This window comes from Profundicola chukchiensis, from assembly GCF_029664245.1.
Classification (GTDB): Bacteria; Bacteroidota; Bacteroidia; order Flavobacteriales; family Weeksellaceae; genus Profundicola; species Profundicola chukchiensis.
Genome location: NZ_JANAIE010000006.1, coordinates 115343 through 160934 on the forward strand (window position 1 = coordinate 115343; position 45592 = coordinate 160934).

Genomic DNA, 45592 nt, shown 5'->3' on the forward strand with positions numbered 1-45592 from the left:
TATCCTTTTTTAGATAAAATATAAATTAAGAAACAAAATGGCTGAAGTGATTAAAATGCCTCGATTGAGTGATACAATGGAGGATGGAAAGATAGAAGTATGGCACAAGAAAGTAGGCGATAAAGTTGCTTATGGAGATATTTTGGCCGAAATCGAAACCGACAAGGCAGTTCAGGAATTCGAATCTGATGTCGATGGGGTTCTTTTATATATTGGTGTTGAAGAAGGTCAAGCTGTACCCGTAGAAAGCCTAATGGCGATTATTGGTGAAGAAGGCGAAGATATTTCTGCTTTAATCGAGGGCGAAGGTTCATCTGATAAAGAAGAGAAAGTAGAAGAGCCTAAGGAAGAAGTAGCAGCCAACCATGAAGAGGAAAAAGCTGATGATGCATCTGCAAATGAAGAGTCTTCAAGCGAAATTCCAGAAGACGTACATGTAGTTACGATGCCTAGGCTAAGTGATACCATGGAAACTGGTAAAGTGGTTTCTTGGTTTAAGAAAGTTGGAGACAAAGTTAGTTTTGGTGATATTTTAGCCGAAATTGAAACAGATAAAGCCGTTCAAGAATTTGAAATCGATGTCGATGGAACTTTATTGAAAATCGGAATCGAAGAAGGTGACGAGGCTCCTGTTGATAGTCTATTAGCTATCATTGGACCTGAAGGAACTGATGTTTCAAATATTTCTGTAGGTGGAAATAAACCTGCTGAGAAAAAAGAAGCTAAAAAAGAAGAATCAAATAAGGAAGAAGTTAAGGAGACTAAACAAGAATCTTCGACTTCATCAGAAAAAACTAATGATTCAGGTAGATTATTCATTTCTCCATTAGCTAAGAAATTGGCAGAGGATAAAGGATATGATATTAGCCAAATCAAAGGAACTGGAGATCAAGGTCGTATTATCAAGCGCGATGTAGAGAACTTCCAGCCACAAGCTGTGGCTAAAGCTGCTAAGACAGATTCGGCTGCGCCAGTTGCTGCAATGGCTATTCCTGCTGGAGAAGATAAGCGAGTAGAAAACTCTACTATGCGTAAGGTAATCGCTAAACGTTTATCTCAAAGTAAATATACAGCTCCACATTACTATCTAAATATCGAAGTTGATATGGAGAATGTAATGGCAGCAAGAAAACAAATCAACGCTATTCCAGATACTAAAATATCTTTCAATGATATTATTGTTAAAGCAGTAGCTATGGCGCTAAGAAAGCATCCTCAAGTGAATTCAACTTGGAACGATGATGCTATGATTCTACATGGTGATATCAGTATTGGTGTTGCAGTTGCAGTTCCAGATGGTTTAATGGTTCCTGTGGTTAAAAACACAGATCACAAATCATTGACTCAAATTAGTGCTGAGATCAAGGATATGGCAACACGTGCGAGAGATAAGAAGATTAAGGCAGACGAAATGGAAGGAAGTACTTTCACTGTGTCTAACTTAGGAGCATATGGTATTGAGTCGTTTACATCGATTATCAACCAACCTAACTCGTGTATCTTATCTGTAGGTGCTATTGTAGAAAAACCAGTAGTTAAAAATGGACAAATCGTAGTTGGAAACACCATGAAATTATCATTGGCATGTGACCACAGAACGGTAGATGGAGCAACAGGAAGTTTATTCTTACAAACGCTTCAACAGTATTTAGAAACTCCTATGGCGATGTTTCTTTAATTAAAATTTAGAAATAAATAATTTTAAATATATAAAGGTAAAGACACGTTTATCGTGTCTTTCCTTTTTAAAAGAATTTTTATGATTCCATACTTTGATAATATGAGCGACGAAAAATTAATTCGTCAATTCAAGTGGGCATGCATAGCCGAAGGAATCACTTGTATTTTGTTGTACCTGATTGCTATGCCATTAAAATATCAATTTGATAATGTATTGTTGATGCCACCTGTAGGTGCGCTTCATGGTATTGCGTTTATTTGGTATATGGGCATGTTATACTATGTTCGCAAGCCTCTAAAATGGGACGATGAGGATTTAGTGATTGCCGGAATTGCAGGTTTCTTTCCATTCCTAACTTTTTGGGTTGAGAAGAAATTAATAAATACCGATTCCACAAATTCTGTGAAATAGAAAACTGTCTTGGACTTAAATATTTATAATTAAGTCTTTTAGCTTCACAAGTTCTAGAGTAATTTCATTCTTAGACTCTAAGTTTTCCTTAGTGGTATAGACTTTTCCGTCTGAGATGAGTCAACCTAGGATTAAATTTTTCCTAAGCCTTTTATGAACTTTAATTAGAAAGTTTAAAGTTCTAAGCAATTTTCGTTTAAATCATTCAAAGCATTGATGAATGAAACTTTCTCATATTTATTTAAATCATTTTTGGTGATGGTAGTTTCAATGAGTTCGTTTTCTGCAATCAATCTCTGTCGCGTAGTTCCATTTAATAAGTAGGAGGTAGGAGTAAACCAATACTTTCCATCATAAAATGCTAGATTGGAGTAGGAGGAGTCTAGAATGTTATTGTTTTTGGTGAAAATTACTTCATCTGCAGTAGACTTCTCTTTCAACTGATTGATTTTCTGTCGATTTTCAAATTTAAAATTATAATCAAAATCCACTTCAATCAACTCAAAGCTTTGAATCTCTTTGGGAGAGTATTTCTGAAATTCGACCGTATGCTGCTGGTCGTTGTAAACGATTCTGATTTTATAAAATCCTTCGGTAGGAATATTCTGTATTAAGTCGTCTAAAATTAAAATAGGTGAATTGGGGAAGAAAGTTTTAAAGCTTTCATTTACACGTTTTTGATGCCATTCTAAATGATAAACTATAGCATCTTTTAATTTAATAGATTCAATGAATTGGCACATAAATCTTTTGTTTAAGTTCAGCGTATTCATCCTCTAACTTACTCATGGCTGTAATTCCACCGCCACTTTTGTAAAGCATTCCATTTTTTGTGTTTTCAATAAATCGAATTAAGACACAAGAATCTAGATTTTCTCCATCAAAAACGCCTGCAATTCCTGTATAATAATTACGATCATAATTTTCGGCTTCGGAGATAATCTCTAAGGTTTTATTCTTGGGTGCTCCCGAAATTGAACCCGCAGGAAGCAGCTCTTTCATAATGCTCCCAAGATGATTTTGCCAATTTGCAACTAATTCCCCCGAAATCTCTGAACTCATTTGGAGAATATTTCCTTTTTGAGTTTGGAGTTCATCTAAATACATGAACTTATCCACCTTCACCTTTTTGGCAACTTTGCTTAAGTCGTTTCTCAATAAATCAACAATGGTATGATGCTCAGCTTTTTCTTTGATGTTGTTTAATAATTGCTCAGCAGCATTGGGTATGCTCGCATCAATTGTTCCCTTCATAGGAAAAGTAGCGATGCGATTCTGTTGAATTTGAACAAATGTTTCTGGTGAAAAACAAAGCCAATCCTTTTTGAATTTGATTTTATACTTTGCTTGAATCTGTTGGTAAATCTCTTCTAAATCAAGGTTTAAAGAGATTGGCGTAGCAAAAGTTAAATTAATTAAATAGCTATCCCCGCGCTGCAAATGATATTGAACCAAATCAAAGGCAGGTTTATATTCAGCTAATTTAGGATAATCGGCTTCGAGTTGAATTTCTTTGTGGGTAGTTTTGGATGCTGAATTTTTAAATTGAGGAAAATCCAACCAAATATTGTTTTCCTTTAGGTTTTCCAAAGGAAATATTTCAGAATTTTCACCCAAAAAATCTATAAAGAACCCACACGGAATTTTCTGTTTTCCATATGAATTCAGTTGTTCTACCCAATCCGCCATTTATTCGTGAATAACTGGAGTTGCTTGTTGCAATGTTTTAGAAACAGGACATTTTGTAGCAATCAAATCCAATCTTTTAATCTGTTCTTCGGTCAAGTTAGCAGCATTGCCATAAGTCACTTTCTGGAAAATCTCTTTCTGACGATTTTCGTTTTCTTCTGCATAAACTTCAACTTTGATCTCACCAGTTTCCCATTCTTTGCGCTCTGCATACATTCTAACCGTGATGGCTACACAGGCAGCTAATGCTCCGTATAGAGTTTCCATTGGAGTTGGGGCTGTATTCGTTCCGCCTTTATCTTCTGGTTCATCTATATTCCAAGAAAAACCTCTTGTTTGCGCAACTCCGGCGAATCCTCCCTCTGGTAATTCAAAACTAATTCTTTCGTCTGACATATGTTTATAGTTTAAAACTCGAAAATACAAATTTAGACGCAGATGTCTTGTAACTTTTATAACTTAATTATCTAACTAATCCTGTTGAGCAGAATCTTAATTTATCCTTAACTTTGGCGATTAAATGTTGAAGATGATTTTATATAACGTAACAATAAGCATTGATCAGGTAGCAGAAATTCAATTTGTGGAATGGTTGAGAAACAAACATATTCAAGATGTTTTGGATACGGGATGTTTTAAAAGTGCTAGATTAACTCGCTTAACTTCTCATACACAGCCTGATGCTACGAATTATTCTATTCAATATTTAGCTGAGAGCCAACAGGTTTTAAATGAATATTATAAGGTTCACGCACCAAGACTTCGAGAAGAAGGTCAGAAATTATTTGGTGATAAAATGCAAGGTTTCAGAACTGAACTGGAAGTATTAGAAGATTTCTTCCCAAATAGAAGCTAACCTTTAATTTTCTTCTCGTTGAACAATTAAGTACCATTCATCACCCAATTCTAAATATCCCATATCAAATACAAAGTGGTAAATTTTACCTTTTTGTGTGGTGTAGACATGGGTGAAATATTGAAAATTAAAGCCTTTTTTCAGTAAATAGTCTTTTTTAATCTTTTTGGTTTCTTCGTTTTCTGGGAGAATTTCGGCTAGAATACGTCTATTTTTGCGCAATCGATTGCTAATATTACGCATGGTTTTGTTGATGTCCGTGTTTTTTTGGTTGTTATAACTATTACGACAACTAGAATCGCAGAATTTCTTGTCCGCTCTGCCTTTCAGCTTTTCTCCACAATATAGACAACCATTTTCCATCGGCTTAAGTTTTTAAAATAATCTACGTAGCAATCAATGAGTTCAATTACAATGAGTTCTAAGATATAAAATATTTTTTGATTGGAGTGAAGTTTTAAATTAATTGAAAAATATTAAATATGCTTAAATTTTGGTTATCGATTGTTCTAATTTACTTACAATAGTTTATTGTAAATCAAGCGTTAGAAAAGAGTTTAAGTAATATATTGATAAAAAATCCAATAATTTCTCCTAAAAAAGCATTTTTCACTCCTCCAAGTGCTTGTAATTCAAATAAAAGTCATAAATTTGCATCCGCTTTGCGGTGTAGAATAAAGCGACTTAATAATAATTTTAATTTCTCTCAATCCCTGATTGCCGCCTTGATTCGATTATATACGTTGAGATACAAATTTTAGTTTATGTCAGAAGACACTAAAAATCCAGAAGTTGAAGTAGAAGAAACTACTGGAACTACAAAAGCAGCGAAAGCTGAACAAAATCTAGTTAACGCAAACGTTTCTCCAGAAGATTTCGATTGGGAATCTTTCGAAACAGGTCTAGACGAGGATGATCGTAAAGAAAAAGCGGAACTAGAGGAAATGTACGAAAACACTCTTGAGGAACTTAACGAAAACGAAGTTTTCCAAGGTAAAGTGGTTCGTATGACTGACCGTGAAGTTATCGTTGATATCGATTTCAAATCGGAAGGTGTTATTTCATTAAACGAATTCCGTTACAATCCTGACTTAAAAGTTGGTGATCAAGTAGAAGTAATGGTAGATAAGCGTGAGGACAAAAATGGTCAATTACAATTATCTCACCGTAAAGCTAGAACATTAAAAGCTTGGGATCGTGTAAATGAAGTAAATGAAACTGGCGAAATCGTTAACGGTTTAATCAAAGCTAGAACTAAAGGTGGTATGATCGTAGATGTATTCGGAATCGAAGCATTCTTACCAGGTTCTCAAATTGATGTTAAACCTATCCGTGACTACGAGCAGTTTGTAGGTAAAACAATGGAGTTCAAAGTGGTTAAAATTAACCCAGAATTCAAAAACGTTGTTGTTTCTCACAAAGCGCTTATTGAAGCAGATATCGAAGAGCAGAAAAAAGAAATTATTTCTCAATTAGAGAAAGGACAAGTATTAGAAGGTGTTGTTAAAAACATTACTTCTTACGGTGTATTCGTTGACCTAGGTGGTGTAGACGGATTAATCCACATTACTGACCTTTCTTGGAGTAGAATCAACCATCCAGGTGAAGTAGTTGAAGTAGATGATACTATCAACGTAGTAATCTTGGATTTTGATGAAGATAAAACTCGTATCCAATTAGGAGTTAAACAATTAGAAGCTCACCCTTGGGAAGCTCTAGATGAGACAATCAAAGTTGGAGACAAAATCAAAGGAAAAGTTGTTGTATTGGCTGACTATGGTGCATTCGTAGAGGTTGCTCCTGGTGTTGAAGGTCTAATCCACGTTTCTGAAATGTCTTGGTCAACTCACTTACGTTCAGCACAAGACTTTGTGCAAGTTGGTGATGAAGTAGAAGCAGTTGTATTAAGCATCGATAGAGAAGAGAGAAAAATGTCTCTTGGAATGAAACAACTTTCTCCAGATCCATGGACAGATATTACATCTAAATATCCTGTAGGTTCTAAACATTCAGGTACAGTTCGTAACTTCACTAACTTTGGTGTGTTCGTAGAACTAGAAGAAGGTGTTGACGGATTGATTTATATCTCAGATCTTTCATGGTCTAAGAAAATCAAACATCCATCTGAATTCTGTAATGTAGGAGACAAAATGGACGTAGTTGTTCTTGAGTTAGACGTAGCTGCTCGCAGATTAAGTCTTGGTCATAAACAATTAGAAGAAAACCCTTGGGATGCTTACGAAACTAAGTATGCTATCGGTTCAGCTCACACAGGTACTGCAGTAAATGTATTTGATAAAGGAGCTAACATCCAATTCGAAGATCTTGATGTAGAAGCTTTCGCTCCTGCAAGAACATTAGACAAAGAGGATGGTTCTAAAGTTAAACAAGGCGAAGAATTAGAATTCAAAGTTATTGAGTTCAACAAAGAATTCAGACGTGTTGTTGTTTCTCACTCTGCTACATATAGAGACGAGGAAATCAAAGAAGCTAAGAAAGCAATGGAGAATCAACAAGCTCCAGAAAGATCTACTTTAGGTGATCTTGATTCATTAGCTGAATTGAAGAAAAGAATGGAAGAAGGTAACTAAAATTAGCCTTTCCAAATAAATTTAAAGCCTGCAGAAATGCAGGCTTTTTTTATGGAATAAACTCAGTAGTCTAAACTTTGGTACATACTATTATTTATCGTTCCGTTATAACTGAATTAAATCGCTAGAGTAGTGGATTCTTTTTAATATTAAGATCGGTCAACATCATTTTATCCGCCTTCAATCTTTAAGATATATCCCTTAAATTAAATAAGACAAACAGTCTTTTAATGCCATTCTTAAGTTTAATTTATTTACACAAAAAAACGGTGAATAATTTCTTATCCACCGATTATTTAAATATAAAGACTAAAGCAATTCTTATGAAAGCTCTGCTTTAAGTCTTTCTATCTTAGCTTTAAGTTTTTCTAATGTTGCAGGATAATCATCTACGTGATCTAATTCTGTATGTACTGAGAAATAGAACTTGATTTTAGGCTCTGTACCTGAAGGTCTCGCTGCAATCTTACTTCCGTCTTCTGTATAGAATATTAATACATTAGAAGCCGTAATGTCGATAGGTGTAATTTCTCCAGTCTTAAGATTTTTAGATTCCTGTGTTTTATAATCATTTAAAACTACTACTGGACTTCCATCAAATGATTTTGGTGGATTAGAACGCCAATCCTTCATCATTTGCTTAATTTCTTCTGCTCCAGAAATTCCTGGTTTAACAATAGAAATTAAATCTTCTTGATAGCATTTTGTTTTAATAAAGGCTTCAATTAATTTCTTATAAATTGAACTTCCTTCCGATTTTGCTTTAGCTGCAATATGACAAGCCAGTAGGGTAGAAGTAACCGAATCCTTATCTCTTAAGAAATCATCTACCATAAATCCGAAGCTCTCTTCACCACCACAAACAAACTTCTGTTTTCCTTCAGCTTCGCGAATCATTTTACCGATCCATTTGAAACCAGTTAAACCTAATTTGCACTCAATGTCGTAGTGTTTAGCTAAATCTAAGAAAATGTCTGAAGTCACAATGGTTGATCCAATGAACTCATTTCCTTGGAATTCATTTTTGGTCTCTAATTCATTTAATAAGAAATCAGTTAAAATAACATTGGTTTGGTTACCATTTAATAAAACTAAATTTCCATCTAAATCTCTAACTGCGATACCTAATCTATCCCCATCTGGGTCAGTTCCGATAACGATATCAGCTTCTACAGTTTTTGCTAAATCTAATGCCATAGATAAAGCTTCTGGCTCTTCTGGGTTGGGAGATTTTACCGTTGGGAAATCACCACTAGGTTTAATTTGTTCCTCCACCAAATAAACATGCTCAAACCCAGCTCTGTCTAATGCTTCTGGAATCGAAACAATTGAAGTTCCATGGATAGGAGTGAAGACAATTTTTAAGGATTTATAACCATCTTTCTGTTTTCTAGCACCGTATTTTACACAGTTTTTAAGAAAAACATCATCCACATGATTGTCTAGAGTTTCAAGTAATTCAGGATTGCCATTGAATTTAATATCTTCAACTTTCACTGCACCCACACGCTCGATAATAGCTTTATCATGTGGTGGAACAATTTGCGCACCGTCGTTCCAGTAAACTTTGTATCCGTTATATTCTGGTGGATTGTGAGAGGCCGTTAAAACAATACCTGCATCACATCCTAAATGTCTTACTGCAAAAGATAATTCTGGTGTAGGTCTGAAGTTATCAAAAATAAATACTTTGATTCCGTTGGCCGTTAAAACGTCTGCAACGATTTGCATGAATTTACGACTGTTGTGTCTAACGTCGTGGGCAATCACCATTTTCAATTCCTTGTCGCCATGGAATTCCTTTAAGTAATTCGCTAAACCTTGTGTTGCAGCTCCTAAAGTATATTTATTTAAGCGATTGGTTCCAGTTCCCATGATACCACGCATTCCACCCGTACCAAATTCCAAATCTTTGTAAAAAGATTCTTCTAATAACTTAGGATCATTGTCTATTAGGTTTTGAACTTCATTACGAGTTTCTTCGTCGTAAGCTTCACCTAACCATACTTTTGCTCTATCTAATGCATTCATAAATTACTTTTTTAATAGTTCTCCATTGTCCTTAACTTCCACATCTTTCATGGGGTTGCCTTGGTACTCGAGGGTTGAGTTTTGTAAAATTCTTCCTGATAATTCTTTGCCAATGTTAGCTTCTACATCAGCTTCACCAGCTAAATCTACATCTAAAACCCTTACATCAAAATCACTTAAATCTACTTTAGCGTAGTCTTTAGCTTTTAATTTTAAGGTAGAGGTTTCACCGTGTACATTCACTTCAGATTTATCTAATACGGTGATTTTAGCTTCTTTGGCTATAATTCCGAATTGATTCACATTACTTGCATCAGAAGTTTCTAATTCAAAATTATCGAAATTAATGATGCCTTCAGTTTCTAATAAAACCTTTCCGGCTGTTGAAATTTTATTTAAGTCTTGGTGATAGTATAAATAGATTACATAAGATTCAAAAGCTTCTACAGCAGTTTTCTCACCAATATGTAATGTCTTGTTCTGAACATAAATGTCCATGTTTTCGATTAAATTCTTGTGCGTTTGAACGCTTACATAAGAAGAATCATTCGGTATTAAAATCATTTTGAAACTCCCATTAGCATCAATTGCATCAAATGCTTCAATCTTGAAATCAACAGCTAATCCAACATCACCTTCTCCTTTAATTCCATCTGAACAAGAGGTGAGTGCTAAACTAAATATTGAAAGTATAAATAAAAATTTGTTCATATTTTAATGTTGTTTTTAGGCTTGTTTGCTTAGTTAAAATTAAGAATTAACTTATTCAAAACCCAATGTTTCTTGTACTTCAAAGGTGCTAGCTTCGCGGTTACTTCTAACCACTAGTTCTCCAATAAAACCAGCTAAAAATAATTGCATTCCAAAGATCATACATAGCATCGCCAAGTAGAACCATGGATTATTTGCCACCAAAATAGTTGGAACTTCTTTGTAGAGCATGTATAATTTGCTCGCACCAATCCAAAAGACCATCAGAAAACCAAAGATGAACATCAAGGTTCCTGCTGCACCAAAGAAATGCATCGGACGATGACCGAATTTACCAACGAACCAAAGTGTTATTAAATCCAAAAATCCATTTACAAATCGACTGCTCCCGAATTTAGAAACACCATGTTTTCTGGCAGTATGTTGTACTTTTTGTTCTTTAATGTTCACAAAACCTGCATTCTTAGCCAACACAGGAATATATCTGTGCATATCGCTACGTAGCTGCAATGATTTTACAACGTCTTTTTTATAAGCTTTTAAACCGCAATTAAAATCATGTAATTCTAATCCACTTGTTTTTCTAGCTACAGCATTAAAAAGCTTTGAAGGAATATTTTTAGTAAAAACAGGATCTTGTCTTTTTTGCTTCCAACCCGAAATTAAATCCATTCCCTCTTCGGCGATTCCTTTATACAAAGACGGAATTTCCTCTGGGAAGTCTTGTAAATCCGCATCCATGGTTATCACCACATCACCTTGTGCCATAGCAAAAGCAGCATTTAAAGCTTGTGATTTACCATAGTTTTTACGGAATTTAATCCCTTTTACTTCTGGGAAATTAGATTGTAATACTTTAATAATATCCCAAGAATTATCAGTACTACCATCGTCTATGAAAATAATTTCATAGGTATAATCGTTCTTCAAAACTTTTGCAATTCGTTGATGTAGCTCTTGCAATGAGTCTTGTTCATTCAATAATGGTATGACGATAGATAGATTCATCCTTGTTTGGGTGTATTCCTAATTTTCCATAAAAAACTAAGCATTAAAGCAAGACTGAAGTTAAAGAAAATCAAAATACCAAGAATTAAAGTAAAAGTTCTGTTATTTAGTAAATTAGTATTCCTAACTTCAGGTGAATTAATCACTTTCTCTACATCTTCGTAATCTCCATTAACCTTAGCTTGAACTAAGCTATAATCTAAATACTCTGTTTTAAGTTGCTCAATTCCAGATGGATCTACATAATGAAAATAAGCAAAAACACATAGCAAACTTAAAACTCCAGCAATAAAACCAGGTAAAAAACTAAGCTTGAATATTTTAATGAAACCAATTCCTGGTTTGTTATTCCATTTCAATAAATTAGAAGCAGCCACAAAAGCATAAATACTTGTAATTACAAATGCATTAGCAATCGATGTTGCAATGATATATTGAAAATCAGAAAACTGAAAAATCTCTTGCGTTTTAAATAAAATCTGCACTACTAAAAACACTACCAGTGTTAATATAAATAGGATAATAGCAGAACGCCTAATGGGCCTTTTGAGCATAGATTGTTTTTAAGAATTGCAAAGATAAGATTTAGTGAATAATTCTGTGGACTATTGGGTCATGACATTAAGTGCCTTAGCAATCATTTCGTCTACCGCTTCTTTATAATTGTCTAAAAACTCTCCAGTAGAACGATTCGCAATTATGCAATTCAATGATAAGGCTTTGTGACCTAATAGATTAGCAAAGGCATAAATTCCAGAAGTCTCCATCTCGAAGTTATCTAAACCATTTTCATGTAATCGATCTAAAAAGTCTGCAGCTAGAGGTTTTAATCTTAATTCTCGCCCTTGTGGACCATAAAAACCAGATAATGAACCTGTATTTCCGCCTACGAAACCTTCACCGAATTTGTCGAATAGCTCTTTTGAACCTTCTGTGAAGTATAATAATGATTCAATTTCGTTGTATTTAAAATTAGATAAAAACTCCTTTTTAAAGTCAGCGCTATCTTTATGCTCTGGGTAAAATTTCATTAAACCATCAAAACCAACACTGTATCTGCTTTTTACAAAGCTCCCAGCACCAATCTTAGGATTTACAGAACCCGAAGTCCCAAATCTCACAATGTTTAATGAGGTGTGTTCAGGTTTAATTTCTCTGGTTTCTAAATCAATATTCACCAAAGCATCTAATTCATTAATAACAATATCGATGTTATCTGTACCAATTCCGGTTGAAAGTACAGTTAGTTTTTTTCCGTTTAATGTTCCTGCGTGCGTAACAAACTCACGCTTAGCTTTCTTGATTTCTACACTATCAAAGAACTTAGAAACTCTTTCAACTCTCTCTGGATCACCTACAAAGATGATATCTTGACCAATATCGCTTGGTAATAAATTTAAATGATATACACTGCCATCTTGATTTAATGGCATCTCAGATGCTGCTATTTTTTTTGACATATTTTTTAGTTTTGATTAACCTCCAACGCGTTTTACTTTCATTCCCATATCTTCTAGATATTTCATGATTTTATCTCTAAAATCACCTTGAATAATGATTTCATCATTCTTGGTAGAACCGCCAACGCCTAAATGACGTTTAATGTCCTTGGCCAATTGTTTAAAATCATCATCATTACCAGTATATCCTTTGATAATAGTGTTGGGCTTACCTTTTCTTTTCTCAAAATGGCACTCCACAACATCATCTGGAATCCACAATCCTTCGTCTTTTTTGGTTTCCTGTGAATCCTCCGAAGGCGCGTGATCAGGAAATAAATTCTTTAGTTGATCTTGTAAATCCATAACTTTCAAATATAATAAATTTTGAATAGAGATCGAAGTAAAAAGACGCATTTAAAACTGATTATACTTAGGCTAAAGTACATTTATAAAAGCGTTCTTACTTCAATTTATTGTTAAATAAACAGGCATGTTGGAATCAATTTCAATACCAAAACCCGCATTTTTAAGCTTCTATTTGTTGACTTTATTCTAAAAACCAAAAACCTGCTGATTCGCAGGTTTTTGATGATTTTTAATCTTAATTTTTAGTTTAAATATTTATTTAATCAAACCAATTTCTCTTAATCTTTGCGTTAAGAATTCACCGGCTGTAATGTCATCAAACTGCTTTGGATTATTCTCGTCAATACAATCTTCTAAAACGTCTAATTTCATTTCACTAATAGGGTGCATAAAGAATGGAATCGAGAAACGAGGCTTGTGCCATTCTTCTTTTGGTGGATTCACAACTCGGTGAATCGTAGATTTTAATTTATTGTTGGTGTGACGCGAAAGCATATCACCTACGTTAATCACTAATTCATCAGCTTCTGGAATCGCATCCACCCATTCGCCATCATGTCGTTGAACTTGTAATCCTCCTGCTGAAGCTCCCATCAACAAAGTAATTAAGTTAATATCGCCATGCGCACCAGCTCTTACAGCGCCATCTGGTTCTCCTGTAATAGGTGGATAGTGGATTGGTCTCAAAATTGAATTTCCATTCTTAACTTTATCATCAAAATAGAATTCATCTAATCCTAAGAATAAGGCTAAAGCTCTCAAAACATAAATCCCAGTTTTCTCTAATTGTTGGTAAGTTTCTTTACCCACTTTTGCAAACTCTGGAAGCTCCTCAACGTCTACGTTTTCAGGATAATCGAATTTGGCTTTATCAGCTGCGTCTACATATTGACCAAAATGCCAAAACTCTTTTAAATCTCCTTTGTTAGAACCTTTTGCATGTTCTTTTCCAAAAGAGGTATAACCACGCTGACCGCCAATTCCAGGAATTTCATATTTCTTTTTAACCTCTTCATCTAAATCGAAGAATTTTTTAACTTCCTTGTATAAGTTATCAACCAATTCATCAGATAGAAAGTGGTTTTTAAGAGAAACAAAACCAATCGTTTGGTAGGCATCTCCAATTTCATTCACGAATTTTTGCTTTCTAGCCGGATCATCTGATAAAAAATCAGCTAAATCTACCGACGGTATTCCATTATGACTCATATTCGTTTGTTTTAAATGTTATATTATCTTTTACTTTAATTAGCTTAAATTCAATAGGTTTTAAATTTCTGCAATCTTCCACCGATAGCATCTCTTGATTCCATAAATCATATCCTTCTAAGTTGAGATGCTCCAAATAAATCTCTGTATCTGAATTATTGAAAATTATATAAATGGTTTCTTCAGTACTTTTACGTTTATATATAATCACATCACCTTTTGTGTAGATAAACTTAAGTTCACCATGCGTAAATACGGGATGGTGTTTTCGTAAATCTATGATTTTTTTATAAAATAAATGTAATTCTTGGTTAAAACCTACTGCTTCATAGATGTTTTCATCTTCATTAAATGGGTTTTGAGTTTCTGGGTCAAATGTGTACTCAGGCCACCAAAGCGGCTTTCTACAATCTGGATCATCTGCACCCCACATACCCATTTCGTCGCCTGCCCAAATTTGTGGAGATCCAGGCATAGTAAATTGAAAAACTAAAAAATTTTTCATCCTTTGATAAACTACTTCACTAGGTTTACCCGTTTTGTAATTCACATCCTCTAAGGGCTTTGCGAAGTATTTATAGATATTTTTATTATTAAACGAACTTAGTAATCTAGGCGTGTCATGACTGGCGCTCATCATCATCATAGCCTTAATATTCGCATCTGGAATTCCAGCTACCATAGTGCCCAACTCTTCTTTTAATTGTTGCCCATCTATGTATTCATTTGGTTTGGCGAAGAATGCACGAACATGCTTAAAGGGTTGATAATACATAATTGCATCAAAAACATCATCGCTTATATAGGGTTTTGGATCCATCATTTTGTGAGGCCAATTCTCCCACCAAACTTCTCCCACCAAAAATGCTTCTGGATTGATAGCTTTCACATGCTTTCTGAAATCTCGCCAAAAATCTAAACCAATTTCATCGGCTACATCTAATCTAAACCCATCAATTCCGTATTTCGCATCATAGCCTTTGGGCGCTAGCCAACGCTCTACCACCTTAAAAACATGTTTCTTAACAGATTTGTTTAAATCACCTTGATACGGAAAACCTTTTATGTGATTCGAATAATATTTTTTCCGTAATTGAGGAAGTTCTTTTACGCCTGCCCATGAATTAAAATGTAGTTGCCCCATCGGTGAATTTGGATGATTGAACATATTTATGTCATACCAATCTGCGTATTTGGATTGAATTCCATTAATCAAAATATCTTGCCATGCCCAAAACTGAATACCAGTATGATTAAAAGAATAATCCACTACGATTCGCATATCTCGCTCGTGAACCTGAGCAATTAATTCTAGGAATAGCTTATCTGCAGAAGTCCATTGCCAAGTTTCTGAATTGCTAGGGTCTTCTTGTGCTATAATTAATTTATCGCCCTCGGGGTCAGGACCAAAATGAATATCTACATGATGAAAATTTCGTGCATCATATTTATGCAAAGAAGGAGCATCGTTAATGGGATTTAAATAAATGGCAGTCACACCCAAGGATTGAATATAATCTAACTTATCAATGACGCCCTGTAAATCACCACCATACCTTCTAGATTGAACTTGATCATACCATTTTCGAATTTCTTCTTGATCTAGAGATTTAGGAGCATCCTTATACCAATCAGAAGTCCAAGGTGTTAGTTCCCAATTTTCGTCGTAGGTATGAGGCCAAGCTCCTTGCATATTCTGGGGCGTTGGATCATTATCTGAATGGGCATTATAGAATCTCTCCACAAATATTTGATACCAAATAGCCTCCTGTGCCCATTGTGGCGGAGTGGTAAATGCAATATTTGATGAATTAGACATGTAGTTTGAATCAAGCTTGGGACGATAAACAAATGTAGTAAATGATTTTATATGGAATTTCTTGTCTATGAATTGCCAACAAGCTGCTTTAAAACATAAAATTTAACTGCTTGAAAGTCTCCATCCACTTAAAATTAAGGCTTTATCTCATTAAAATTCATTGAAAATGTGATTTAGACCTAGATAAAGCTATTTTTATTTTTAACTATACACTACCTTTGCCGCATGGAAGTACTACCTTATCACAATTTATACGTCGGAATGATAGAAACCTTAGAGTCAATCTTTGAGAAAGGTGACTATTCTGACAAAGCTTTAGAAAGAACATTTAAGAAAAACCGTCTTTGGGGAAGTCGCGACCGTGGCTTTGTGGCGGAAATGGTCTATGATATGGTAAGATGGAAAAGAACGATTGATTTTGCATCTGCTAATGCTTTGCGCAAAAGACATTATTGGGACTTTATTGCCGCTTGGATTGTTATGAATGATGGTAGATTACCAGATCTAGAGGAATTCAAGAAAGTAAAAGCTCAAAAGATTAAAGGTAATTATTTACAAGCTTTAAGAATTCCAGCGATTAAGCATTCGATTTCTGATGAATTATTTGAAATTGGACAAAAGGAATTAGGCGATCAATGGATTACCGAGTTAGAAGCTATGAATCAAGCAGCGCCAGCGGTTCTTCGTGTGAATACGTTAAGAACGAATGAGAAAGAACTTAAGGCGGAATTGTTAGATAAGGAAATCAGAATCACCAAACTAAAGCGTTTTCCAGATGCTTATGTATTGGTGGAGAAGGAGAATTTATTCTTAACTGAAGAGTTTAAGAAAGGTTATTTTGAAATGCAAGACGCTAACTCACAGTTAGTAGCTCCATTTGTTGAAGTAGAACCAGGAATGCGTGTAGCGGATGCTTGTGCAGGTGCGGGAGGTAAAAGTTTGCATTTAGCAGCCTTGATGGAAAACAAAGGAAACATTGTTTCTATGGACATCCATCAATGGAAATTAAATGAATTAAAAAGACGCGCCAAAAGAGCAGGAGCTCATAATATTCAAACTAAATTAATCGATTCAACCAAGGTTTTAAAGAGATTTAATAAATCATTTGATAGGGTTCTAATTGATGCGCCTTGTACTGGTTTAGGAGTATTAAGAAGAAATCCAGATGCCAAATACAAATTGGATAAAGCTACTTTAGAGCGTGTATTGGTTGAGCAAAAAGAAATACTAGAAACTTACAGCAAATTACTTAAACCAGAGGGTATTTTGGTTTATGTAACATGTTCAATTCTACCATCTGAAAACTCAGAACAAGTGAAAACTTTCTTAAGTAATCATCCAGAATTCACATTGGTAGAAGAGAAAACATTGATGCCAGCAGAAACTGGATTTGATGGATTCTACATGGCTAAAATGACTAAAAAAGCTTAGGTTTAATTAAGCCTAGAGTAGAGGATAAGCTAAATAATTTGAAGAAATAGATAAAAATTTAAGGCTTTGCGTGAATGGATTTCCATTTTGCAAAGCCTTTTATTTTATACCAAGTTCAATTCTCGAGCTTGTTTTTCTAGTTCTTCTTGATGATCTGGATGTGCAATGGAGATTAAAAGTTTTGCTCTTTCGCGCAAGCTTTTAGCAAATAAATTCACCACACCAAACTCTGTTGCGATATAATGAACGTGAGCTCTCGTCGTCGTAACGCCGGCACCTACTTTGAGCTGCGGAACAATTTTAGACACCCCTTTCTTAGTTTGTGAAGCTAAAGCAAAAATAGGTTTACCACCTTCGGATAGAGAAGCTCCTCGAATAAAATCCATTTGTCCACCCACGCCAGAAAATTGATAACTACCAATCGTATCGGCGCAAACTTGTCCGGTTAAATCAATTTCAATTGCGCTATTAATGGCGGTTACCTTAGGATTTCGCCTAATGATGGCGGTGTCATTGGTGTAGCCAGCTTCTTTAAAATGTACCACTGGATTTTCATTTACAAAGTCATATAACTTCTGACTACCCATGGCAAAACAAGTGACGATTTTACCTGTTTTAATTTGTTTTTCTTTTCCAGTAATCACGCCAGATTCATACAAAGGAAGAACACCATCTGAGAACATTTCTGTGTGAATCCCTAAGTTTTTGTGATTTCCAAGATTGCTTAAAACAACATTAGGAATTGCGCCAATTCCCATTTGTAGCGTTGCACCATCTTCCACCAATCCTGCGACATGTGCACCAATTTTAATGTCGGTTTCGTTAGGCTCTGTGGGTTCTATGCTGTAAATCGGTGAATTACTTTCTACAAAAGCATCAATTCTGCTTTTATGAATAATTCCGTCACCATGCGTTCTTGGAACGTTAGGATTGACTTGTGCAATGATTTTCTTAGCTGTTTCAATGGCGGGTAGGGTGATATCAATAGATACGCCTAGCGAGCAAAAACCATGTTGATCAGGTGGAGAAACTTGAATCAAAGCTACATCGATAGGTAGAATATTCCTTCTAAATAAAATATGAACATCGCCTAGGAACATAGGAGTATAAGAACCAGCACCAGAATTGACTGCTTTTCGGGTGTTCGCTCCGACAAATAAAGCATTGGTGTGAAAAGACTGATTATAAGGTTCTTGGGTGTATTTAGCTTCGCCTTCGGTGTGGATGTGAATGACTTCTACATTTTTTAACTCTTGGTATCTCAGCGACATAGCATCTACTAATTCCAAAGGAGTCATGGCTGCACTCTGAACAAATACGCGGTTTCCAGATTGAATTTCCTTAACGGCTTCGTGGGCCCTTACAAACTTCATAGGCTTTTATTAAGAGGTTTAAAGATAATAGAAAGCCAAGAATTTTGCAGATTTATATAACTGATAAATGTTAGAAAGTTGATTAATTTTTAAAGCTTTTTAATTCTTTTAATCGTTGTTGGTAGAGTTCAAAAATAGATTCAGCTTGCCAATCTTCTGACTCTGTTTTTCCATGACCTAAAGACATGGTGTTAAGTATTTCTCCGTTTTGTGTAAAATATTCGCAATTCCAAATGCTTTGAGCGAAATGATTTTTAGGCATCATTTGCTCTGTTTCTTTGGCATAGATTAAATCATTTTCAGCCTCAAAATATATCTCTTGATATAAAATTCCATCTGTATAAGACTCAATTTTAATAAGTCTACGTTTTTGATCTAATTCACAAATTTGCCAAAATTCTGTCGTATTGTTTAAGTCAGACACGACTGAAATATCTTGCACACACTCTTGAATTGCTTTCTCTACTTTTAATTTAATTTGTGCTTTCAGATTGGTCTTGGTCTCTTGTCTAGGCTTAACTTGAGAGCAAGCAGGCGCTAATAAGAAACTTAAACAAAGCAACAGAAAGATCGGATGAAGGCTTTTCATAAAGTTGATGTTTTAGTTGAGTTTAAATGAAATTAATTTTCGCAGAAATCGATTAGGAAATTTCGCACTTTGAAATTTATTTTATCACCGATAAGGCTAAATGATTCACAAGCTTTTTTATTTTGTCCTAACGCTAAAAAAGAAATTCCTGAAATTAAAAGTGCATTTTCATACCTATATTTAAATCTTCTAATTTGATCTGTTTTGTCTTTAAATTTTAAAACTTGCGGATAAGCATCTACAACATTTTTAAATAAATTTTTATCAAAATCTTTCGTCATTTGTGAAGTTATCTGCGTTAAGTCCTTTTCATCTCTATTGACATAGCCATTGCCCATCTCAACAAAAATAAAATTCTCCGTCATTAATAAATCTCGATCACATTTATTCTTCAATTTTCCCTCTGCTTTTAATAAAGCAGCTATAAATTGTTTGTCAAAGCTTTTGCTGATTCCTGAAAGTATTTCAATGTCTTGAATTTTGTTTTCTTTAGTTAAAACAAACCTAGCTTCAAAGAATTGGTTCGTTATAGAATACCGCTTATAACTAGGGATTTCATTGGTTAAGAATTGATGAAGACCTAAATCTCCCGTCATTTTAGCCTGACAGAATTTATTGTTTTCAACGAGCATCTGTCCATTATACTCAATAGGTTTAATCTGAAACTCAGGATATTTAGCTAAGTAATTTTCTTTGGTAAGGAAATAATATAATTTATTATCATCGCTATCCCTAAATATTAGTTGATCATCTTTTAACTCATAAAATATCTTTCGATAATGAGTCTTAATATATTTCTCTTTGATACTTGCTTTAGCAGCGCCATGTGAACTTATAAGAACATCTGGTTTTATTTCATAGCTTAAGAAGTTGGAGTAATTGTGATGGTTTATTTCTAATTTATCTCCATTTTCATAAGTGATTTTATCTAAAATCCATTCATTATACAAATCAGGATTTTGTGCTAATAAATAACTAGTTAATAAGATGAAGCAAAGACTAAAAAGATTTCTCATAAGTAATTGAATAGAAATATATATCTGTTTTAAAATTAAGAAAAAATCTATAAATCTGCTTTTAATATATAGATAAAGCTTGTTTTTATTATACATTCTTACGGATTTATGATAGAATTGATAATTATTAAATTCTTTTGTATCTTCTGTTTCATTTAATTAAAACCTATAATTCAACTTAAATTTTTAAAGAAATGATTAGATTTTCTCAACTTTTAATCTTCTTAATTTTTTCTTTGGGTTTCATTCATGCCCAAGATGCACGCGAACGAATCTACACCTTTACGCACCCCGATAAAGTATATGATTTTCAAGAGTATGAAAGTGCAAGTATCAAACAAACGGTAGATAAAAAAAGCAATAAGGAAGTGGTGGTGAAGCTTCGTTTTAAAACTTTAAAAAATCCACCTAAGTCCAAATATCCTATTCAGAACTTGCCCAAGGAATATCAAAAATATCTACAACCAAGTTCGCATATTGAAAGTAATCACCCAAGCATTGCCAAAATTGCTGCGCAAATTAAGAAAGAAGCCAATACCAACGATTTAAACATGTTGGTGAAAAATGTTCTACACTGGAACGTTGGGCATTTGTCTTATGGATTTCCGAATAAGATTCACTCAGCAGTGGAAGCTTATGATCAAAAAGTGGTGAATTGTATTGGTTATTCTCATTTGCCGGCAGCGATTCTTAGAAATCTAGGAGTGCCCACCAGAGTGATGCGTACCTATGTCATCAATGGTCGTCATATTACAAGACATTATATGATGGAAGTTTATTTCCCGGAAGAGGATTATTGGTTGACCATAGAACCACAAACAGCAGCTTTGCCTTTTACAGAGAATGTTGTATTGTATGTAGACGAAAACTGGAACCAAGCCAAGCATAAAGTAACCCGAGATTTTAGTTTAGACCCAAAAACTAAGGTTAAGAGTGGAACTAATTTATCTGTCAATCAAATCAACGAATTAAAACAATTGCCTAAACCAGAAGCTAAAAACATTAATCAACGTGATTTGCTGGGGCGTGTAATGGCATCCAACGATACTTATTTAGCTACTTTAGGATTTAAATATCCAGAAGCTAGACGCTCTCAAATTCCAGATATTCATTCTCATAATAATCAGTTGTTTATCTATAAAAATTCAGGGAATCAACTTAAGTTAGTTCAAAAAATCAATCCAAGCGAAGGATTTACGGAGGCAAACTTTAAACGAGTTAGACCGAGTATGTCACCAATTTTCTTGGCAGGAGCTAAATCTAGTTATGGTTTTGGAAGTTATGATTATAGATCACCCGCCATGGCGATGACAGATAATAGATTAGCTATCGGATTAACAGGAATTAGTGCCAACTCTAATTCAAATGGTGTTATTGTGATTTATGAATTAGATAAAAACAATAAATGGGTTCTAAAGCAGAAGCTTAGCTTAGATAATCATCCTGGAGCTGGAATAGGTGAGTCATTGGCTATGCATGGACCTTATTTATATGTAGGTGATCCCGAAGCAAGAGCAGGTGGTAAACCAGCATCGGGAAAGGTTTATGTATTTAAGGAAGAAAGGTCTCAATATGTTTTTAAAACTGAATTGGAAGCTAAAAGCCCCGCATCTTTTTCTTATTTCGGCTATGGTTTAGATGCAGATGATAATAGATTAATTGTATCATCTACTTCGCGCTTTGATCCTCATCAAATGTATGGTGACGAAAGACAAGGTGCAGTATATGTTTACAAACGAAATGGCGATAAATTCAGCCAAGAAGCAGTGTTAAAGGCAAAGGATGGACATGCCAGAGATATGTTTGGGTTTAGTTTGGCCTTAGATGGCAATAGCATTGCTGTGGGAGCACCATTACACAAAAGTAATGCTAAGGATGCAGGAGCGGCTTATGTCTTTGGTTTTGATGGAAAGACTTGGCAAGAGAAAACTAAATTAAGTGCTGCAAGTCCTCTAAAAGGTGATAATTTCGGGGCCAAGGTCGCTTTGTGTGGATCTGATTTATTTGTGAGCGCTCCCAATGCATCAACCGATTTAGGTGAACACGCCGGAGCTATCTATCATTTCAAATATACAGGACTTGCGGATTGGGAAACTCAAAATGTATTCACCGCTAAAAATGAAATCATAGACAATCCTGATGCTAACAGCGATGGAAGAGAAAACTTAGGTCATGATTTTAGTTTAATGAATCAAGAGTTAATTGCGGGTGCGCCGGGTATGTTTGGTCATCCTTATGCATATTATAATAATATGGGTGGTTTGTATCAGTTTAAACTCCCTGCTGATGCCACGAATCTACAAAAGCTTAGTCCTTCTTTGGCATCAATGAATACGCAACTTAGTATTAGCCCAAATCCTATGGTGGTAGAAAGCAAGCTTGAATTTGCGGTTCCTAAAAACACAAAGACCCAATTGGTTTTAAAAAATCAAGAGGGAAAACAAGTAGATTATTTACTAAACAAGAATTTGTCTTCGGGCGTTTATCAATATAATTTGAGCAGTACGCGTCTTTACCCGGGAAATTATCAATTGGAATTAATTTTCCCAGAGGATAAAAAGTTGAAATCATCATCTATTTCATTCACGCATTTGGCAGAAAAAGACTTAGAAAATGTAAGATAAATTACTTTTAAAAATAGAAGCACAGTCAAAAATCATTTGGATTTAAGACTGTGCTTTTCATTTAGCTTGATTAGTTAGCTAGTTTTTAGCTCATATTTCTACGAACTTCTTCTTCAATTTTATAGTTTTTCATTTGTTGTAAAACCTGCTTAGTCATGTTTTTATATTTATTTGCATTCGCTTCGTCGCCTAGTTTTTCATAAGTTCTTGCCAAGCCTCTCAACGAAGGCAAGTGCGTAAAATTAAGTTCTAGAGCTTCATGGTATAAATCAATGGCTAAATTATAGAAACCATCTTCATAAAGCTTTTCTGCAGCTTCAAAATGCTCGTCTAAGTCCTTAGAAATCAATTCAAATTCAAGGAAATCTTCTTTCTTAGAGGTAATGAAAGAACTAAGCACTTCTCTTGTAACTTTCTCTGCCACACTTCCTAATAGGATTTTATTGATACCAGATCTTCCGGTAGTTCCCATTAATAGCAAATCAATTTGATGAGCTTCAATAGCTTTTAGGATTTCTTGGGATGGACTTCCACCTGCAACTTCTTGACTATAGTCTAAATCAATTAAGTTATGCTTGTCTAAGAACCTCTTTAACTCGAGTTCTTGATCTTGCTTTCGTTGACGATTCACTTCATCTGGGTCAATTCGAGTAATCGTTTGCTTAAACTCAGTATAGACGCTCAATACAGTTAATTTAGCTTGGAATACGCGTGCAATCGCAATGGCATTTTTGAGTGCGTTGCTAGATTCATCAGAAAAGTCAACCGGACATAAAATGTTCTTAATTTGGCTTAAATCCTGTCCGCTTTTGATTACAAACACAGGAACTTTGCTTTGTAGCATGACTCTTCCGGCGGTAGTACCCAATTGAACACTATCTTTTTTCTGTTTTTCTCCAGCTCCGATGATCACTAAGTTAGCACCTATCTTTTTAGAAGCAAAGACGATTCTATCACTATAATTACCAAACATAATCATAGGGTCGCCCGTTTGAACTTCTTCCTGCTGAAATCTTTGATTAATTTTTTCTAATTCGTCTTCGGCAGCTTTTCTAACCAAAGAATCTACTTTTTCGTTGGTAGAACCTTCAGGCAATACGTGAACGAGTGTTAGTTTAGACTTAAATTTCTTGGCGAAAACAATGGCGTTGGATACCACATTTTCTGTGGAAGCTCTAAAGTCTACGGCAACTAAAATGTTTTTGATTAATTTCATTGCATATGGTTTTTAATCCTCTTGCGGAGGCGTGAGTTGGTTTTATGTTTTAAATAATTTGTTTCAATCTATTTTTAATGTCGATTAAAACCTGTGATGTCGCAATCCTTTGATTTAAAAATGAGATCAAATTCAATTTTCTTTTTGAAACTAATTGGCTTGCTTTTTCACTACTTAAATTTACAAAATAAATAAGTAATTAGAAAGACTTTAAGAAGCTAAAAACATGAGTTTTAATAGTTTGCTTTAAGGCTGAAAGTAAAGCTAGGAGAGAAGGTGTTGGATTATACTTCAACGATATATTCAGGCGCGATAGCTTGCGGCCTGGATTGGCGTGGAAATCCTTTGTTGGGCGCTAGAGCAACAAATAACAACGCACAAGAGCGACCAACGGAAGCTCCTTGGGCTAGATTATTTGTCTCTAGCGCACACAAAGATTGCAACAGAAAGCCAGTTAAGCCGCCCAAAAAAATAAAGCACAAAAAAAAGCCGCACATGGCGACTTTTGAATTTTTTCTATTGAATTGCTTACTCAAACTTGAGCGAGAACATAATGGCCCTCGTGTGCATAGACGAGAAGGCGCCCGCCCAAATTGGTGGCGTGTCTGGATCGTCTGCCACTAACTCGTTGTTGAAGAAGAAAATTCCTTTAACTGATGGTGTTAACTTAAATCTACGGAAGTAAATGCTAATACCACCTTCGATTTGGTATGAGAAACTGTGTGTTTTTAGCCTAAAAATCCCATCGAAGTTATCGTCTTCTGAGCTTTCCTCACTCTGCATGTTGACCATATATCCAACACCTGCTTGTAGGTAAGGACGCGTGTTAAACCAACGATCACCGTGGATTTGTAATAAAATCGGAATATCGATATAAGAAGATTTAATCTCGCGAATCGAATCATTGGCTGATGCTAAATACGGCGTTCCGTTGTATGGATTGTCGTAGATACCACCTTCGTGTATATTGTTGAAATATAGGTTACGCTCTGTGAAGTGAATCCCTGGCTGAATAAATAAATCAAATCTATCATTTAGTTTTAACTTACCCATAAGTCCGGCAGAGAAGCCCATTTTTGCTTCAGACTCGACATCAAATCTACCTAGATCGTTGATGCCCGTTTCGCTGGGATGCATCTTAAAATCGAAGTAATTCAGTCCCAAAAAGTATCCATAGGATAGTCTTTTCTGGTCTTCAGCGTTATTTTTGTCTTCTTTATCGAAGTTTGGCTTCCATTGCGCCTGGGCAGACACAATAAACATGATAGTGAAAAGGGCAAAAATCTTTCTCATATTTTGATAACGTATTGTTTGGCGATTTATTTTAAGCAACTATAAATACTCGCTATGCCAAAGGTAAGTTTTTTATCTTTAGGTTCAAGGAAATTTACAGATTTCAATATTTTGTTCAATTTTTCGCCATAAGGAAAGGCTTGTACCGACTCTGGTAAGTAAGTGTAGGCTCTGTGATCCTTAGAGAAAGTTTTTCCGATAACGGGTAAAATATTCTTGAAATAGAAATTATATAATTGTTTCATCGGGAACTGCTCTGGCTGTGAAAACTCTAAAATCACAAATTTCCCGCCTGGTTTCAATACGCGATGAATCTCTTTTAATCCTTTTTCTAATGTTTCGAAGTTTCTAACTCCAAAGGCAACCGTAATCGCATCGAATGTATTGTCCTCAAAAGGCATATTCTCTGCGTCTCCCTGAATCATTTCGATCTGATCGGTTAAGTTTTTCTCAGCAACCTTTACACGTCCATGCTCCAACATTCCATTCGATAAATCGAAACCAGTAATCTTAGCTTGTGGATTCTTTTTGGCTAAAGCAATCGCCAAGTCTCCGGTTCCGGTGGCTACGTCTAAGATAGTTTTTGGCTGGGTTTCGGTAACCATTTTAACTACTTTTTTACGCCAGCTGACATCGATTCCAACTGATAATAATCGGTTGAGGAAATCATATCTATGCGAGATGTTGTCAAACATTTGTTCGACTTCATCTTTTTTGCCCATGGTAGAGCCGTATGGTTTTACTTGTTCTGACATATTTTTCTAATGCTAATGTGGAGAATTTAGATTATTCGAAATTCTCAAAATAAAATTGTTTAAAATCACCAACTCTAAAAATCTTCTTACGTAATGTATCGTTTTCAGATTTTCGTGTAAAAGCTGGGAAGTCTTCGTCTAAGTTATAATAGAAATCCTCGTTATAAATCGTAGAATCTATTTTTACATCACCTAAATAGGTTTTGCCTTGATAAGTTGCTTTTAATTTTCCGAAGATAGAATCTTTATCTACCATTGGGCCATAAGGCAATCCATAGATAAAATATACCGAACGTGTCGGATTTATCATTCCTCTAACCCTTTTTACCTCAAATGTGCTTGCTGGAAAATTAAGACTATCAACCTCAGAAGCAACTTCTAATGTGTGTTGCCCTTTATCTAAATTAATTTTTAAATCCTGACTCGGCGGCACAATATATTTATTTTGGTCTATGGTCACGTTCAAAGTAGCTTTGGTAGGATTGTCTATAAGATAATAACTCTCTCTTTGAATAAATTGAAAATAGACCACCAAACTTAAAGCACTTACAACAAGCGCAATTAAAAATCCAATAAAATTTGGGCTCAATTTTTTCATAAGTGGGCAAAGTTAGGGATTTGCAAACAATTATTTGAATTGTTATTCAATAAAATCACCGCTAACTATAACTTATGAAATACTGCTTTCTAATTGTTTAAGTTGGTGTATGATTTTTAAATGACCTAAATGATGTTCGGCATGCCATGCATAGTAGGCTAGTAGAAAGAATAAATCTTGTTTTTCGTCGTGTTCTGGATGTGTTATAGACTTAGCAAATTCTCTCTCGTTCATGTTTTTTAGCAGCAATACCCATCTATAGTGTAAACCAGAAAGAATCTGTAGCGAAGAAGAAATTCCTGCCAGTTGACTATCAGATAAGTTCGCCCATAAATTTTCCTGATAAGGTTTAATGATGGGTTCGGTTTCGGTGAGTGCTAATTTAAACCGAATAAAGGCATTCATGTGACTATCAGCTAAGTGATGCACGATTTGAATTGCATTCCAACCGCCTGGGCGATAACTTTGTTTAAGTTGTTGGGTATCTAATTCTAAGGCTGTTTGTGCAAAATAGGGTGGAAGGATTGTAAGCTGATGAATATATTGGTCCACCAATTCTTGTTCGAATTTTTCGGGTGCTTTAAATCTTCCGATGGGATATTTAAGCTCTTCCATAATACGCTACTAAATTTGGTATGTGACGTTATAGCGAGACTTAACTGCTATATTTCTGTGACATCAAAGTTACTAAGAAAGGCGAAGATTAATCATGACTTCCATCATCGAAAACTTCAATCATAACTTCTTTTTCCACCAAATCGGTGAACTTGCCATTATAGCGTGTTGCCTTCACCATATGATTGTCGATCCAGTGATAGTTTCCGCCACGAGGTTTGCCCATCAATAGGCTATGATATTTGAAACCATGTTTCTTAAGCCATGTTTCGGTGTATTCTCTGTGAGCTTCTGTTCTAGAGGTAAAGAAACAAATTCTATGACCCTCGTCGTACCATTTATTACAAACCTTTAAGGCATCTGGATATACCTTAGCTGTTAACATTCTCTCAGGTTCTTCATTAGGTATATCCTCACCAATAGTACCGTCGATGTCAATTAGGTAATTTTTTACATTTTCGGGTAAGACTGGGCTAACAGCTTTACCATCTACGATAGTTTCTTTTAGCGTGATATCTTTCTTTTCTTTCATAGCTAGGTTTTAAATGTAAAGATACGGAATTGTTTTGGGTGTTTTTGGAGAGGCAAGTATATAGTAGAAGGGTGTTTTTAAACAGACTCTGAATCAAGTTCAGAGTGACGACTTGGTTTGGTTTAGGGTTTAGAGTGTAGAGTGTAGAGTGTAAAGTTGAGGGTTTAGGGTTTTCTGTCACATGGAGGAGTTTTTCTCCTTAGTGAAAAATGTATCGAAATGTCGACAGAAAGGTAATATGACAACCTTCGCGCTTCTCTTGTCTAAGGCTTCGATACAATTTTGCATTGCAAAATCCCTCAGCCTGACAAGAGAGATTCCGCATCAAGTGCGGAATGACGCCTTGGGTTTGTAATGCTCGGGGTGCCCAGGCGCATGTCATTCCGGGCTTGACCCGGAATCTAGTATTGTTAATCGAAGAATGTTTTGTTTTTAACCTTTGTGTTTAGGTGCAACCCAGCTGCTCCACTTTTAAGGGGAGCTGTCCGCAGGACTGAGGGGTTCTTAATGTTAGTTTATAGTTTATAGTTTATGGTTTTCTGTCACATTGAGTGAATTTATCATTAGAAAAATTTGTATCGAAATGTCGTTAGAAAGGGTGTTAGAGGCTTAAGCTTAAACAGACTCTGAATCAAGTTCAGAGTGACGCATCGGGTTTGTTTAGTTTAGGGTTTACGGTTCGCAGTTCTGTGCTTGCAGAACAATTCAAAATTTAGAATTCAAAATTCATCATTTCTTCTCTTGTCTTAGGCTTCGATACAATTTTGTTTCACAAAATCACTCAGCCTGACAAGAGGATGTGTTTTAAGGTGTTGAAAATCAGTAACTAGGAAAAACGACGAGTAAACTCGTTAATTTTGCTTAGAATATTTAATGTATAAGGCTTAAATTAGTAGTAAATCTATTGGTTAATTAGGGTGATGAAACTTAGTTATGTACTAAATCAGCAATATTCTCAAATAAAGGAATTCTTTTCCTTTGTTGAGTTTTTACTTATATCTTTCCTCAACTTACTTTTTAAGCTAAATCTTGAAGTTTATGAAAAAGCATTAAAATTCCAGAAAGAAAGTAATATTATAGGAATTATTTTGTCTATGAAAACCTCCTCAATTTTAAGTTTAGGAATTGAAGTTGTAAACTATTTTGAGAATACGAAAACTAAATCTTTTCGGAGGTGTATTTTGACTTAAAATAAGACATAAGCGATTTTTATAGCATAGCCTGAAATCAAATTTCAGGCTATTTTTTTGCTAAAAACATCCGCATAATCTGCGAATTTCATCCGCATCTTTTGCAAATTTCATCCGCATAAAGTTGTTACATTATCCGCATAAAGTGATTTGTTCATCTGCATGAAATAAAATTTCATGCAGATGAACAAAATTTTATCCGAAATCATCGATTTTGAGCATCATGTAGCACTAATTTTGCTTCAAATATCTCGCGTTTTGGGTCTGTTTTATGGCTGAAAAAAGTCTTTATCGAGTTGTTTTTTTGCAAATTTTGTGGGTGAAATTTGGTTTAATTTGGGTGTTTTTTACTAAGAATTGAATCAAAATTTAACACCCTATACCTGCTGATTTTTGCTCGGAATTTGAAGTTTTTGGGTTATAAGTATTTCGCTGGTTTTTACTTCTAGGTTTAGTTTAGAGTGTAGGGTTTAGAGTTTAGGGCTTTCTGTCACATTGAGTGTTTTTCTCTATCGAGAAAAATGTATCGAAATGTCGACAGAAAGGGAGCATTACAAGCATCGCGCTTCTCTTGTCTTAGGCTTCGTTACAATTTTGTTGTACAAAATCACTCAGCCTGACAAGAGGATACACGACTTAAATTATATTTAAACAAATTAAACAAATTAAACAAATTAAACAATTTTAAACTAGCCTTAAACCTTCCTAGCAGAAGACTCTGAATCAAGTTCAGAATGACGCCTTGGGTTGGTTTAGGGTTTAGAGTGTAAAGTTGAGGGTTTAGGGTTTTCTGTCACATTGAGTGTTTTTCTCGTTAGAGAAAAATGTATCGAAATGTCGACAGAATGGGTGTTAGCAGCTTAATCTTAAACAGACTCTGAATCAAGTTCAGAGTGACGCTCCGGGTTTATTTAGTTTAGGGTGTATAGTAATTAGTTTAGGGTTCATGGTTCGCAGTTCTGTGCGTGCAGAACAATTCAAAATTTAGAATTTAAAATTCATTATTTCTTCTCTTGTCCAAGGCTTTGATACAATTTTGTTGCACAAAATCACTCAGCCTGACAAGAGAGATTCCGCATCAAGTGCGGAATGACGCTTCGGGTTTGCATTCATGGATGAAGTTTAAAAAACCTTTAAACCAATTAAACAATTTTAAACTAACCTTAAACCACATGAACAGAAGACTCTGAATCAAGTTCAGAGTGACGCCTTGGGTTTGTACTACTCGAGGTGCCCAGGCGCAGGTCATTCCGGGCTTGACCCGGAATCTAGAATGGTTAATCGAAGAATATTTTTGTTTTTCACCCTGGTTAGGCGCAACCCAGCTGCTCCACTTTTAAGGGGAGCTGTCCGCAGGACTGAGGGGTTCTTGATGCTAGTTTAGGGTGTAGAGTGTATAGTAATTAGTTTAGGGTTCACGGTTCGTAGTTCTGTGCGTGCAGAAAAATTCAAAATTTAGAATTCAAAATTCATCATTTCTTCTCTTGTCCAAGGCTTTGATACAATTTTGTTGTACAAAATCACTCAGCCTGACAAGAAAGATTCCGCATCAAGTGCGGAATGACGCTTCGGGGTTGCATTTAAGGATGTAGCTTAAACCATCTTTAAACCAATTAAACTACTTTATTAAACAGACTCTGAATCAAGTTCAGAGTGACGCCTTGGGTTTGCTTTAAGGGATGAAATTAAACTACTTTTAAACTATTTAAACAATATTAAACTACTTTTATTCCACCTTAACTATCCTTTTTTCTTCAAAGAGTATAAGTCTAATCGGCGGGATTTTAAGTTCTTAACGCTTCCTTGTTCGTGTAGTTCTAATAATAAATCTAAATCCACATCCTCAATCAAAATCATCTCGGTGTTAGGTGTAGAGGCGGCCTTGATACCATCTGCGGGGAAGGCGAAATCACAGGGTGTGAATACCATCGACTGTGAGTATTGAATGTCCATGTTGTGGACTTTTGGTAAGTTACCTACCGATCCTGCAATGGCAACATAACACTCGTTTTCAATCGCACGGGCTTGAGCACAATACCTCACACGTGAATAACCGTTTTTGGTGTCGGTAAGGAAAGGAACGAATAAAATATCCATGCCTTGGTCCGCTAATAGTCTACCTAACTCAGGAAACTCAACATCATAACAAATCAAGATTCCTACTTTTCCGCAATCGGTGTCGAAGGCTTCTATTTTGCTTCCACCTTGTAATCCCCATGCTTTTTCTTCGTCTGGCGTTGGGTGAAGTTTCTCATATCGCTCAATCGATCCATCTCTGCGGCATAAGAAACCAACATTGTGCAAGGTTTCGTCTATCACCTCTGGCATAGAACCCGTAATGATGTTAATATTATACTGCACCGCCAATTCAGAGAAACGAATTTTGAAATCTTCGGTATAGTCCGCCAACTTACGAATGGCCTCAGCCTCGCTCAAGTGGTTGTAATCAGCCATTAATGGCGCATTAAAATACTCTGGAAATAAAGCAAAATCTGAACGATAACCCGAAAGAGTATTGATAAAATACTCTGCCTGTTCCATAACATCCTCAAAATTTGCATAAGGACGCATTTGCCATTGAATTAAACCTAATCTAACAACGGTTTTGTTGGAGTAAAGCGCGCGCTCCTCATTCTCTTCGTAGTAGATATTATCCCATTCCATTAAGATGGCGTTCTTTTCCGAACGCTTATCGTCTGGAAGGTAATTTCTTAGAATTCTAGTTGGGCGGAAATCATTAGAAATCTGAAAGTTAAGCACGGGGTCATGAATCTCCTTACTGCTCACTTTGTCTATATATTGTCTTGGTGTCAGTTCGTCTGAGTATTCATGATAATTCGGCATTCTACCTCCAAAGGCGATTCCTCTTAGGTTTAATTGCTCACACAATTCACGGCGATATTCATAAAGACGTCGACCGAGTTTCATCCCTCTAAAGTCTGGATGAACAAAAATATCTATACCATATAGTACATTTCCCTTGTTGGTGTGGGTAGAGAAAGTTTCTTTACCGGTGATGGAATCGTAGGTGTGATGGCGATCTACTTTCTTACCATCAACAATTATGGCTAAGGCAGCCGCTGCAATTTCATCGTTAACTTTTAAAACTACCTGACCTTCTGGGAATTTCTTGATAAGATTTTTGATTTGATTCTCTTCCCAGACTACATGTGGCATGCTTTGATAAGAAGCCTCCATGGTAGCGCGCAGGGCCGGATAATCTTTAAGGGTAAGATATTTTAATTCGATGTTTTCTATGTTCTCGTGTTTCATGCCTAGGATTAATTGTTTGCAAAAATACGAAAGCAAGTCATGTGATTTTAATTTTAAGTTTAAATAATGCTATTGGTTGGTGGATAGTGTAGAGTTTAGGGTTTAGAGTTTTCTGTCAGGCGTATGTCATGCTGAACTTGATTCAGCATCTAGCGCAAATTTGGTTTTAAATTTAAAAGATTCCGCATCAAGTGCGGAATGACGCCTTGGTTTAGTTTAGGGTTTAGAGTTTAGAGTGTAGAGTTTTCTGTCACATGGAGGAGGATTTCTCGATAGAGAAAAATGTATCGAAATGTCGACAGAAAGGGAGCACGACAACCTTTGCACTTCTCTTGTCTAAGGCTTCGATACAATTTTGTTGCACAAAATCACTCAGCCTGACAAGAGAGACTTTGCCTCAAGTTCAGAGTGACGCCTTGGGATTGCATTCAAGGATGAACCTTAAAGCATCTTTAAACTAATTAAACAATATTAAACTACGTTAAGAGAAGACTCTGAATCAAGTTCAGAGTGACGCCTTGGGTTTAGAGTTCAGATTTTAGGGTTCACGGTTCACAGTTCTGTGCGTGTAATTAAATTTAAAATTTAGAATTCAAAATTCATCATTTCTTCTCTTGTCTAAGGCTTCGATACAATTTTGTTGCACAAAATCACTCAGCCTGACAAGAGGATACACGACTTAAATTATATTTAAACAATCTTAATCCACTTTATTAAAAGACTCTGAATCAAGTTCAGAGTGACGCTTCGGGGTTGCATTCTTGGATGAAGCTTAAACAAGCTTTAAACTAATTAAACTAATTAAACAATTTTAAGCAACTTTAAACTACTTTATTAAACAGACTCTGAATCAAGTTCAGAGTGACGCCTTGGGTTTTTTTAGCTTGATAGTCTTTGTTGTTGGGCTTTACTTGATGGTTCAAAGTAAAATTTAGGTTAAAAATTGCTGAGAGAGCTGAGAAAACTAAAACATTCATAAAGTTTTCCTAAATTCGCGCCTATTAATATTTTAAAATCGGTTGATTTAAAAATGTTTATACAACTAAAAAATCCAAATTTTAACATTTATTATTAAGGAATGAAAAGAATTTTATTTTCGTTGGCAGTTCTAGCTGCTAGCATGGTATCTAGTCAAGTATTAATTGACGATACCGGAAACACAGAAGCAGCAATTGAGGAGTCTGCGGCTTTACAAATTAACTCAAACGATAAGGGTTTACTCTTGCCAAGACTAGCAGAAGAGCCACAAAACGCAGTGGGTGGATTGGTCTATTTTGATACCAATGGTAAGTGTTTAAAAGCTTATGACGGAACAGCATGGCAGGTTTTAGGAACGGAATGTGCGCAATTGTACACAGTTTCTATTTCAGTGCCTGAACGAGTTTATGAAGGTGAAGATCAGGTATTTAACGTTTCTATTTCTCCTGCGGTTGAGCCAGGAACTTCTATTTCTATTGAGTACATTACATCTGAGATACCGGGTATTCCATTAGACTATATAGATTCTGCAACAGAAGATGAAGATTATGTAGGCGCTAGTGGTACTTTAACTTTTTATGAAGGTGAAACTAACAAAACAATATCTGTAACTACTAAAGTGGATGATATTGTTGAAAATTCTGAGCATTATGCTGTTTTAATTTCTTTAGGTGATATTGTAGGCAATGCTAATGTTAACATTAGTTATGATATTGCCGAAGGCATAATATTAGATAATGATCCAGGAGGTAGTACACCAATCGGAAATTTAGTTCAAAATGGAGGATTTGAAAGTGGAGGTAGTATAAACTGGTTTAATAATGACAATGGTGTAGTTGTAAGCGATGAATCACAAGAAGGGAATCATTCAATAAAATTTAGTGGGTTAGGTACGAAAAAATTGAATCAAACTATAACTATAACGCCTGGGGCAACTTATACAATTACATTTTGGTATAAAGTAGCTTCTGGTAATAATATGTCTGCAAGGATTTGGTCTTATTGGAGAAATGATTCAAGTAATATTTTTTCAAATTCTGATGAACTTCGTGGGCCGTCAGGCGGTTATTTGCAAAATAATAACAATCAATGGACAGAGTATACAGTTACTTTAACCGCACCTGCAAATGCTAATAAATTCTATTATGAAGTAAGAGCTTATGGTGGAGCAGTTGTATATTTTGATAACTTCTCTGTAGTTCAGCAATAAGGATATTTTTTAATATTCACCAAAACCCCGCCTGTGCGGGGTTTTTCTTTTTAACACCATTAGGAAAATAAAATCGAAAAGCTTTAGACGGAAGGTCTGAGGCTTTTTTTTTATGAAGTTAAATCGCGATTCTTTACCTGCTTTTATGAGTTAGAAAGCCTATGATATGTTGGATTTTGTCTTGTGTTCTCAAGGAAAGTAAAACAGCTGTTTAGGGATATAGGTGGAGAACTTGTTTTAAATAAGTCTAATTATTAAATTTAAGCATTGAAAATTATGTAATTAACATAATAATAGCTACATATATATGTATATTTGAATTATCAAATAACTCGACGCAAGGGATAGGTTTAACTTTAGCTTTACTTTGAACGAGCTATATTTGACTCACTTTTTATGAACCGATTTTGAAAACGCTCTCTACATACAAAAGAAGTCTATGGCGCTATATACTTGTAGCTCTATGGCTTTGTGGTACGCTTACTACATGGGGGCAAACCGTGCTGGAAAGAGGAGATGTTGCGATTCTGGGAGTGAATACTAATAATCAACTATGTGGTTCTAATACTGGTTCTGATATTATTTCGATAGTCTTTCTTAAAGATATAGAAACTGGTACCTCTTTCATTATGACTGATAATGGATATGGTAGAATTAATGATGGCTTTTGGGGGTCGACAGAAGGAACAATTAGATTTACATACGAAGGTTTACCAATAATTCCCAAAGGTACGGTTGTTAGATTCCAAACACAGATTTCTCCTGACAATATAGTTAAATCCATCACTCCATTGTTTTTAGAATGGAACATTGAAAAATTATCTGATGGAAATTTTGCAACTTTCAATATAGGAGTCAACGGCGACCAAATATACATATTAAGTTCAAATGGATGGGATAATGGAATTGATACACATCAGGCTACCTTTAATGGTGAGGTATATTATGGAATGACAACTTCGAGTTGGTGCACAAATTCTTGTGCAGGTACATCGTTTTCGCAACTTCATCCTGACATTGCTGATTGTCATTCACTTGAATTGAACGGGCCACCTAAAAAATATTCTATATATAAAGGTTCAACAGAAGCTACCACAAAGTTAGCATGGTTTGTTCGAATTAATAATCCTAATAATTGGCAGGACTATAATAGTTGTAATGATTATAACTTAAACGATACACTAGATTTTATAGAAATTGTTGATTCAGTAGAGTTATTATCAATTAACCCTGATACTATTTGTGAAGGTCAAAGTGCAACCCTAAGCTTTTCTTTGCCAGACACAGGTTATAATTATGATGTTGTATATAATGATGGAGAGTCAGATGTATCACTTACAGATATAAATTTTAATCATACTATTTCGGTTAATCCAACGCAAACAACAACTTATTCGATAGTTTCAATTTCAATTCATGGTGATTCTTGTCCAATTTTTCCAGATTTGGAAACAACTCAAGTGACTTTAAACGTTAATACATCTACTTCATCAATATTTGAAAATTTACCAATAGAATATTGTGAAGGAGAAGATGCTGTACTTTTACCTACAACATCTGATAATGGTGTTGAGGGAACATGGAGTCCTGCTTCTATTGATACCACTACTCTAGGAACTCAAACTTATACATTTACACCCAATGATGCTTGTTATTCAGAAGCTAGTTTTGATTTAACGGTTGTACCAGTCCCTGATAGAGATTATATAATTGAATTAAGTAATTCAGAGCATAATCAAGGCGATCAGCAATTTCAATTAAGAGGAACCTATGAAATGTGTGGGAATGATTTGTTTGACTTGCCCTTGGCTGAGCTTCAGGCTCTTTTAGCACATTTTGATTTGGTTTTAACGAGCCCAACGGGAGAAGAGATAGACTTAACTGATGAATATACTGATTGGAATGGGATTCTTCGTTTAATAGCACAAATGCAGGGTTTTGTGGAAGAAGGAACCTGGCAAGTACAGGTGTTTTATGAAGATGATAATCCAGCTTTGCCTTATAGTGGTTCTACTTGTAGCTGGTCAGGGAGTTTAGAGCTTATTATTCATAGTTCGCCAGATGCTGGAGAAAATGCTACACTTACTTTATGTGCGGGCGAAACACCTACGGAAGAGCAGTTGTTTGATACTTTAGGAGGATCGCCTGAACCGGGAGGGACTTGGTCTCAAAATGAAGATATATGGACTTATACCATTGAGAGTACAGCGCCATGTGGTAATGCTCAATCAACTGTGACTGTCAATTATCAAGCATTGATTATGCCGACATTTAGCTTAAGTTCAAATTATTGTCAATTTTCTGGTCCACATAATTTACCAACAACTTCGAATAATTCCATTATGGGAGATTGGTTTGAACACGTGTCTGGCAATTATATTCCAATATCTGAAATAAATACAGATTTAATTGGAGTTCAAACATTAGTATTTGTACCACACGATGGTCAAGGATGTGTGGATGAATATACAACTACTGTAAACATTAGAGATGCTGGTGGAATAGCTTTATACAATGGAAATGATATTGAAGTTCCAGAGAATATTATTGTTTTAGGGGATAATACAAATTATGTTGAATCACTCGTTCCCGGTAGTAATGGAACATTTACGAACTCAGATGATACACTTTTTACTATTGACCCTAGTACAGGTTTAATTACAACAAATAATAATGGATTGATTGGTGTTTCAACGGTAACCTATACATTGAATAATGGTTGTATGACCCAAATTCAAATTTCGATTGTTGGACCTAGTTTGCCTGGTGGAGTGGCTATTCCTAGCGTTTGGATGAAAGCAGATGAGAATCAACATTCATTAACCCGCGTTGTGCGTCCAGGAGGAAGAGTTTCTGAATGGGTAAATACGATGAGTGATAGAGCCGTAACTCAGATTACTAATTCTAAAAGACCTAGTTATATTGAAAATGACGCGAAATCATTTAATTATCATAGATATATCAAGTTTAATGCGGATAACCAACAAGTATTATTTAGAACACCTCCTTTAGATTATATTCATGTCCTAAACTCTACATTCTTTAATGTTTCTACGGCTCTTCCGGATTTGAATTCTGTTTTAATGACTTATAGAATCAGGCAACATTATGCTTTTATGTATAGGCCACACAGCAATGTTGAAACCGAAAATATTTATACAGCAGAGGGAGAAGAAACATCTTCATTATATCAAAATATTGTCAACTTAAATAGTGCTGCTCTTGGTCAGGATTATTATTCAAATGATGTTGCACGTATATTTGGATCGGTTGATAGTGCGTCTGACATTAAAGGTTTTGTGAATGAGGATATTCGCTCATTAAGTTTGAGAACACAAATACCTAAGAATTGGTATCAACCAAAATTTTCAATTGGAGCAAGAGATGTAGGTTATAACGGCCATACAGAATATAGTAATGATGGAATTTCGGAGATTATAATTTATGGTAGAGTATTAAGTGATTCAGAATTGCAACGTGTACGTACTTATTTAGCAATTAAGTATGGAATAAGTTTAAATCCAAATACAGTTGGGGCAAGCAATGACTATATAGACTCTCAGTCTAATTTAATTTTTGATCCTGAAGATCATGTAGGTTTTAACCATAATATTAGCATAGTAGGTAGAGATAACACAGGGATTAACACCGATGCAGAGGAGGCGAATAAAGATTTGTTTCAAAAGCAATCTCGCTCGGTTAACGATAATGGCTTATTGACGCTATATGTTGATAATAGTGTAGAGCAGAATACTTTATTTAATAGTGAAAATAGTATTTCTATGGGCTATCCGAATAGAAACTTTTTTGTAATTGCAGATAATGATGAGGATTTAAGTCTGAGTTGCATGGATGGTATGCAAAGAATGAATCGTGTTTGGAAAATGACAAGAGTTGGAAATCATCCTCGTGTTTCTATAGGTTTTGATCCTAATGAATTGCCTGAAGAGGTAACGACTCTATTGGTATCCTCTGATCCTAGTTTTCCTGCAAACAACACTAGTGTTCTTGAATTGAATAACTATACAGGAACGGGAACGGGAACGGCTTCAGCTAAAAAAGGTTATATTTTTGACTCTTCAAATTCTAATTTAGAAGATGTTCCAAATGGCAAGTACTTCACATTCGGAAATGTAATTACACCTAGCTTTTCTTTTGAAACTTCTTATTGTAAAGGTGATACTCCAGTTGCGTTACCCACTACTTCAGAGAACGGTGTTGAGGGAACTTGGAGTCCGAGTAGCATTAATACTTCACAGCCTGGAAGCTATAGTTATGTTTTTACTCCAAGTGCTGGAAATTGTGGTCTTCCTGTTACTATTACTGTAGAAATTACTGAAGATCTTGTATCCTTTAATAATTTAAATTTAACAGGTCATTGTGTTTATAGTGATGTTTCATTGGCTTTGGTAGACGATAATCAAGTGGTAGGTCATTGGGAAGATGCTGATGGTAATGATTTAGGAAATTCATTTACGTCCACCACTGCAGGCGACGTCATTATATATTTTGTTCCAGATACAAGTCAAGCTGGTTGTTATGATAGAACACCGTTTACCTTTACATTTATTTCTTGTCCATGTCCAGAGCTTGAAATCACGATTCAAGCTACAGAACCTATTTGTGCAGGTTCAAGTATTGAGTTAACTGCAATAATTACGGGAGATGCAGAATTTGATCGATGGGAAACTTCAGGAAATGGAAGTTTTTCAAACGAATATTCTAATGAAACAACTTATACACCTAGTCCAGAGGATATATTAAACAATGAAGTAATAATCACTGCGTTCACTACTGCACCTAATACGAATAATCCAAATTGCGGTCCAGTTTCAGATTCAGAAACGATTATAATTATAAGCAAGCAAATAGCTGAATTTGAACAATTAGAATTTAATATTTGTGAGGGAGAAGAATTCATACTTCCTACCCCCACGAATAATGTAGATGGAGCATGGTCACCAGCTGTTTATAGTGGAGAAGGAGATTATGTATTTACTCCTACTGCAGATTGTAATGAGACAACTACAATTAGTGTTTATGAACATGCCTTGCCACAGCTAGATAGTCCAGAAAATGTAGTGAGTTGTACATCTTATGAATTACCTATCCTAACTCATGGTAGCTATTTTACGGGGACTAATGGAACAGGAACACAACTTAGCGCTGGCGATGTTATTACGTCATCACAAACAATTTATGTATATGCCGAGACAGGTGGATCGAATAATTGCGCAGCTGAAACTAGTTTTGAAATCACAATTGTAGAATTACCAGAGGTAGATATATTAGATGATGTAATAGTTTGTGAGTCTTATGAATTGCCAAACTTAAGCCATGGTAACTATTATACAGAACCCGATGGAGCAGGAACAGAATTAAATGCGGGAGATTTAATAACCTCATCCCAAACTATTTATATATATGCTGAGACAGGAGGAAATCCGAACTGTTCTAACGAATCCTCTTTTGACGTTACCATTAAGCAAATGGCTGAAATTGTTTTTGAATCATTGACTGATTTAAGCATTTGTGGGAACATGTCTTTGCCAGAAGTAGATAGCCTAGATACCGAAGATGATAATAATGTTGCTGGAACTTGGTCTGTTGTGGAAAATAATAATGTCTATACCTATACATTCACACCAACAAATGAATGTTATGAAGCATATAGTTTCACGGTTAGTGTAGAAGATGTAATAACTCCAAACTTTGTGATACCTCCAAGTCAATGTGAGGGAGAGAGTTTTCCTTTAGAAAATGAATCACCAAATGGTATAACAGGTACTTGGTCTCCAGCTTTTGATCCATACAATACAACAACCTATACTTTTACTCCTGACGCTGGACAGTGCGCTAGTACGCAGGAGGTAACGATTATAATTAAAGATAAACCCATAACATCACCTATTCAACTATTGAATTGATGAAAATTAAAAACTCATATTATGAAAACGATTAAATTACTTTTGATTTTTCTTTTTGCATTGATAAGCATTGCTGTTAATGCACAACAAACTATTTGTTCACCTGAAGTCAAAAACTATACAGTGGACGTGAATGACCCCTCACCAGCAGGTTCTTACGAATGGACTTTGTTAGACGAGGCAACAACTGATTTGTCTGTTGAAATAACAAATGCTGATACTAATAGTATTTCAATTGATTGGAGTAGTGCAACTTTAGATGCCTATCCAAGACCGCATACTTTTACGTTGACGGTCGTTGAAACAGTGGATGGTTGTTCTGGAGAGCCTCAAGAAATACAAATTATCTTGCAGTCAGGATATGAAGCACCTACTATAACAGCTATTGCAAACGCATTTTGTGTTGGAGATATTGAATTCTTTAACTTAACTGGAGGAACTCCTAATGCTCAAGTCACTTATACAATAACTAGTGATAACGCAGGATTTACGCCAATAAATGCTACGGTTGTATTAGGTAATAACGGAGATGCTACGATTGCGATTCCAGGCTTAACAGATGCTAACACTACGGAGGTATTTACGCTTACATTAACAGAAGTTGATGATGAAACAGATACTGATAGTTGTTCTGCATTGATATTAGACCCAGCAGATTCTACTATGAGTGTAACGGTGAATCCAATTCCAACAACAACAGAGATTATTTTTGATTAATCACTTATTGATGAAATGAGTTCTAACCTCTCTACATATCATTTAGGCTTTGTGCTCACCTTATTCCTCATATTCTGTATGGGGAGTGAGGTGAATGCGCAAGTGCCAACGCAAACGATATGTACGCAAGATGCGATGCCCAAATCCTATAAAGTGGATTGGGAAGAAAATGGAGGGGAAGGAACTCCTGGTTCAACTTATACTTGGGAGATATTAGAGGGAAGTTATAATGACTTAATTCAACCTACTACAGGGTCTGGAAATCAAATAGAAATTGTTTGGTCTACTGTTCCAGTGGGAACTTATACTTTGGTGGTAACAGAAACCACTAACTCTGGTTGTTTTAATCAAGAGGAGCTAGAGGTTATATTAGAAAACTGTGATTGCGATAATCCAGTTGAAGTATATATAAATGATGTTCAACCTATTTGCGAGGGTGAGACAATTCAATTATCAGCTGAAATTATTAATGCTTCTACTGTTCAATGGTTTACCGCTGGAGATGGAGTGTTTGATGATAGTACGAGCTTTACGCCTGTATATACGCCGGGTAATAATGATATAAACAATGGGTTAGTGTCTCTTTCTGTAGTAACAGACGATCCAGTTGGCGTATGTGATGCTGGAAATGCTTCCGTTGAATTAATTATCAATTCGCTTTCACAAGTTGATATGAGTTCTGTGAATGTGAATCATTGCTTAGGAAGTAGTTTTGAATTACCAACATCGGTAGAGGGAATTAGTGGAACATGGCAAGATGAAGAGGGAGAAATAGTTACACAACTTAATACCTCAACGATTGATGATGATTTAGTTTATTCTTTTATTCCTGATGATGATCAAGGCTGTTATGTAAATTCGACCGTGAGTTTTGTGATAGAGGCTTTAATGGATTTAAGTTTCGAAGAATTACCAGAGGAAAATGTTTGTGATGTTGCCGATTTACCAATGGTGGAGAATTTACCAAACAGCTCGGAGCAAGGAGTAGCCGGCGCGTGGACTCAGGAAGACAATCAAGATGGAACTTATACTTATACTTTCACGCCAACAGATACTTGTTACAATGAGTTTACTTTCACCGTGACTGTTACAGAATCTGTTGATGCTGAATTTGCTTATGTTGACGCTTCAGTTTGTGATGTAGCGGATCTTCCGTTAGTGGATGATTTAGCAACTCAAGACGACAACGGAGTTGACGGAACTTGGTCGATTAACCAGGTCGATGAGGTTTATACTTATACCTTTACACCATCTGGAGAATGTTATAATGAGTTTGTTTTCACGGTGACAGTAACGGACTCTGTAGATACTGAGTTTGATTATACAGATTCTTCAGTATGTGATGTAGCGGATCTTCCGTTAGTGGATAATTTAGAAACGGAAGATAATAATGGCGTAGCCGGAACTTGGTCAGTTAGTCAAGTCGATGAGGTTTATACTTATACCTTTACACCATCTGGAGGATGTTATAATGAATTCACTTTTGTTGTATCAGTAACTTCTTCAGTTGATACTGAATTTGACTATACAGACTCATCAGTTTGTGATGTTACAGAAATTCCTGATGTTTCAACTTTAGCTCCTCAAGACAATAACGGTGTTGATGGAACATGGACAATGAATCAAGTTGATGATGTTTATACTTATACATTCACACCAACCGATTCTTGTTTTAATGAATTCACTTTTGTTGTAACTGTATCCTCTTCAGTAGATACAGTATTTGACTATACAGACTTATCAGTTTGTGATGCTGCAGAACTTCCAGCAGTTTCAACTTTAGCTCCTCAAGACAATAACGGTGTATTTGGAACATGGTCAGTGAATCAGGTTGATGATGATTATATCTATACATTTACACCATCTGGAGGATGTTATAATGAATATTCATTTGTTGTAACAGTAACTTCTTCAGTAGATACTGTATTTGACTATACAGACTCATCGGTCTGCGATGCTGCAGAACTTCCAGACGTTTCAACTTTAGACTCTCAAGATAATAATGGTGTTGATGGAACTTGGACAATGGGTCAAGTCGATGAAGTTTATACTTATACTTTCACACCATCTGGAGGATGTTATAATGAGTTTGTTTTCACGGTGACAGTAACGGACTCTGTAGATACTGAGTTTGATTATACAGATTCTTCAGTTTGTGATGTAGCGGATCTTCCATTAGTTGATAATTTAGAAACGGAAGATAATAATGGCGTAGCCGGAACTTGGTCAGTTAGCCAAGTTGAAGATGTTTATACATATACTTTCACGCCAATAGATTCTTGTTATAATGAGTTTACTTTCACGGTAAATGTTAGTGATTCAGTTGATGCAGTATTCACTTACACAGATAGTGCAGTGTGTGATGTTACAGAACTTCCAGAAGTTTCAACTTTAGACTCTCAAGATAATAACGGTGTTGATGGAACATGGTCAATGAATCAAGTTGATGATGTTTATACTTATACATTTACTCCAACAGATACTTGTTACAATGAGTTTATTTTCACAGTAACTGTTAGCGATTCAGTTGACACTGAATTTAGTTACACAGATAGTGCAGTATGTGATGCTGCAGGTCTTCCAGTTCTAGAAGATTTAGCAATTCAAGACAATAACGGTATTGATGGAGCTTGGTCAATGAATCAAGATGATGATGTTTATACTTATACATTCACACCAATAGATTCTTGTTACAATGAGTTTGGTTTTACTGTAACTGTTAGCGATTCAGTTGACACTGAATTTACTTATACCGATAGTTCCGTATGTGACGTGACAGAACTTCCAGAAGTTTCTACTTTAGGCTCTCAAGACAATAACGGTGTTGATGGAACATGGTCAATGAACCAGGTTGATGGTGTTTATACTTATACCTTTACGCCAATAGATTCTTGTTATAATGAGTTTAGCTTCTCCGTAACTGTTAGTGATTCAGTTGACACTGTATTTAATTATGTAGATAGTTCCGTATGTGATGCTGTAGAGCTTCCAGAAGTTTCAACTTTAGACTCTCAAGATAATAACGGTGTAGCTGGAACATGGTCAGTGAATCAAATTGATGTTGTTTATACATATACTTTCACACCAACAGAAGATTGTTACAATGAGTTTAGTTTTACTGTAACTATTAGTGATTCAGTTGATACCGTATTTATTTACACAGATAGTGCAGTATGTGATGTCACAGAGCTTCCAGAAGTAGGAGAATTAGCAACTCAAGACAATAACGGTATTGATGGAACTTGGTCAGTGAATCAAGTTGATGATGTTTATACATATACTTTCACGCCAACAGATACTTGTTACAATGAGTTTAGCTTCACTGTAACTGTTAGTGATTCAGTTGACACCGTATTTACTTACACAGATAGTGCAGTGTGTGATGTTACAGAGCTTCCAATAGTTTCAAACTTAAACCCTCAAGACAATAACGGTGTTGATGGAACTTGGTCAGTTAGTCAAGTTGATGGTGTTTATACTTACACCTTTACACCATCTGGAGGATGTTATAATGAATATTCATTTGTTGTAGCAGTAACTTCTTCAGTAGATACTATATTTGACTATACATACTCATCAGTCTGCGATGCTGGAGAGCTTCCAGCAGTTACTAATTTAAACACTCAAGACAATAACGGTGTTGATGGAACATGGACTGTTGCTCAAACAGGCGATGATTATACCTATACGTTCACGCCATCTGGAGGATGTTATAATGAATATTCATTTGTTGTAACAGTAACTTCTTCAGTTGACACTGTATTTGACTATACAGACTCATCAGTCTGCGATGCTGCAGAACTTCCAGCAGTTACTAATTTAAACTCTCAAGATAATAACGGAATTGACGGCGCTTGGACCGTGAATCAAGTTGATGATGATTATACCTATACATTTACACCAACAGGCGGATGTTACAACGAGTTTAGTTTCACGGTAACAATAACAGAAACAGTTGCTACTGAGTTTAATTATGTTGACGCTTCAGTTTGTGGTGTAGCGGATCTTCCGTTAGTGGATGATTTAGCAACTCAAGACGACAACGGAGTTGACGGCGCTTGGTCAGTTAATCAAGTAGATGATGTTTATACATATACTTTCACACCAACAGATACTTGTTACAACGAATTTAGCTTCACAGTAACTATTAGTGATTCAGTTGACACTGTGTTTACTTACACAGATAGTTCCGTATGTGATGTGATAGATCCTCCAGAAGTTGGAGGTTTACAAACAAACGACAACAACGGTGTAGCTGGAACTTGGTCGGTAGATCAGGTTGATGGTGTTTATACTTATACATTCACACCATCTGGAGGATGTTATAATGAATTTACTTTCGCGGTAACTGTTAGTGAATCAGTTGACACTGTATTTACCTACACAGATAGTTCTGTATGTGATGTTGCAGAACTTCCAGAAGTTTCAACTTTAGACCCTC

General features: G+C 35.5%; 33 protein-coding genes (1 of these 33 only partly in view). 11 read left to right on the plus strand and 22 right to left on the minus strand.

The annotated features are described in order from the left end of the window. The 3 genes from pdhA to NLM59_RS09260 all read left to right on the plus strand — a co-directional run. Window positions 1-24, plus strand: the 3' end of a protein-coding gene (gene pdhA, locus NLM59_RS09250) for a pyruvate dehydrogenase (acetyl-transferring) E1 component subunit alpha (protein WP_304417495.1). 972 nt of this gene lie to the left of the window's left edge; only the last 24 of its 996 coding nucleotides appear in the window; the start codon falls outside the window, past its left edge; its stop codon occupies window positions 22-24. A 13-nt stretch (window positions 25-37) separates the two neighbouring features. Then, window positions 38-1678, plus strand: coding sequence for a pyruvate dehydrogenase complex dihydrolipoamide acetyltransferase (locus tag NLM59_RS09255; RefSeq protein ID WP_304417496.1), 1641 nt, complete (start codon window positions 38-40; stop codon window positions 1676-1678). An 81-nt stretch (window positions 1679-1759) separates the two neighbouring features. Beyond that, window positions 1760-2092 carry a DUF3817 domain-containing protein gene (locus tag NLM59_RS09260; protein WP_304417497.1) on the plus strand — a complete coding sequence of 111 codons (333 nt, stop codon included), beginning with the start codon at window positions 1760-1762 and terminating at the stop codon, window positions 2090-2092. A 173-nt stretch (window positions 2093-2265) separates the two neighbouring features. Here NLM59_RS09260 and NLM59_RS09265 read toward each other — a convergent pair whose 3' ends face one another. The 3 genes from NLM59_RS09265 to NLM59_RS09275 are packed head-to-tail and all read right to left on the minus strand — an operon-like array spanning window position 2266 to window position 4177. Next, window positions 2266-2835, minus strand: a complete 570-nt coding sequence (locus tag NLM59_RS09265) for an aminotransferase class IV (protein WP_304417498.1) — start codon at window positions 2833-2835, stop codon at window positions 2266-2268. Continuing rightward, window positions 2819-3781 carry an aminodeoxychorismate synthase component I gene (locus tag NLM59_RS09270; RefSeq protein WP_304417499.1) on the minus strand — a complete coding sequence of 321 codons (963 nt, stop codon included), beginning with the start codon at window positions 3779-3781 and terminating at the stop codon, window positions 2819-2821. Before NLM59_RS09270 ends, NLM59_RS09265 begins: the two co-directional genes overlap by 17 nt. After that, window positions 3782-4177 carry an OsmC family protein gene (locus tag NLM59_RS09275; protein WP_304417500.1) on the minus strand — a complete coding sequence of 132 codons (396 nt, stop codon included), beginning with the start codon at window positions 4175-4177 and terminating at the stop codon, window positions 3782-3784. It abuts the gene before it with no gap. 133 nt (window positions 4178-4310) lie between these two features. On the opposite strand from NLM59_RS09275, the gene NLM59_RS09280 reads away from it, so the two are divergent. After that, window positions 4311-4637, plus strand: coding sequence for a DUF4286 family protein (locus tag NLM59_RS09280; protein ID WP_304417501.1), 327 nt, complete (start codon window positions 4311-4313; stop codon window positions 4635-4637). A 3-nt stretch (window positions 4638-4640) separates the two neighbouring features. Here NLM59_RS09280 and NLM59_RS09285 read toward each other — a convergent pair whose 3' ends face one another. Continuing rightward, window positions 4641-5000: a hypothetical protein gene (locus NLM59_RS09285; protein ID WP_304417502.1), complete on the minus strand. Its 360-nt coding sequence runs from the start codon at window positions 4998-5000 to the stop codon at window positions 4641-4643. A 401-nt stretch (window positions 5001-5401) separates the two neighbouring features. Here NLM59_RS09285 and rpsA point away from each other — a divergent pair, with 401 nt between their 5' ends. Next, window positions 5402-7228 (plus strand): 30S ribosomal protein S1, encoded by a 1827-nt coding sequence (gene rpsA, locus NLM59_RS09290; protein ID WP_304417503.1) that lies wholly within the window; start codon window positions 5402-5404, stop codon window positions 7226-7228. A 321-nt stretch (window positions 7229-7549) separates the two neighbouring features. Here the strand turns inward: rpsA and NLM59_RS09295 are convergent, their stop codons facing one another. The 8 genes from NLM59_RS09295 to NLM59_RS09330 all read right to left on the minus strand — a co-directional run bounded on the left by NLM59_RS09295 (window position 7550) and on the right by NLM59_RS09330 (window position 15814). Further along, window positions 7550-9259 (minus strand): phospho-sugar mutase, encoded by a 1710-nt coding sequence (locus NLM59_RS09295; RefSeq protein ID WP_304417504.1) that lies wholly within the window; start codon window positions 9257-9259, stop codon window positions 7550-7552. A 3-nt stretch (window positions 9260-9262) separates the two neighbouring features. Continuing rightward, window positions 9263-9970 (minus strand): GIN domain-containing protein, encoded by a 708-nt coding sequence (locus tag NLM59_RS09300; protein WP_304417505.1) that lies wholly within the window; start codon window positions 9968-9970, stop codon window positions 9263-9265. A gap of 51 nt (window positions 9971-10021) precedes the next feature. After that, window positions 10022-10978, minus strand: a complete 957-nt coding sequence (locus NLM59_RS09305) for a glycosyltransferase family 2 protein (RefSeq protein WP_304417506.1) — start codon at window positions 10976-10978, stop codon at window positions 10022-10024. Next, window positions 10975-11532 (minus strand): DUF4199 domain-containing protein, encoded by a 558-nt coding sequence (locus NLM59_RS09310; protein ID WP_304417507.1) that lies wholly within the window; start codon window positions 11530-11532, stop codon window positions 10975-10977. The genes NLM59_RS09305 and NLM59_RS09310 overlap by 4 nt, the downstream gene beginning before the upstream one ends. Before the next feature lie 51 nt (window positions 11533-11583). After that, complete coding sequence (locus tag NLM59_RS09315; protein ID WP_304417508.1) at window positions 11584-12438, minus strand: nucleoside phosphorylase; 855 nt, start codon at window positions 12436-12438, stop codon at window positions 11584-11586. A gap of 15 nt (window positions 12439-12453) precedes the next feature. Continuing rightward, entirely contained in the window at window positions 12454-12783 is a 330-nt protein-coding gene (locus NLM59_RS09320; protein ID WP_304417509.1) for a translation initiation factor, read from the minus strand. 258 nt (window positions 12784-13041) lie between these two features. Further along, window positions 13042-13995: an isopenicillin N synthase family dioxygenase gene (locus NLM59_RS09325; RefSeq protein ID WP_304417510.1), complete on the minus strand. Its 954-nt coding sequence runs from the start codon at window positions 13993-13995 to the stop codon at window positions 13042-13044. Then, on the minus strand, window positions 13985-15814 hold the full coding sequence (locus NLM59_RS09330; protein ID WP_304417511.1) for a glycoside hydrolase family 13 protein: 1830 nt from the start codon (window positions 15812-15814) through the stop codon (window positions 13985-13987). The genes NLM59_RS09325 and NLM59_RS09330 overlap by 11 nt, the downstream gene beginning before the upstream one ends. A gap of 225 nt (window positions 15815-16039) precedes the next feature. Between NLM59_RS09330 and NLM59_RS09335 the strand changes: the two genes are divergently transcribed. Then, the gene (locus NLM59_RS09335) at window positions 16040-17245 is read left to right on the plus strand and encodes an RsmB/NOP family class I SAM-dependent RNA methyltransferase (protein WP_304417512.1); all 1206 of its coding nucleotides are present in this window, start codon (window positions 16040-16042) and stop codon (window positions 17243-17245) included. A gap of 104 nt (window positions 17246-17349) precedes the next feature. Here the strand turns inward: NLM59_RS09335 and NLM59_RS09340 are convergent, their stop codons facing one another. From NLM59_RS09340 to NLM59_RS09350, 3 genes are all read right to left on the minus strand, one after another. Further along, entirely contained in the window at window positions 17350-18618 is a 1269-nt protein-coding gene (locus tag NLM59_RS09340; protein WP_304417513.1) for an acetyl-CoA hydrolase/transferase family protein, read from the minus strand. 82 nt (window positions 18619-18700) lie between these two features. Then, window positions 18701-19207, minus strand: a complete 507-nt coding sequence (locus tag NLM59_RS09345; RefSeq protein WP_304417514.1) for a hypothetical protein — start codon at window positions 19205-19207, stop codon at window positions 18701-18703. Between the two features lie 32 nt (window positions 19208-19239). Next, complete coding sequence (locus NLM59_RS09350) at window positions 19240-20319, minus strand: hypothetical protein (RefSeq protein ID WP_304417515.1); 1080 nt, start codon at window positions 20317-20319, stop codon at window positions 19240-19242. Between the two features lie 98 nt (window positions 20320-20417). Between NLM59_RS09350 and NLM59_RS09355 the strand changes: the two genes are divergently transcribed. Continuing rightward, window positions 20418-22847, plus strand: coding sequence for a transglutaminase domain-containing protein (locus tag NLM59_RS09355; RefSeq protein ID WP_304417516.1), 2430 nt, complete (start codon window positions 20418-20420; stop codon window positions 22845-22847). An 85-nt stretch (window positions 22848-22932) separates the two neighbouring features. Here the strand turns inward: NLM59_RS09355 and NLM59_RS09360 are convergent, their stop codons facing one another. The 7 genes from NLM59_RS09360 to NLM59_RS09390 all read right to left on the minus strand — a co-directional run bounded on the left by NLM59_RS09360 (window position 22933) and on the right by NLM59_RS09390 (window position 32319). After that, window positions 22933-24063 carry a universal stress protein gene (locus NLM59_RS09360; RefSeq protein WP_304417517.1) on the minus strand — a complete coding sequence of 377 codons (1131 nt, stop codon included), beginning with the start codon at window positions 24061-24063 and terminating at the stop codon, window positions 22933-22935. A 528-nt stretch (window positions 24064-24591) separates the two neighbouring features. Next, window positions 24592-25356, minus strand: a complete 765-nt coding sequence (gene porT / locus NLM59_RS09365; protein WP_304417518.1) for a type IX secretion/gliding motility protein PorT/SprT — start codon at window positions 25354-25356, stop codon at window positions 24592-24594. A gap of 26 nt (window positions 25357-25382) precedes the next feature. Beyond that, the gene (gene ubiE / locus NLM59_RS09370; protein WP_304417519.1) at window positions 25383-26111 is read right to left on the minus strand and encodes a bifunctional demethylmenaquinone methyltransferase/2-methoxy-6-polyprenyl-1,4-benzoquinol methylase UbiE; all 729 of its coding nucleotides are present in this window, start codon (window positions 26109-26111) and stop codon (window positions 25383-25385) included. Between the two features lie 31 nt (window positions 26112-26142). Further along, window positions 26143-26709, minus strand: coding sequence for a hypothetical protein (locus NLM59_RS09375; protein WP_304417520.1), 567 nt, complete (start codon window positions 26707-26709; stop codon window positions 26143-26145). Between the two features lie 72 nt (window positions 26710-26781). Then, on the minus strand, window positions 26782-27324 hold the full coding sequence (locus NLM59_RS09380) for a YfiT family bacillithiol transferase (protein WP_304417521.1): 543 nt from the start codon (window positions 27322-27324) through the stop codon (window positions 26782-26784). 88 nt (window positions 27325-27412) lie between these two features. Continuing rightward, window positions 27413-27856, minus strand: coding sequence for an LNS2 domain-containing protein (locus NLM59_RS09385; protein WP_304417522.1), 444 nt, complete (start codon window positions 27854-27856; stop codon window positions 27413-27415). Between the two features lie 2930 nt (window positions 27857-30786). Next, complete coding sequence (locus NLM59_RS09390) at window positions 30787-32319, minus strand: bifunctional GNAT family N-acetyltransferase/carbon-nitrogen hydrolase family protein (RefSeq protein ID WP_304417523.1); 1533 nt, start codon at window positions 32317-32319, stop codon at window positions 30787-30789. 1078 nt (window positions 32320-33397) lie between these two features. Between NLM59_RS09390 and NLM59_RS09395 the strand changes: the two genes are divergently transcribed. The 4 genes from NLM59_RS09395 to NLM59_RS09410 form a co-directional block, all read left to right on the plus strand. Continuing rightward, complete coding sequence (locus NLM59_RS09395) at window positions 33398-34507, plus strand: carbohydrate binding domain-containing protein (RefSeq protein ID WP_304417524.1); 1110 nt, start codon at window positions 33398-33400, stop codon at window positions 34505-34507. 407 nt (window positions 34508-34914) lie between these two features. After that, window positions 34915-40434, plus strand: coding sequence for a hypothetical protein (locus tag NLM59_RS09400; protein ID WP_304417525.1), 5520 nt, complete (start codon window positions 34915-34917; stop codon window positions 40432-40434). A gap of 21 nt (window positions 40435-40455) precedes the next feature. Beyond that, window positions 40456-41151: a hypothetical protein gene (locus NLM59_RS09405; RefSeq protein ID WP_304417526.1), complete on the plus strand. Its 696-nt coding sequence runs from the start codon at window positions 40456-40458 to the stop codon at window positions 41149-41151. A 15-nt stretch (window positions 41152-41166) separates the two neighbouring features. Further along, on the plus strand, window positions 41167-45592 hold a 4426-nt coding region (locus NLM59_RS09410), incomplete at its 3' end, for an RHS repeat domain-containing protein (RefSeq protein WP_304417527.1).

Coding starts and splice junctions, on each gene's coding strand:
- NLM59_RS09255 (WP_304417496.1), top strand. CDS start 38: ATGGCTGAAGTGATTAAAATGCCTCGATTGAGTGATACAATGGAGGAT.
- NLM59_RS09260 (WP_304417497.1), top strand. CDS start 1,760: ATGATTCCATACTTTGATAATATGAGCGACGAAAAATTAATTCGTCAA.
- NLM59_RS09265 (WP_304417498.1), bottom strand. CDS start 2,835: ATGTGCCAATTCATTGAATCTATTAAATTAAAAGATGCTATAGTTTAT.
- NLM59_RS09270 (WP_304417499.1), bottom strand. CDS start 3,781: ATGGCGGATTGGGTAGAACAACTGAATTCATATGGAAAACAGAAAATT.
- NLM59_RS09275 (WP_304417500.1), bottom strand. CDS start 4,177: ATGTCAGACGAAAGAATTAGTTTTGAATTACCAGAGGGAGGATTCGCC.
- NLM59_RS09280 (WP_304417501.1), top strand. CDS start 4,311: ATGATTTTATATAACGTAACAATAAGCATTGATCAGGTAGCAGAAATT.
- NLM59_RS09285 (WP_304417502.1), bottom strand. CDS start 5,000: ATGGAAAATGGTTGTCTATATTGTGGAGAAAAGCTGAAAGGCAGAGCG.
- rpsA (WP_304417503.1), top strand. CDS start 5,402: ATGTCAGAAGACACTAAAAATCCAGAAGTTGAAGTAGAAGAAACTACT.
- NLM59_RS09295 (WP_304417504.1), bottom strand. CDS start 9,259: ATGAATGCATTAGATAGAGCAAAAGTATGGTTAGGTGAAGCTTACGAC.
- NLM59_RS09300 (WP_304417505.1), bottom strand. CDS start 9,970: ATGAACAAATTTTTATTTATACTTTCAATATTTAGTTTAGCACTCACC.
- NLM59_RS09305 (WP_304417506.1), bottom strand. CDS start 10,978: ATGAATCTATCTATCGTCATACCATTATTGAATGAACAAGACTCATTG.
- NLM59_RS09310 (WP_304417507.1), bottom strand. CDS start 11,532: ATGCTCAAAAGGCCCATTAGGCGTTCTGCTATTATCCTATTTATATTA.
- NLM59_RS09315 (WP_304417508.1), bottom strand. CDS start 12,438: ATGTCAAAAAAAATAGCAGCATCTGAGATGCCATTAAATCAAGATGGC.
- NLM59_RS09320 (WP_304417509.1), bottom strand. CDS start 12,783: ATGGATTTACAAGATCAACTAAAGAATTTATTTCCTGATCACGCGCCT.
- NLM59_RS09325 (WP_304417510.1), bottom strand. CDS start 13,995: ATGAGTCATAATGGAATACCGTCGGTAGATTTAGCTGATTTTTTATCA.
- NLM59_RS09330 (WP_304417511.1), bottom strand. CDS start 15,814: ATGTCTAATTCATCAAATATTGCATTTACCACTCCGCCACAATGGGCA.
- NLM59_RS09335 (WP_304417512.1), top strand. CDS start 16,040: ATGGAAGTACTACCTTATCACAATTTATACGTCGGAATGATAGAAACC.
- NLM59_RS09340 (WP_304417513.1), bottom strand. CDS start 18,618: ATGAAGTTTGTAAGGGCCCACGAAGCCGTTAAGGAAATTCAATCTGGA.
- NLM59_RS09345 (WP_304417514.1), bottom strand. CDS start 19,207: ATGAAAAGCCTTCATCCGATCTTTCTGTTGCTTTGTTTAAGTTTCTTA.
- NLM59_RS09350 (WP_304417515.1), bottom strand. CDS start 20,319: ATGTATAATAAAAACAAGCTTTATCTATATATTAAAAGCAGATTTATA.
- NLM59_RS09355 (WP_304417516.1), top strand. CDS start 20,418: ATGATTAGATTTTCTCAACTTTTAATCTTCTTAATTTTTTCTTTGGGT.
- NLM59_RS09360 (WP_304417517.1), bottom strand. CDS start 24,063: ATGAAATTAATCAAAAACATTTTAGTTGCCGTAGACTTTAGAGCTTCC.
- porT (WP_304417518.1), bottom strand. CDS start 25,356: ATGAGAAAGATTTTTGCCCTTTTCACTATCATGTTTATTGTGTCTGCC.
- ubiE (WP_304417519.1), bottom strand. CDS start 26,111: ATGTCAGAACAAGTAAAACCATACGGCTCTACCATGGGCAAAAAAGAT.
- NLM59_RS09375 (WP_304417520.1), bottom strand. CDS start 26,709: ATGAAAAAATTGAGCCCAAATTTTATTGGATTTTTAATTGCGCTTGTT.
- NLM59_RS09380 (WP_304417521.1), bottom strand. CDS start 27,324: ATGGAAGAGCTTAAATATCCCATCGGAAGATTTAAAGCACCCGAAAAA.
- NLM59_RS09385 (WP_304417522.1), bottom strand. CDS start 27,856: ATGAAAGAAAAGAAAGATATCACGCTAAAAGAAACTATCGTAGATGGT.
- NLM59_RS09390 (WP_304417523.1), bottom strand. CDS start 32,319: ATGAAACACGAGAACATAGAAAACATCGAATTAAAATATCTTACCCTT.
- NLM59_RS09395 (WP_304417524.1), top strand. CDS start 33,398: ATGAAAAGAATTTTATTTTCGTTGGCAGTTCTAGCTGCTAGCATGGTA.
- NLM59_RS09405 (WP_304417526.1), top strand. CDS start 40,456: ATGAAAACGATTAAATTACTTTTGATTTTTCTTTTTGCATTGATAAGC.